This window comes from Vibrio floridensis, from assembly GCF_021852965.1.
GTDB classification, from domain to species: domain Bacteria; phylum Pseudomonadota; class Gammaproteobacteria; order Enterobacterales; family Vibrionaceae; genus Vibrio; species Vibrio floridensis.
Genome location: NZ_JAKGCY010000012.1, coordinates 1 through 57,671, shown reverse-complemented (window position 1 = coordinate 57,671; position 57,671 = coordinate 1). Strand labels below are relative to the sequence as shown.

Annotated in this window: 62 protein-coding genes and 1 pseudogene; 1 reads left to right on the top strand and 62 read right to left on the bottom strand. The window is 43.2% G+C overall.

Annotated features, from left to right (window positions below; genetic code table 11):
• Positions 1–99: 99 nt before the first annotated feature.
• The 32 genes from rplQ to LZU85_RS16055 all read right to left on the bottom strand — a co-directional run bounded on the left by rplQ (position 100) and on the right by LZU85_RS16055 (position 23,482).
• A complete protein-coding gene (gene rplQ, locus LZU85_RS16210) occupies positions 100–483 on the bottom strand; it encodes a 50S ribosomal protein L17 (RefSeq protein ID WP_011078810.1) in 384 nt (127 codons plus the stop codon).
• A gap of 26 nt (positions 484–509) precedes the next feature.
• Positions 510–1,502 (bottom strand): DNA-directed RNA polymerase subunit alpha, encoded by a 993-nt coding sequence (locus tag LZU85_RS16205; RefSeq protein ID WP_010445384.1) that lies wholly within the window; start codon positions 1,500–1,502, stop codon positions 510–512.
• Between the two features lie 23 nt (positions 1,503–1,525).
• Complete coding sequence (gene rpsD, locus LZU85_RS16200; RefSeq protein WP_176298373.1) at positions 1,526–2,146, bottom strand: 30S ribosomal protein S4; 621 nt, start codon at positions 2,144–2,146, stop codon at positions 1,526–1,528.
• Between the two features lie 27 nt (positions 2,147–2,173).
• Complete coding sequence (rpsK, locus tag LZU85_RS16195) at positions 2,174–2,563, bottom strand: 30S ribosomal protein S11 (protein WP_005597095.1); 390 nt, start codon at positions 2,561–2,563, stop codon at positions 2,174–2,176.
• Positions 2,564–2,581: 18 nt separating this feature from the next.
• The gene (rpsM, locus tag LZU85_RS16190; RefSeq protein ID WP_011078812.1) at positions 2,582–2,938 is read right to left on the bottom strand and encodes a 30S ribosomal protein S13; all 357 of its coding nucleotides are present in this window, start codon (positions 2,936–2,938) and stop codon (positions 2,582–2,584) included.
• Between the two features lie 146 nt (positions 2,939–3,084).
• Complete coding sequence (gene rpmJ / locus LZU85_RS16185) at positions 3,085–3,198, bottom strand: 50S ribosomal protein L36 (protein ID WP_000868186.1); 114 nt, start codon at positions 3,196–3,198, stop codon at positions 3,085–3,087.
• A 38-nt stretch (positions 3,199–3,236) separates the two neighbouring features.
• On the bottom strand, positions 3,237–4,571 hold the full coding sequence (gene secY, locus LZU85_RS16180; RefSeq protein ID WP_176298374.1) for a preprotein translocase subunit SecY: 1,335 nt from the start codon (positions 4,569–4,571) through the stop codon (positions 3,237–3,239).
• 20 nt (positions 4,572–4,591) lie between these two features.
• A complete protein-coding gene (rplO, locus tag LZU85_RS16175; protein ID WP_011078814.1) occupies positions 4,592–5,026 on the bottom strand; it encodes a 50S ribosomal protein L15 in 435 nt (144 codons plus the stop codon).
• A 6-nt stretch (positions 5,027–5,032) separates the two neighbouring features.
• Positions 5,033–5,209, bottom strand: a complete 177-nt coding sequence (gene rpmD / locus LZU85_RS16170) for a 50S ribosomal protein L30 (protein WP_011078815.1) — start codon at positions 5,207–5,209, stop codon at positions 5,033–5,035.
• Between the two features lie 7 nt (positions 5,210–5,216).
• Positions 5,217–5,720 (bottom strand): 30S ribosomal protein S5, encoded by a 504-nt coding sequence (rpsE, locus tag LZU85_RS16165; RefSeq protein WP_011078816.1) that lies wholly within the window; start codon positions 5,718–5,720, stop codon positions 5,217–5,219.
• Between the two features lie 14 nt (positions 5,721–5,734).
• Positions 5,735–6,088, bottom strand: coding sequence for a 50S ribosomal protein L18 (gene rplR, locus LZU85_RS16160; RefSeq protein WP_011078817.1), 354 nt, complete (start codon positions 6,086–6,088; stop codon positions 5,735–5,737).
• Positions 6,089–6,097: 9 nt separating this feature from the next.
• On the bottom strand, positions 6,098–6,631 hold the full coding sequence (gene rplF / locus LZU85_RS16155) for a 50S ribosomal protein L6 (RefSeq protein ID WP_176298376.1): 534 nt from the start codon (positions 6,629–6,631) through the stop codon (positions 6,098–6,100).
• Between the two features lie 12 nt (positions 6,632–6,643).
• Positions 6,644–7,036 (bottom strand): 30S ribosomal protein S8, encoded by a 393-nt coding sequence (gene rpsH, locus LZU85_RS16150; RefSeq protein WP_011078819.1) that lies wholly within the window; start codon positions 7,034–7,036, stop codon positions 6,644–6,646.
• Between the two features lie 30 nt (positions 7,037–7,066).
• Positions 7,067–7,372 carry a 30S ribosomal protein S14 gene (gene rpsN / locus LZU85_RS16145; RefSeq protein WP_176298377.1) on the bottom strand — a complete coding sequence of 102 codons (306 nt, stop codon included), beginning with the start codon at positions 7,370–7,372 and terminating at the stop codon, positions 7,067–7,069.
• A 17-nt stretch (positions 7,373–7,389) separates the two neighbouring features.
• Positions 7,390–7,929 carry a 50S ribosomal protein L5 gene (gene rplE / locus LZU85_RS16140; protein ID WP_011078821.1) on the bottom strand — a complete coding sequence of 180 codons (540 nt, stop codon included), beginning with the start codon at positions 7,927–7,929 and terminating at the stop codon, positions 7,390–7,392.
• Between the two features lie 26 nt (positions 7,930–7,955).
• The gene (gene rplX, locus LZU85_RS16135; RefSeq protein WP_017420317.1) at positions 7,956–8,273 is read right to left on the bottom strand and encodes a 50S ribosomal protein L24; all 318 of its coding nucleotides are present in this window, start codon (positions 8,271–8,273) and stop codon (positions 7,956–7,958) included.
• Positions 8,274–8,286: 13 nt separating this feature from the next.
• A complete protein-coding gene (rplN, locus tag LZU85_RS16130; RefSeq protein ID WP_017420316.1) occupies positions 8,287–8,658 on the bottom strand; it encodes a 50S ribosomal protein L14 in 372 nt (123 codons plus the stop codon).
• Positions 8,659–8,820: 162 nt separating this feature from the next.
• On the bottom strand, positions 8,821–9,075 hold the full coding sequence (rpsQ, locus tag LZU85_RS16125) for a 30S ribosomal protein S17 (protein ID WP_038963691.1): 255 nt from the start codon (positions 9,073–9,075) through the stop codon (positions 8,821–8,823).
• Positions 9,075–9,266 (bottom strand): 50S ribosomal protein L29, encoded by a 192-nt coding sequence (rpmC, locus tag LZU85_RS16120; RefSeq protein ID WP_004410456.1) that lies wholly within the window; start codon positions 9,264–9,266, stop codon positions 9,075–9,077. Before rpmC ends, rpsQ begins: the two co-directional genes overlap by 1 nt.
• A complete protein-coding gene (gene rplP / locus LZU85_RS16115) occupies positions 9,266–9,676 on the bottom strand; it encodes a 50S ribosomal protein L16 (protein WP_004728605.1) in 411 nt (136 codons plus the stop codon). The genes rpmC and rplP overlap by 1 nt, the downstream gene beginning before the upstream one ends.
• A gap of 11 nt (positions 9,677–9,687) precedes the next feature.
• On the bottom strand, positions 9,688–10,389 hold the full coding sequence (gene rpsC, locus LZU85_RS16110) for a 30S ribosomal protein S3 (protein ID WP_176298378.1): 702 nt from the start codon (positions 10,387–10,389) through the stop codon (positions 9,688–9,690).
• A gap of 18 nt (positions 10,390–10,407) precedes the next feature.
• Positions 10,408–10,740, bottom strand: a complete 333-nt coding sequence (gene rplV, locus LZU85_RS16105; RefSeq protein WP_005528535.1) for a 50S ribosomal protein L22 — start codon at positions 10,738–10,740, stop codon at positions 10,408–10,410.
• A gap of 10 nt (positions 10,741–10,750) precedes the next feature.
• A complete protein-coding gene (gene rpsS / locus LZU85_RS16100) occupies positions 10,751–11,029 on the bottom strand; it encodes a 30S ribosomal protein S19 (RefSeq protein WP_011078827.1) in 279 nt (92 codons plus the stop codon).
• 21 nt (positions 11,030–11,050) lie between these two features.
• On the bottom strand, positions 11,051–11,875 hold the full coding sequence (gene rplB / locus LZU85_RS16095; protein WP_011078828.1) for a 50S ribosomal protein L2: 825 nt from the start codon (positions 11,873–11,875) through the stop codon (positions 11,051–11,053).
• 16 nt (positions 11,876–11,891) lie between these two features.
• Entirely contained in the window at positions 11,892–12,194 is a 303-nt protein-coding gene (gene rplW / locus LZU85_RS16090) for a 50S ribosomal protein L23 (RefSeq protein WP_011078829.1), read from the bottom strand.
• Positions 12,191–12,793, bottom strand: coding sequence for a 50S ribosomal protein L4 (gene rplD / locus LZU85_RS16085; RefSeq protein WP_011078830.1), 603 nt, complete (start codon positions 12,791–12,793; stop codon positions 12,191–12,193). The genes rplW and rplD overlap by 4 nt, the downstream gene beginning before the upstream one ends.
• Positions 12,794–12,809: 16 nt before the next feature.
• Positions 12,810–13,439, bottom strand: coding sequence for a 50S ribosomal protein L3 (rplC, locus tag LZU85_RS16080; RefSeq protein ID WP_011078831.1), 630 nt, complete (start codon positions 13,437–13,439; stop codon positions 12,810–12,812).
• 14 nt (positions 13,440–13,453) lie between these two features.
• Positions 13,454–13,765 carry a 30S ribosomal protein S10 gene (gene rpsJ / locus LZU85_RS16075; RefSeq protein ID WP_004410492.1) on the bottom strand — a complete coding sequence of 104 codons (312 nt, stop codon included), beginning with the start codon at positions 13,763–13,765 and terminating at the stop codon, positions 13,454–13,456.
• A gap of 717 nt (positions 13,766–14,482) precedes the next feature.
• A complete protein-coding gene (locus tag LZU85_RS16070) occupies positions 14,483–19,036 on the bottom strand; it encodes an SslE/AcfD family lipoprotein zinc metalloprotease (RefSeq protein WP_237287748.1) in 4,554 nt (1,517 codons plus the stop codon).
• A 416-nt stretch (positions 19,037–19,452) separates the two neighbouring features.
• Positions 19,453–20,793, bottom strand: coding sequence for an MBL fold metallo-hydrolase RNA specificity domain-containing protein (locus LZU85_RS16065; RefSeq protein WP_237287746.1), 1,341 nt, complete (start codon positions 20,791–20,793; stop codon positions 19,453–19,455).
• A gap of 471 nt (positions 20,794–21,264) precedes the next feature.
• Positions 21,265–22,269, bottom strand: a complete 1,005-nt coding sequence (locus LZU85_RS16060; RefSeq protein ID WP_237287745.1) for an NAD-dependent epimerase — start codon at positions 22,267–22,269, stop codon at positions 21,265–21,267.
• A 46-nt stretch (positions 22,270–22,315) separates the two neighbouring features.
• Positions 22,316–23,482: a nucleotide sugar dehydrogenase gene (locus tag LZU85_RS16055; protein ID WP_237287744.1), complete on the bottom strand. Its 1,167-nt coding sequence runs from the start codon at positions 23,480–23,482 to the stop codon at positions 22,316–22,318.
• Between the two features lie 242 nt (positions 23,483–23,724).
• Between LZU85_RS16055 and wecA the strand changes: the two genes are divergently transcribed.
• Positions 23,725–24,792, top strand: a complete 1,068-nt coding sequence (gene wecA / locus LZU85_RS16050; RefSeq protein WP_237287742.1) for a UDP-N-acetylglucosamine--undecaprenyl-phosphate N-acetylglucosaminephosphotransferase — start codon at positions 23,725–23,727, stop codon at positions 24,790–24,792.
• A 67-nt stretch (positions 24,793–24,859) separates the two neighbouring features.
• Here the strand turns inward: wecA and LZU85_RS16045 are convergent.
• The 30 genes and pseudogenes from LZU85_RS16045 to tviB form a co-directional block, all read right to left on the bottom strand.
• A pseudogene (locus LZU85_RS16045) lies at positions 24,860–25,676 on the bottom strand (IS630 family transposase).
• Between the two features lie 261 nt (positions 25,677–25,937).
• Positions 25,938–26,735, bottom strand: a complete 798-nt coding sequence (locus tag LZU85_RS16040; protein WP_237287740.1) for a glycosyltransferase — start codon at positions 26,733–26,735, stop codon at positions 25,938–25,940.
• A gap of 26 nt (positions 26,736–26,761) precedes the next feature.
• Positions 26,762–27,883: a glycosyltransferase gene (locus LZU85_RS21000; protein WP_237287738.1), complete on the bottom strand. Its 1,122-nt coding sequence runs from the start codon at positions 27,881–27,883 to the stop codon at positions 26,762–26,764.
• Between the two features lie 142 nt (positions 27,884–28,025).
• Complete coding sequence (locus LZU85_RS16030; RefSeq protein ID WP_237287737.1) at positions 28,026–29,006, bottom strand: ATP-grasp domain-containing protein; 981 nt, start codon at positions 29,004–29,006, stop codon at positions 28,026–28,028.
• A 44-nt stretch (positions 29,007–29,050) separates the two neighbouring features.
• A complete protein-coding gene (locus LZU85_RS16025) occupies positions 29,051–30,274 on the bottom strand; it encodes a lipopolysaccharide biosynthesis protein (RefSeq protein ID WP_237287736.1) in 1,224 nt (407 codons plus the stop codon).
• A 53-nt stretch (positions 30,275–30,327) separates the two neighbouring features.
• Positions 30,328–31,656, bottom strand: a complete 1,329-nt coding sequence (locus tag LZU85_RS16020; protein ID WP_237287723.1) for a surface carbohydrate biosynthesis protein — start codon at positions 31,654–31,656, stop codon at positions 30,328–30,330.
• A gap of 94 nt (positions 31,657–31,750) precedes the next feature.
• Positions 31,751–32,698, bottom strand: coding sequence for an NAD(P)-dependent oxidoreductase (locus LZU85_RS16015; RefSeq protein WP_237287722.1), 948 nt, complete (start codon positions 32,696–32,698; stop codon positions 31,751–31,753).
• Positions 32,691–33,398 carry an acylneuraminate cytidylyltransferase family protein gene (locus tag LZU85_RS16010; RefSeq protein ID WP_237287720.1) on the bottom strand — a complete coding sequence of 236 codons (708 nt, stop codon included), beginning with the start codon at positions 33,396–33,398 and terminating at the stop codon, positions 32,691–32,693. Before LZU85_RS16010 ends, LZU85_RS16015 begins: the two co-directional genes overlap by 8 nt.
• A gap of 33 nt (positions 33,399–33,431) precedes the next feature.
• Positions 33,432–35,228 carry an asparagine synthase-related protein gene (locus tag LZU85_RS16005; protein ID WP_237287718.1) on the bottom strand — a complete coding sequence of 599 codons (1,797 nt, stop codon included), beginning with the start codon at positions 35,226–35,228 and terminating at the stop codon, positions 33,432–33,434.
• Positions 35,228–36,376: a UDP-N-acetylglucosamine 2-epimerase gene (gene neuC / locus LZU85_RS16000; RefSeq protein ID WP_237287716.1), complete on the bottom strand. Its 1,149-nt coding sequence runs from the start codon at positions 36,374–36,376 to the stop codon at positions 35,228–35,230. Before neuC ends, LZU85_RS16005 begins: the two co-directional genes overlap by 1 nt.
• Entirely contained in the window at positions 36,373–37,416 is a 1,044-nt protein-coding gene (locus LZU85_RS15995) for an N-acetylneuraminate synthase family protein (protein WP_237287708.1), read from the bottom strand. Before LZU85_RS15995 ends, neuC begins: the two co-directional genes overlap by 4 nt.
• A gap of 475 nt (positions 37,417–37,891) precedes the next feature.
• Complete coding sequence (locus tag LZU85_RS15990) at positions 37,892–39,847, bottom strand: polysaccharide biosynthesis protein (protein ID WP_237287706.1); 1,956 nt, start codon at positions 39,845–39,847, stop codon at positions 37,892–37,894.
• Between the two features lie 116 nt (positions 39,848–39,963).
• On the bottom strand, positions 39,964–41,139 hold the full coding sequence (locus LZU85_RS15985) for a DegT/DnrJ/EryC1/StrS family aminotransferase (RefSeq protein WP_237287704.1): 1,176 nt from the start codon (positions 41,137–41,139) through the stop codon (positions 39,964–39,966).
• Positions 41,140–41,261: 122 nt separating this feature from the next.
• The gene (locus LZU85_RS15980; RefSeq protein WP_237287702.1) at positions 41,262–41,936 is read right to left on the bottom strand and encodes an acetyltransferase; all 675 of its coding nucleotides are present in this window, start codon (positions 41,934–41,936) and stop codon (positions 41,262–41,264) included.
• Positions 41,926–42,540, bottom strand: a complete 615-nt coding sequence (locus tag LZU85_RS15975; protein WP_237287700.1) for a sugar transferase — start codon at positions 42,538–42,540, stop codon at positions 41,926–41,928. Before LZU85_RS15975 ends, LZU85_RS15980 begins: the two co-directional genes overlap by 11 nt.
• On the bottom strand, positions 42,524–43,651 hold the full coding sequence (locus LZU85_RS15970; RefSeq protein ID WP_237287699.1) for a glycosyltransferase family 4 protein: 1,128 nt from the start codon (positions 43,649–43,651) through the stop codon (positions 42,524–42,526). The genes LZU85_RS15975 and LZU85_RS15970 overlap by 17 nt, the downstream gene beginning before the upstream one ends.
• Positions 43,648–45,573, bottom strand: a complete 1,926-nt coding sequence (gene asnB / locus LZU85_RS15965; protein ID WP_237287697.1) for an asparagine synthase (glutamine-hydrolyzing) — start codon at positions 45,571–45,573, stop codon at positions 43,648–43,650. The genes LZU85_RS15970 and asnB overlap by 4 nt, the downstream gene beginning before the upstream one ends.
• A 2-nt stretch (positions 45,574–45,575) precedes the next feature.
• On the bottom strand, positions 45,576–46,664 hold the full coding sequence (locus LZU85_RS15960; protein WP_237287695.1) for a glycosyltransferase: 1,089 nt from the start codon (positions 46,662–46,664) through the stop codon (positions 45,576–45,578).
• The gene (locus LZU85_RS15955) at positions 46,664–47,572 is read right to left on the bottom strand and encodes a hypothetical protein (RefSeq protein WP_237287694.1); all 909 of its coding nucleotides are present in this window, start codon (positions 47,570–47,572) and stop codon (positions 46,664–46,666) included. Before LZU85_RS15955 ends, LZU85_RS15960 begins: the two co-directional genes overlap by 1 nt.
• Positions 47,573–47,589: 17 nt before the next feature.
• The gene (locus LZU85_RS15950; protein WP_237287693.1) at positions 47,590–48,393 is read right to left on the bottom strand and encodes a glycosyltransferase family 2 protein; all 804 of its coding nucleotides are present in this window, start codon (positions 48,391–48,393) and stop codon (positions 47,590–47,592) included.
• A gap of 1 nt (position 48,394) precedes the next feature.
• A complete protein-coding gene (locus LZU85_RS15945) occupies positions 48,395–49,273 on the bottom strand; it encodes a glycosyltransferase family 2 protein (protein ID WP_237287692.1) in 879 nt (292 codons plus the stop codon).
• 3 nt (positions 49,274–49,276) lie between these two features.
• A complete protein-coding gene (locus tag LZU85_RS15940; RefSeq protein ID WP_237287691.1) occupies positions 49,277–49,849 on the bottom strand; it encodes an acyltransferase in 573 nt (190 codons plus the stop codon).
• Positions 49,846–51,093 (bottom strand): O-antigen translocase, encoded by a 1,248-nt coding sequence (locus LZU85_RS15935; protein ID WP_237287690.1) that lies wholly within the window; start codon positions 51,091–51,093, stop codon positions 49,846–49,848. The genes LZU85_RS15940 and LZU85_RS15935 overlap by 4 nt, the downstream gene beginning before the upstream one ends.
• Positions 51,094–51,095: 2 nt before the next feature.
• A complete protein-coding gene (locus LZU85_RS15930) occupies positions 51,096–52,199 on the bottom strand; it encodes a DegT/DnrJ/EryC1/StrS family aminotransferase (protein WP_237287689.1) in 1,104 nt (367 codons plus the stop codon).
• 6 nt (positions 52,200–52,205) lie between these two features.
• Positions 52,206–52,667 carry an acyltransferase gene (locus tag LZU85_RS15925; RefSeq protein WP_237287688.1) on the bottom strand — a complete coding sequence of 154 codons (462 nt, stop codon included), beginning with the start codon at positions 52,665–52,667 and terminating at the stop codon, positions 52,206–52,208.
• Complete coding sequence (locus LZU85_RS15920) at positions 52,664–53,068, bottom strand: sugar 3,4-ketoisomerase (RefSeq protein WP_237287687.1); 405 nt, start codon at positions 53,066–53,068, stop codon at positions 52,664–52,666. Before LZU85_RS15920 ends, LZU85_RS15925 begins: the two co-directional genes overlap by 4 nt.
• Complete coding sequence (gene rfbA / locus LZU85_RS15915; protein WP_237287685.1) at positions 53,069–53,935, bottom strand: glucose-1-phosphate thymidylyltransferase RfbA; 867 nt, start codon at positions 53,933–53,935, stop codon at positions 53,069–53,071.
• 85 nt (positions 53,936–54,020) lie between these two features.
• Positions 54,021–55,082: a dTDP-glucose 4,6-dehydratase gene (gene rffG, locus LZU85_RS15910; RefSeq protein WP_237287684.1), complete on the bottom strand. Its 1,062-nt coding sequence runs from the start codon at positions 55,080–55,082 to the stop codon at positions 54,021–54,023.
• 2 nt (positions 55,083–55,084) lie between these two features.
• Positions 55,085–56,107: an NAD-dependent epimerase/dehydratase family protein gene (locus LZU85_RS15905; RefSeq protein ID WP_237287682.1), complete on the bottom strand. Its 1,023-nt coding sequence runs from the start codon at positions 56,105–56,107 to the stop codon at positions 55,085–55,087.
• A gap of 181 nt (positions 56,108–56,288) precedes the next feature.
• Positions 56,289–57,569: a Vi polysaccharide biosynthesis UDP-N-acetylglucosamine C-6 dehydrogenase TviB gene (gene tviB / locus LZU85_RS15900; protein WP_237287680.1), complete on the bottom strand. Its 1,281-nt coding sequence runs from the start codon at positions 57,567–57,569 to the stop codon at positions 56,289–56,291.
• Positions 57,570–57,671 lie beyond the last annotated feature (102 nt).

The following is a 57,671-nucleotide window of genomic DNA, read 5'->3' as shown; positions in this document are numbered from 1 at the left end:
GGTGCGAGGTGCGAGGTGCGGAATTTTTGCCAACCTTACATGGTTGTGTCAACAAAAAAGCCGAGCTAATGCTCGGCTTTTCCGTTCTTACGAACCTGATTACTCAGCAGCAGCTTCTTCTGCAGCTGGGCGATCTACAAGCTCAATGTAAGCCATTGGAGCTTTATCACCAGCACGGAAGCCAGCTTTTAGGATACGAGTGTAACCGCCCTGACGAGCAGCAAAACGTGGACCTAGTTCGTTAAATAGCTTTGCAACTACTTCGTTGTCACGAGTACGTGCAAACGCAAGACGACGGTTAGCAACACTGTCAGTCTTAGCTAGTGTAATCAAAGGCTCAACTACGCGACGTAGCTCTTTAGCTTTTGGCAATGTAGTCTTGATAACTTCATGACGTACAAGAGAGCTAGCCATGTTGCTGAACATCGCTTTGCGATGTGAGCTGTTGCGGTTGAGTTGACGACCACTCTTACGATGGCGCATGACCTAATCCTTCTAACTAGTATCGATTAATCTTCAGCGATTGATGCAGGTGGCCAGTTTTCTAGGCGCATGCCCAGAGACAAACCACGTGACGCAAGTACGTCTTTAATCTCTGTAAGAGACTTCTTACCAAGGTTTGGAGTTTTAAGTAGCTCAACCTCAGTACGTTGTACTAGATCACCGATGTAGTGAATCGCTTCTGCTTTCAAACAGTTGGCAGAGCGAACTGTTAGTTCAAGATCGTCTACAGGACGCAGTAGGATCGGATCGAATTCTGGCTTCTCTTCCTTCTCCTCAGGTACACGTACATCACGAAGATCTACGAACGCATCCAATTGTTCAGCAAGAATAGTTGCTGCACGACGGATTGCTTCCTCAGGCTCAAGAGTACCGTTCGTTTCCATATCGATAACAAGCTTGTCTAAATCAGTGCGTTGTTCTACACGAGCTGCTTCTACAGCGTAGGCAATTTTGTCTACAGGGCTGTAAGTAGCATCTACTAGTAGGCGACCGATTGGACGCTCATCTTCTTCAGTATGGATACGAGCAGAAGCTGGAACATAACCACGACCACGTTCTACTTTGATGCGCATTGCGATCTCTGCGTTGTCATCCGTTAGATGACAAATAACGTGTTCAGGGTTAGCGATCTCTACATCACCGTCATGGGTGATGTCACCTGCAACCACAGGGCCCGAGCCTGATTTGTTCAGTGTAATGAACACTTCATCTTTGCCTTCGGCAACACGTACAGCCAAACCCTTAAGGTTTAGTAGGATTTCAAGAATATCTTCTTGAACGCCTTCTTTCGTACTGTACTCATGAAGAACGCCTTCAATTTCTACTTCTGTCACAGCACAACCTGGCATAGAAGATAGAAGAATACGGCGTAGTGCATTACCTAGAGTATGGCCGAAACCACGCTCCAATGGCTCAAGAGTTACTTTTGCGTGAGTCGAGCTGATCTGTTCGATGTCAACTAGACGTGGCTTAAGAAATTCTGTTACAGAACCCTGCATTGTGTCCTCTCTTTAGTTTAACCTTACTTAGAGTAAAGCTCGACGATCAATTGTTCGTTGATGTCAGCTGATAGATCTGAACGTTCAGGCATACGCTTGAATGTACCTTCCATCTTGCCACCATCGACTTCAATCCAAGTTGGTTTTTCACGTTGTTCAGCAACTTCTAGAGCTGCTTTAATACGAGATTGCTGTTTAGCTTTCTCGCGAATAGAAACAACGTCGTTAGCCGCTACTTTGAAAGAAGGAACGTTTACAACTTTACCGTTTACTAGGATAGCTTTGTGGCTAACTAGCTGACGTGCTTCTGCGCGAGTTGCACCAAAGCCCATGCGGTAAACTACGTTATCAAGACGACCTTCAAGAAGCTGAAGTAGGTTTTCACCTGTGTTGCCTTTAAGACGAGCAGCTTCTGCGTAGTAGTTACGGAATTGTTTTTCTAGAACGCCGTACATACGACGTACTTTTTGCTTCTCACGAAGCTGAACGCCATACTCAGATAGACGACCGCGACGAGCGCCGTGTACACCTGGTGCGTTATCAATTTTACACTTGGTATCGATCGCGCGTACACCAGACTTAAGGAATAAGTCAGTGCCTTCACGACGGCTAAGCTTCAGCTTAGGACCCAAATATCTTGCCATGATTCTTCTCCAATCTTCCTAGAAACGTTAAACGCGACGTTTCTTCGGTGGACGACAACCGTTATGAGGGATTGGCGTAGCATCAACGATGTTTGTGATGCGGTAACCAGCTGCATTCAGTGCGCGAACAGTAGACTCGCGACCTGGACCAGGACCCTTAACCATAACTTCCAAGTTCTTTAGACCGTATTCTTTAGCCATTTCAGCACAACGCTCAGCAGCAACCTGTGCAGCGAACGGAGTAGACTTACGAGAACCACGGAAACCTGAACCACCTGCAGTTGCCCATGCAAGAGCGTTACCTTGACGGTCAGTGATGGTTACGATTGTGTTATTGAAAGAAGCATGGATGTGCGCAACGCCATCCGCAACTTGCTTGCGTACGCGCTTGCGCGCGCGAGTTGGTTGTTTAGCCATTGTACTCTACCTTCCCGATTATTTCTTGATCGGCTTACGCGGACCCTTACGGGTGCGAGCGTTGGTTTTAGTACGCTGTCCACGTAGAGGTAGACTGCGACGATGACGAAGACCACGGTAACAGCCAAGGTCCATAAGACGCTTGATGTTCATAGATACTTCACGACGTAGATCACCTTCTACAGTGTACTTAGCTACACCATCACGCAGTTGATCGATCTGCTCTTCAGTTAGTTCACTGATCTTAACATCTTCAGCAATACCCACGTCAGCTAGGATAGCTTTTGAGCGAGTCTTACCGATACCGTAGATCGCAGTTAGTGCGATTACAGCATGTTTTTGATCAGGAATGTTAATGCCTGCAATACGGGCCATTATTCACTCCTAGTTTTCATAAAAGAATTATCCGCAGCAAAGCCCGTGTCGGATACGCTGCGGGATACTACTTCTTTTGCACGCAAAAGGTAGGCCGAGGAATATACTCGACACTACCTTTTATTTCAAGTAAAAATTTCTGCTGATTAGCCTTGGCGCTGCTTGTGCTTTGGCTCACTGCAAATCACGCGAACGACACCGTTACGCTTGATTACTTTACAGTTACGGCAGATTTTTTTAACGGAAGCACGAACTTTCATTGCTAAACTCCGTAATTGAAACTGAAACTACCGCCGGATTAACGGCCGTAGCCTTTCAGATTCGCTTTCTTCAACACAGACTCATATTGATGAGACATCAAATGTGTCTGTACCTGTGCCATAAAGTCCATGATAACAACCACTACGATAAGTAGTGATGTACCGCCGAAGTAGAAACGTACGTTCCACGCGACCATCATGAACTCCGGAATCAGACAGATAAAGGTAATATATAGCGCACCAGCTAAGGTCAAACGCGTCATTACTTTATCAATGTACTTGGCTGTCTGCTCGCCTGGGCGGATACCGGGTACGAATGCACCTGACTTCTTCAGGTTATCTGCTGTTTCACGCGGGTTGAAAACCAACGCCGTGTAGAAGAAACAGAAGAAAATAATCGCTGCTGCATAAAGCATTACATACAGAGGTTGACCAGGACTTAGAGCCAATGACACGTCAGTTAACCAACCAAACGCGCTGCTTTCACCATTCTGACCGAACCACTGGGCCAATGTTCCAGGGAACAGGATAATGCTTGATGCGAAAATCGCAGGAATTACACCAGCCATATTAATTTTCAATGGTAGGTGCGAGCTTTGCGCTGCAAACACTTTACGACCTTGTTGACGCTTCGCGTAGTTAACAACGATACGACGCTGACCACGCTCCATGAAAACAACGAAATAAATAACAGCAAAAGCCAAAACTGCGATTAACAGCAGAAGAAGTACATGCAATTCACCTTGACGCGCTTGCTCGATTGTTTGACCGATTGCCGAAGGCAATCCAGCAACAATACCTGCAAAGATAAGTAACGAGATACCGTTACCAATTCCACGCTCTGTAATTTGTTCACCTAACCACATCAAGAACATGGTGCCGGTTACTAAACTCACGGTAGCAATTAGCGTAAACATGGTTTGGTCGATAACGACCAGATTGTCGACCATGTTTGGTAGGCCAGTTGCAATACCAATAGCTTGGAATGTTGCAAGTACAAGCGTGCCGTAGCGTGTATATTGGCTGATCTTACGACGGCCTGCTTCACCCTCTTTCTTGAGTTCAGCTAACGCTGGATGAACTACAGTTAGCAACTGGACAACAATAGATGCCGAAATATACGGCATGATGCCCAGAGCTAAAATAGATGCACGCTCAAGAGCACCACCGGAGAACATGTTAAACATTTCAACGATGGTACCTTTTTGCTGTTCGAACAAATCGGCAAGTACAGCTGCGTCAATACCAGGAATCGGCACAAATGAGCCAGCTCGGAATACTAAAAGTGCACCAATTACGAATAATAAGCGCGACTTTAATTCACTTAAGCCGCTCTGAGCACTACGAAAATCTTGTCCTGGTTTCTTAGCCATCTGTACCTCGTTCCTCGAGATTATTCCTCGATTTTGCCGCCTGCAGCTTCGATTGCAGCTTTAGCGCCTTTAGTCACACGTAGACCTTTAACAGTCACTGCCTTGTTAATTTCACCAGAAAGAACGATTTTCACGTTCTCAATGTTTTTGGTGATAACGTTAGCAGCTTTAAGGCTGTTTAGATCTACCACGTCACCAGTTACTTTCGCTAGCTCAGCTACGCGAACTTCAGCAGACACTAGACTCTTACGAGAAGTGAAACCGAATTTTGGTAGACGTTGTTTTAGAGGCATCTGACCGCCTTCAAAACCTGGACGAACTTTACCGCCAGAACGTGACTTTTGACCTTTGTGACCACGGCCACCTGTTTTACCAAGGCCAGAACCGATACCGCGACCTACACGCTTAGGAGCATGCTTAGAGCCAGCAGCCGGTGATAGAGTATTCAAACGCATTTCTGATTACTCCTCAACTTTAACCATGTAGTAAACCTTGTTGATCATACCGCGAATACACGGAGTATCTTCAAGTTCTACTGTGTGGTTGATACGACGAAGACCTAGACCACGAAGTGTAGCTTTGTGCTTAGGTAGACGACCAATTGAGCTTTTAGTTTGTGTTACTTTGATAGTTGCCATGGTGTTCTTACTCCGAAATAGCTTCAACAGTTAGACCACGTTTAGCAGCAACCATTTCTGGTGACTTAACGTCTACTAGCGCATCAATCGTTGCACGAACGATGTTGATTGGGTTAGTAGAACCGTACGCTTTAGACAGTACGTTGTGTACACCAGCAACTTCTAGTACTGCACGCATCGCACCACCTGCGATAACACCAGTACCTTCTGCAGCAGGCTGCATGTAAACTTTAGAGCCCGAGTGGCGACCTTTCACTGGGTGGTGAAGTGTGCCTTCGTTAAGTGCGATAGTAACCATGTTACGACGCGCTTTTTCCATTGCTTTTTGGATCGCTGCAGGTACTTCACGTGCTTTGCCGTAACCGAAACCTACACGACCATTACCATCACCAACTACTGTTAGTGCAGTAAAGCTCATGATTCGACCACCTTTAACCGTTTTAGAAACACGGTTAACTGCGATTAGCTTTTCTTGCAAATCATTCGCTTGAACTTGTTGTTCTTTAGCCATCTTCCAACCCTACCTTAGAATTTCAGACCAGCTTCGCGAGCAGAATCTGCTAGCGCCGCTACTCGACCGTGGTATTGGAAACCAGAACGATCGAATGCAACAGTAGATACGCCTTTTTCAAGAGCGCGCTCTGCTACAGCTTTACCAACTGCTTTAGCTGCTTCGATGTTACCAGTGTATTTCACTTGCTCACGGATCGCTTTTTCTACAGTAGAAGCTGCTGCGATAACCTCAGAGCCGTTTGCCGCGATAACTTGAGCGTAAACGTGGCGAGGAGTACGGTGTACTACCAGGCGAGTTGCACCAAGTTCTGCAATCTTACGACGTGCACGTGTAGCACGACGGATGCGAGATGCTTTCTTATCCATAGTGTTACCTTACTTCTTCTTAGCTTCTTTACTACGCACATTTTCATCTGCGTAACGAATACCTTTACCTTTGTAAGGCTCAGGCGCGCGGTAAGCACGAATGTCAGCTGCTACTTGACCGATCAACTGCTTATCACAACCAGTTAAAACGATTTCAGTTTGGCTAGGACACTCAGCTTTGATACCCGCTGGCAATTCATGCTCAACTGGGTGAGAGAAGCCAAGAGTTAGACCAACCGCGTTGCCTTTAATAGCAGCACGGTAACCTACACCCTTAAGGGTTAGCTTACGGGTAAAGCCTTCAGTAACACCTACAACCATGTTGTTAACTAGAGCGCGAGCAGTACCTGCTTGAGCCCATGCGTTAGCAACACCTTCGCGAGGACCGAAAGTTAGCTTGTTTTCTTCCTGAGCGACAACTACTGCGTTGTTGATAACGCGAGATAGTTCACCTTTAGCACCTTTTACAGTGATTTCTTGGCCGTTCAGTTTCACCTCTACGCCAGCTGGAATAGCGACAGGTGCTTTAGCAACACGAGACATATTCTACTCCTATTAAGCTACGTAGCAGATGATTTCACCACCAAGACCTGCTTTGCGAGCAGCGCGGTCTGACATCAGACCCTTGGAAGTGGAAACTACAGCAACACCTAGACCACCCATTACAGATGGCAGATCGTCTTTCTTCTTGTAGACGCGCAGACCTGGGCGTGAAACACGCTTAAGTTGCTCGATTACTGGTTTAGCTTGGAAGTACTTAAGAGTAACTTCTAGCTCAGGTTTTGCTTCGCCTTCAACAGCGAAGTCAACGATGTAACCTTCAGCCTTTAGTAGTGCAGCGATTGCAACTTTCAGCTTTGAAGAAGGCATTTTAACAGCAACTTTGTTTGCTGCCTGACCGTTACGAATACGGGTCAGCATATCCGAAATCGGATCTTGCATGCTCATATGATTTACTCCAAATGATTAAAGTGGCAATTACCAGCTAGCCTTACGAAGTCCAGGAATCTCGCCTTTCATGCAAGCTTCACGAACTTTGATACGGCTCAGACCGAATTTACGTAGGTAACCGTGTGGACGACCAGTTTGGTTACAACGGTTGCGCTGACGTGACGCACTAGAATCACGTGGAAGAGTTTGCAGTTTTAGAACCGCATTCCAACGATCTTCTTCAGATACATTTACATCGCTGATGATAGCTTTTAGAGAAGCACGCTTTTCAGCGAACTTAGCTACTAGCTTTGCACGTTTTACTTCACGTGCTTTCATTGATTGTTTAGCCATAACAGTAACCCTTCACCTTACTTACGGAATGGGAAGTTAAAGGCAGCCAGCAGAGCACGGCCTTCCTCATCAGTACCAGCAGACGTCGTAATAGTGATGTCTAAACCGCGTACACGATCAACTTTATCAAAGTCGATTTCCGGGAAGATGATTTGCTCGCGAACGCCCATGCTGTAGTTACCGCGACCGTCAAAAGACTTAGCGTTAACACCACGGAAGTCACGTACACGTGGAAGAGCGATAGAGATTAGACGCTCCATAAAATCCCACATACGTTCGCCACGCAAGGTTACTTTACAACCGATTGGGTAGCCTTCACGAATTTTGAAGCCTGCAACAGACTTACGCGCTTTAGTGATAAGTGGCTTTTGACCAGAGATCGTTGCCATATCAGCAGCTGCGTTTTCTAGCAGTTTCTTATCGTTGATAGCATCGCCCACACCCATGTTAAGGGTGATCTTTTCGATTCTAGGGACTTGCATGACGCTTGTGTAACCGAACTGTTTGGTCAGTTCAGCGACTACAGACGACTTGTAGTAATCATGCAGTTTCGCCATAGTAGAACTCCAAATTACTTTCTAAATTAGTTAGAAACAGTTTCACCGTTAGACTTGAAGAAACGAACCTTTTGGCCGTCTTCAAAACGGAAACCGATACGGTCAGCTTTGCCAGTAGCTGCATTGAAGATAGCCACGTTAGAAACGTCGATAGCTGCTTCTTGCTCAACGATACCGCCTTGGATACCTAGAGCTGGAACAGGTTTCTGATGTTTCTTAACTAGGTTGATACCTTCAACAACAACTTTACCAGTTGCTAGGACCTTAGTTACTTTACCTTTCTTGCCTTTATCTTTACCAGCAAGAACGATTACTTCGTCGTTACGACGGATTTTAGCTGCCATTATTTGCCGCTCCTTACAGAACTTCTGGAGCCAGTGAAACGATCTTCATGAACTTATCGCCACGAAGTTCGCGAGTCACAGGACCAAAGATACGTGTACCGATAGGTTGCTCACTGTTGTTGTTCAACAGTACGCAAGCATTTCGGTCGAAGCGAATGACAGAACCGTCTGGACGACGTACGCCTTTACGGGTGCGAACTACCACCGCCTTCAGAACGTCACCTTTTTTAACTTTACCGCGAGGAATTGCTTCCTTAACAGTAACTTTGATAACGTCACCGATATGTGCATAACGGCGGTGAGAGCCACCCAGAACCTTAATACACATTACGCTGCGAGCGCCTGAGTTATCAGCTGCGTCCAGCATACTTTGCATTTGGATCATGTTAGTGCTCCGCTAAATATTAAAAAAACTAGACCCTCTCGGGTCGGGCTGCCTCTTTATAAGGGACGCGAATTGTACCACCCTTTTTTGTGATTGGGTAGTCAAAAAATAAACGGCCCCAAAAAATTTTTGGAGCCGTTTATATTCATAGAATAGTGAAGATTAGATCTTCGCTTTTTCTACAACTTTTACCAAAGTCCAAGACTTAGTCTTAGACAGTGGACGACACTCAACGATTTCAACAGTGTCGCCAATGCCACACTCGTTGTTTTCGTCATGTGCGTGAACTTTAGTCGTGCGCTTAACGAATTTACCGTAGATAGGGTGCTTCACCATGCGCTCGATAGCAACAACGATAGACTTGTCCATCTTGTCGCTAACAACACGACCTAGTTGAGTACGAATTTTGTCGCTCATTATGCGCCTGCCTTCTCAGTCAAAACAGTTTTCACACGTGCGATATCACGGCGTACAGCTTTCAGAGTATGAGTCTGCTGAAGTTGACCAGTTGCAGCTTGCATGCGCAAGTTGAACTGTTCACGTAGCAAATTCAATAGCTCAGCGTTAAGCTCTTCAACGCTCTTTTCGCGTAGATCTTGTGCTTTCATCACATCACCTGCTTAGTTACAAATGTAGTCTTGAATGGCAGTTTGCGAGCCGCTAGGCGGAACGCTTCACGCGCCAATTCTTCAGGTACACCATCAACTTCGTACATAACCTTACCAGGTTGGATTTGGGCTACCCAGTACTCAACGTTACCTTTACCCTTACCTTGACGAACTTCAAGTGGTTTTTCTGTGATTGGTTTGTCTGGGAACACACGGATCCAGATTTTACCTTGACGCTTGATATGACGCGTCATAGCACGACGTGCAGCTTCGATTTGACGAGCAGTCAAACGACCACGGCCAACAGCTTTAAGACCAAAAGAACCAAAGCTTACTTCAGTACCTTTAGCTAGACCGCGGTTACGACCAGTATGAACCTTACGGAACTTAGTACGTTTAGGTTGTAGCATCTGTCGACTCCTTACTTACGGCCTTTACGCTGCTTCTTAGGCTTGTCAGCCTTTGGCTCTGCAGCTTCAGTTGCTGCTGGCATACCGCCTAGAATCTCACCTTTGAAGATCCAAACTTTAATGCCGATTACACCGTATGTGGTGTGAGCCGAAGAAGTTGCGTAATCAATGTCTGCACGTAGAGTGTGTAGAGGCACACGGCCTTCACGGTACCACTCAGAACGTGCGATTTCAGCACCGCCTAGACGGCCACTTACTTCCACTTTGATACCCTTAGCACCTAGACGCATTGCGTTTTGTACTGCGCGCTTCATAGCACGACGGAACATAACACGACGCTCTAGCTGAGACGCGATGCTGTCACCAACAAGTTGCGCATCTAGTTCAGGCTTACGTACTTCAGCGATGTTAATTTGCGCTGGTACACCTGCGATTTTTGCTACAGCTGTGCGTAGCTTCTCAACGTCTTCACCTTTCTTACCGATAACGATACCTGGGCGAGCAGTGTGAATAGTCACACGAATGCTCTTAGCAGGACGCTCGATAACGATGCGTGATAGAGACGCTTTTGCTAGTTCCTTAGTTAGGAACTGACGTACCTTGAAGTCGCCGTCTAGGTTGTCAGCGAAATCTTTGGTGTTAGCAAACCATGTAGCATTCCAAGGCTTAACGATGCCTAGACGAATACCATTAGGATGTACTTTTTGACCCATTGCTTACTCTCCTAGTCTCTAGCGATCTGCTACAACAACAGTGATGTGGCTTGAACGCTTCAAGATACGATCCGCACGACCTTTTGCACGAGGCATAATACGCTTCATGGTTGGGCCTTCATCTACAAAGATTTTTGCAACATTCAGATCGTCAATATCTGCACCTTCGTTGTGCTCCGCGTTAGCGATAGCAGACTCAAGAACTTTCTTAACTAGTACAGCAGCTTTTTTGTTGCTGAACGTTAGGATTTCAAGAGCTTGGTCAACAGATTTACCACGGATTAGATCCGCAACTAAGCGAGCTTTCTGAGGCGAAATGCGAGCAAAGTTATGTTTAGCAATAGCTTCCATTATTTACTCCTTAACGCTTCTTAGCTTTCTTATCCGCAGCGTGACCGCGGTAAGTACGAGTTGGTGCGAATTCACCCAGTTTGTGACCGATCATTTCTTCGGTAACGAAAACTGGAACGTGCTGACGACCATTATGGACAGCGATGGTCAAACCGATCATCGTAGGGATGATCATTGAACGACGGGACCAAGTCTTAAGTGGCTTTTTGTCTCCGCTTTCCACCGCTTTCTCTACCTTCTTCAGCAAGTGTAGGTCAATAAATGGACCTTTCTTGAGAGAACGTGGCATGGCGATTCCTCTTTATATAGATTACTTGTTACGACGACGTACGATGTACTTGTCAGTGCGTTTGTTGCTACGAGTCTTGTAGCCTTTAGTTGGTACACCCCAAGGTGAAACTGGATGACGGCCACCAGAAGTACGACCTTCACCACCACCGTGTGGGTGATCTACTGGGTTCATTACCACACCGCGAACGGTTGGACGAACACCACGCCAGCGACTTGCACCAGCTTTACCAAGCTCACGAAGCATGTGCTCAGAGTTACCAACTTCACCGATTGTTGCGCGACCTTCAGATAGAACTTTACGCATTTCGCCAGAACGTAGACGGATAGTTACGTAAGAACCATCACGAGCTACTAGCTGAGCGTAAGCACCCGCTGAACGAGCCAACTGTGCACCTTTACCAGGAGTCAATTCAACACAGTGAATTGTAGAACCTACTGGGATGTTGCGCATTGGTAGAGTGTTACCCGCTTTGATCGGTGCATCAACACCAGATTGGATAACGTCACCAGCTTGCATACCTTTAGGTGCAATGATGTAACGACGCTCACCGTCTGCGTACAGAACTAGAGCGATGTTTGCGCTACGGTTTGGATCGTATTCTAGACGCTCAACTTTCGCTGGGATACCGTCTTTAGTACGTTTGAAGTCAACTACACGGTAGTGTTGCTTATGACCACCACCGATGTGACGTACTGTGATACGACCGTTGTTGTTACGACCACCGTTCTTAGAGTTTTTCTCTAGAAGAGGTGCGTAAGGCTTGCCCTTGTGTAGGTCAGCGTTAACAACTTTAACAACGTGACGACGACCAGCCGAAGTCGGCTTACATTTAACAATAGCCATTATTCAACTACTCCTGTTATTCCGCGCCGCCAACAAAGTCAAGATCTTGACCTTCTTTCAAAGTAACGTACGCTTTCTTCACGTCTGAACGACGGCCTTGGCGTAGACCTTGACGCTTGGTCTTACCCTTAGTGATAAGAGTATTTACAGACTTAACTTCAACTTCAAATAGCTGTTCTACAGCTGCTTTGATCTCTTTCTTAGTTGCATCTTTCGCTACTTTGAAAACGATAGTGTTCGCTTTCTCAGCTGCCATAGTTGCTTTTTCAGAGATGTGCGGTGCACGTAGAACTTTTAGTAGACGCTCTTGAGTGATCATGCCAGCATCTCCTCAACTTGCTTAACTGCGTCAGCAGTCATTAGAACCTTGTTAAACGCGATTAGAGAAACTGGATCAATACCAGCTACGTCACGTGCGTCAACTTTGTATAGGTTACGTGCAGCTAAGAATAGATTCTCGTCTACTTCGCCAGTTACGATAAGCACGTCGTTTAGCTCAAGTTCTTTAAGCTTAGCAACTAGCTCTTTCGTTTTTGGTGCTTCAACAGAGAAGTTATCAACAACGATTAGACGCTCTTGACGAACTAGCTCAGAAAGAATGCTCTTCATCGCACCACGGTACATTTTCTTGTTTACTTTTTGGCTGTGATCTTGTGGTTTCGCAGCAAAAGTAACACCACCTGTACGCCATAGTGGGCTACGGATTGTACCAGCACGTGCACGGCCAGTACCTTTTTGACGCCATGGCTTAGCACCACCGCCAGAAACTTCTGAACGTGTTTTTTGAGCACGAGTACCTTGACGAGCACCTGCTGCGTACGCAACAACTACTTGATGAACAAGAGCTTCGTTGAACTCACGTCCGAAAGTAGCTTCGGAAACAGTTAGTGCAGCAGCACCTTTAACCATCAATTCCATTACTTACTCCTAGACGTTATGCTTTAACAGCTGGTTTAACGATCACGTTACCGCCAGTTGCGCCAGGGACTGCACCTTTAATAAGAAGCAGATTGCGCTCAGCGTCAACACGTACGATCTCTAGGTTTTGAGTCGTTACACGCTCAGCACCCATGTGACCTGCCATTTTCTTGCCTTTAAATACGCGACCTGGAGTCTGACATTGACCGATAGAACCAGGAGCACGGTGAGACAATGAGTTACCGTGAGTCATATCTTGAGTGCGGAAGTTCCAGCGCTTAACAGTGCCTTGGAAACCTTTACCCTTAGATGTACCAGTAACGTCTACTTTTTTAACTTCGTTGAATAGTTCAACAGTTAGTTCTGAACCAACTGCAAACTCTTCGCCGTTTTCTAAACGGAATTCCCAAAGACCACGACCAGCTTCAACGCCAGCTTTAGCAAAGTGACCTGCTTCAGCTTTGTTTACGCGGTTAGCTTTCTTTGTACCAGCTGTAACTTGGATTGCTGCATAGCCGTCAGTCTCAAGAGTTTTCACTTGAGCAACACGGTTCGCTTCAACCTCAACAACAGTTACAGGGATAGAAACGCCTTCTTCAGTAAATACGCGGGTCATGCCCACTTTACGACCGATTAGACCAATCATTCTTCTAATCTCCCTTAACCTAGGCTAATTTGAACGTCAACGCCTGCAGCAAGGTCTAGACGCATCAGAGCGTCAACAGTTTTGTCTGTTGGCTCAACGATGTCGATTAGACGCTTGTGAGTACGAATTTCGTACTGGTCACGAGCTTTCTTGTTAACGTGTGGAGAGATAAGAACGGTGAAACGCTCTTTACGAGTAGGTAGTGGGATTGGACCACGAACCTGTGCGCCAGTGCGCTTAGCTGTTTCAACGATTTCCGCTGTTGAAGCGTCGATTAGTTTGTAATCGAAAGCTTTAAGGCGGATACGGATACGTTGGTTCTGCATGAGACAGAGCTCCAATATTAAAAATTACACAAACAATATCGCCACTCAAACTCGTTAAGACGAGAGAATGCCGATTGATTTATGTGAAACCGTAGCATCCAAGATTAGGACGCATTGTCAGTTAATTTTCGATTAACCATGTATCTATGGAAGGAACGCTATCAGATAGGAACACTAAAATAGATAAGCTAATTGTATTAACTGCGAACATAAGCTGAGTATACATTACCCTACAACCGAAGCTGCTGGCTCCTCGCTGCTCATTGGTTCACAACTGAACAAGTCAGTGCGGCGTATTATACAGATCACAGTTTTGCTTGCAAGGGCTGTTTGAAAAATAATCGGAGAAAGATTCCATGGATTGGAACCCTAGCAACGAGAGTCACATCGGCCGAGCTTAAACCTCAATATAGAGTGATAGACATAGACAATAGACGGAATCAATCGCGCGCCCCGACCACCAGCCCTTTTCCCGTAGACACAGGATAATGAGGTAAACGATGAGAAAGAAATGAATCGACCCAGAGCTCAAATACAAGTCAGAAGTGAAGGAAACTAGAGAGCTAGGAACTAGGAACTAGGAACTAGGAGCTAGAAAACTAGAAAACTAGAAAACTAGAAAACTAGAAAACTAGAAAACTAGAAAACTAGAAAACTAGAAAGGTAACTGCAACTTAGCACGAAAACAAAGGCCCTAGAGAGCTAGGGCCTTGTCTATTATCTTGATAACTGATTTATCGCTAATGGATCACGTTGTGGTTCAGGCAACTTGAGCTCTTTCACCTTGTCTAGCCCACTTTGCGTAATCCCGCCTTCATACCTTGGTGTTGGGTCACCTGGGTAGAGAAACGCTTTAGACCCCGGATTCCACGCTTGGAAGAAAGTACTCAGATCCATTTGAGCCGCATAAGAGGCGCAAAGCATCAACATGTCACTCTTTCCAAACCCTGAGGCTTGGCACATATTCTCACCTTTTAGCTCAGACAAACCCTCTGTCTCATTACGCGTTAATCGATGCATTAACTTAAAGAGGTTCCACCCTGTGAGCCCTTCTTCCGAGCTGTAGTAACTTGGTAACTCATCGCCATACCACTGCTGAATATCAAATTCACTCTCGGCCCACTCTTTCAGCTGTGCAAACATCACTAGGCGTTCACCCGCACCGCCCGCGCCCCATGCATGACCATTCTCCATACGCACAAAATCTGGCGCGATTCGGATGTCTTGCTCAACGCGCGCCATTTTTCCTAAGTGTAGATCCTGCATGTACAACGCCAGTAGGTTATTCACCACTTCCGTTGCGCCATCGACATTAAACGGTGCCTCTGCGGCGTTATGTCCAACCTCATGCCATAACAGCCAGCTGTTCAGTGGCGCTGTATTTAGACTTTGGCTCTTGGCATTAAAGCTCGCATTCATCACTGGGTAACCAGAGTGAGCCGCACCAATACTGATCGCAACATCATTTACAAAGTGATGGCGGTTATTAGGATTACTTGAACTGGTCGCTTGACGATTTAAGCGCCCTTCAACACCTTCATCGCGAGCGTAAAAATCATTGAGATCCGCCGAAAAACGATCGAGATCCCGTGCGAACTGTTCGATACCACCAGAGTAACCAGAAGCATTTAAATTCGCTTTCGGGGCAGTAAAGACAAAGGTATCTGAAATCACCTCCCCCATTGGCGCAGGAGAGGTCTTTGGATTTTGCCATTTGCCCTGTTTAAACAGAGGCGCATCAACCGTGCCACTAAACGTTAAGCTCACTTGCTCGCTATTGCCACCTTGGGCATAAATCAACCCACCATAAGGAATGGTAAACTGCTGACTTGTGGCATGGCCACCACCAATGACGAACGACTTGGTCATTCTTGGCGGGCGCTGCAAACCAAGCTCATGTTTTTCGCGACCAGTTAAATCATCAGCCAAAGCGATAGTGATAGTGACGGGCGCTTCCTCCCCAGCCACCGATACCGTAAACGGCTGCTGCGCGACCGCCCACTGCCCTGTTGGCTGACGGTTGCCCGCAAACCATGCGGTCGTCAAATTACGCATATCCAAAGTAACATTGCGGCCACCCGCCCCCTCACCAGCTTCCCCAGGAAATGCACGGACATCCACCTTGATGTCTAAATCCCAAAAAGAGCGACCAAGCATTAATCGGGTTAACGGTTTTTCCATATAGTTGAGCGGGTAGCTAGGGTTCATTTGACCGGCATACTCACCAGACGCATCACCATAGACCATGTTCAACCGGTTCAACTCAGATTTCACCTCTTCTGGGCAATGAGTGTTACCGCCAGCCACATCATTGGTGTAACAGTTTAAGAATTGAGTAAAACGCTGGAAACCTAACTCATCATCACTGCTTGATTCGTAACGATACTCGAGGTCGTTCCATAGCCAAACCGTCATATTCTGGTAGATACGGCTGAGATCAACACTACTTAAACGCTCACCCACTTTCCCTTTGGTACGAAAATAGCGCTCATGCTGATACAGCGCTTCAATATTGGTCCCTAAGTTCGCCGCTTTCACCATGGCTTGCGATTCCGCTTCACCAAGTTTGAGCTCAGTGTAATAAGGCACATGCATACCCCCACCAGTGGGTATGCCGTTCCCTGGGCGGTATTCCAAACAGTTCACTTCATAATGAAATTGGCTATCGTGACACTCTTGATAAGCGGGTTCTCCGTCTACCAAGAAAGCGTTCAAAATACGTTGCTTTGCCTTGGCAAGGCTGTCTTCATCCAATATAGGCTGTTGATGTTGATCGACAACCACATGGCCCTCTTCATCTTTACGCCAATGCTGTGATTCATCAATAAAGGCAACATTAATGATCGGGTTGCCATCTTTATCCAGCACTGGCTCGCCCTGCTCATCCAATTCAGGCCAACGAGCCATCTCTAGATTGGGTTTATCATCTGGCTTGCCTTCTACTTGATATTGCCACTCAACCGAACCATCGTCTTTAATGGTGTACGGCAATACTGGTTTACCATCCGCGCCTTGTACCGCCGCATAGCGCTCTAACACCCAAATACCGTACTGACGCTGATTGCGCGGGCGATCAGGATAACCGCCACTTGGTCCATTGCCATTTGGCACCACACTTTGCCCCATGCCAAACGCGATGCCTGCACTATCGAGTAGCCGAGCAACTTCACCCGCGTTAGCACGATTGATGATGGTCTCCATCATCAAAACATTGCCACCACGATTCACGTAGTCAATGAGATCCGAGACATCTTGCTGGCTCAATTTAGGCTTATTGATATTGGCACTCATTGGCAGATCGTACGGGCCGATACCCGCATGACCTAAATACTCATACCCATTGATGATCACAACGGGCATCGCTTCAGGGTCAAGATGGCCAAAATCAGAGAGTTGCTCCGTTTTAGCCGCTAAACGAGGATCGATAACAAAATCGGCCCGCTCGCCCATCACTTGACCATGACGCTTAAAGTAGACATAAGGAATATTGGTGCCAACCGTCAGCTCTTGCGCTGATTTGTCGGTTAAATAGAGGAGTGTGTTAGCAAAAAAGTTTGCCATGTCGTCAGTGTCGCTGGATTGCTTACACGAGCCATCTTGATTCACCCCGCCATTCCAACTAAAGCCATTCGGGCAAACCAACACACTGTTGTATCGCGCGTTGCCCATCACCATCACTTTGCCTTTGCCCAACTCACCAATGCTCATGAAAGGCAGATTGAAGGTCGCCGTTTCCGCCGACACTTTTTCTGGCACCGCAGAAGAAGGGGCTTCGGTGATAAACGCCAGACCTTGCGCATCCCAAGCTTTCGGTTGACCAAAGTCGATCCAGTAATTGTTGTCGTTACGAGCCATCATGACCGGAAACGCGCTATTGGCAATATTCACCGCCGCCTGACCGCGTGCATTACCTGTACTCCCGTAGAAGTTGGTGCTGTCATGGAACACATGGAAACGCTCTACTTTTTTCCATCCGGCTTGTTGTGCTTGGTGAGTAGCTCCCCAAAGTTTTTGGATATCCGCTTGAATGCGGCTTGCTTGCGGATCGAGTGCGCCTTTAACCACTGGTAGCTCAAAGTTTGAGCGAGAAGATGGCTTGGCGAGCTGCTGATCGATATCCGCAGCGAGGCCATGAGCAAATTGCTGTTCGAATTCACCCGGAACCAGTTGCGTTTGACCTCCACCCACGTCAAGTAACGTATCATCACTATTGAGCGACAAAGAGATCGCTTCATTGACCACGTTCGGATAGAGGGCAAAAACCTCCGTGACTTGTTGAGGCAGCGTTACTTTACTGTCAGTACGGTCGGCATAACGATGCACCAGTTTTTCAACGTTTTTCCCCTCATTTCCTTGAGCAAGTTCTGTTAGCTGGAAGGCCGTTTTGTTGCCACGTATCTCACCCAGTTCAAACGTATCGATAGCAAAACTGATGTTTTCGCCCCAAGAGAATTCAAAGCGGCCATCACCGATCATATTTCCTTGCTTATCGACTCCAGAGACACCTCGACCATGGGCACTGAAATACGCAATACCATTGACAGGCAAACCTTGCTCATTAAGCAACTGCGCTTGACTTAAGATAACTTCGCTCGGTTTATAAACCAGAGACTCTTCAGCACTTGCTGACACAAAACCACTCGTTAAGTCACTCGATGCGCCAGGCGTCACCGCCGGTGGAACATCGGGCACGTGCGTTGTAGGCTGCTTATCCACTTGGTTATCATTGCTCACTTTCTCAGTGATCAACGCTCGAAACTCATCAACAGGCATATCTAGGTTGTGGTCAAAATAATGTTCGAACGTGAGCGCATCGCGTGACGAAGACAAATCCAGCTCTATTGTATTGCCCTGAGTGCTACCGATGTTTTTAATCAGCGTTTGAATATTGCTCAAACGTACTGGTGAAGCTTTGTATTCATCGGCTTGAGCCAGCGACAAGACTTCCACATTGACGGCACGACTGCGAGTTTGTTCCGCAACGTATGGGGTTGTGAAGGTTGCAAGTGTGCGACCTTGCACCATGCACACGACATCCTCTTTTTGAGGAACATCGAACTGATTTGCTGGCCCACCATTACACTCAATCGAACCACTCAATATCAAATGCCCATCCAAAGATAAGGCGCTGACGATGATCGGATCATCAACCCCAATATCGGGCAGCTCTGGTTCTACCGTTGGAGGGAGAACGGGGGCAAGTACTTGATCTTCACTCCCACAAGCCACCAGCATAGAAGCAATCAAAAGCGACAAAAGGCTTCGTTTCAAGATGTCATCCTTCTTAAGAATACATTGAACAAGCAGACTTTCTTAATTAGCTCAAAATAAAAAAGAAAAGACGAAAGAACTGCAATTTACTTAATTTTAAAGCTCATTTTTTTACAGTTCAACATTCTATATATGGATTCAGGTTTGGGAAATAGAAATGAATTGGTACATTCAAAAAATGTGGCAGAGGCAGAATTAGAGATTTAGTCGCAGCAAACTACAGCGCTAGCTGAACAATGACTCCCCGCGTGCGCGAAGATGATGAGATAAGAGACTAGGGACTAGGGACTAGGGACTAAGGACTAAGGACTAAGGACTAAGGACTAAGGACTAAGGACTAAGGACTAAGGACTAAGGACTAAGGACTAAAGCAAGTAAAAGATAAAAATGAAGAAAAGACAAAAGAAACCAGAAACCTAAAACTGCATGGCTCGGAGCAAGCTTTGTTTTGCTTCCTCTTCACCATGGATCAAATAGATCTCCTTCGGCTTTTGCGCAATACCTTGAATAAAGGCCAGTAGGTCTGCTTGGTCTGCATGGGCCGAGTATCCAGACATCGTATGTATCTGAGCGCGAACCTCCACCATTTTCTGCTCAATTTGTACCGTTTTCTCACCAGACTGAATCTCACGCCCCAAAGTACCGTTCGCCTGATATCCAGCAAACAACACATCCGTACGCTCATCTGGCAACAACGCTTGGAGATAGTCCATAATCCGGCCACCTTGGCACATGCCAGATGCGGCAACCACAATCGCTGGCTCCCCTGTTGATGCGAGACGATTCACTAATGTTTTATGTTGACGATAATCATCTATCGTTATGCATTGTTCAAAGGCCAACGGATGGCGATGCACCTCCAGCCGACGTTTCGCCTCCTTTCCCCATAGTTTTTTAAATCGGCGATACGATTGAGTTACTCTTTTGGCTAATGGCGAATCGAGAATAATAGGGATGTCGGTACCGATATTATGCTCAAATATCAACTGCTCAATATCAAACAACAACTCTTGTGTGCGGCCGACACTAAACGCAGGAATCAAGATGGTGCCACCGTCTTGCAATGAGCGATTGATGATCGACTTGAGGCGCTCTCCTCTTTCTTCAACGCTTTCATGCAATTTGTCACCATAAGTGCTTTCTATATACAGATAATCGGCTCGAGGAGGCGAAATGGGATCTGGCAGTAGCGGGGTATTTCTCGGACCTAAATCACCAGAGAAAACCACGATTTCATCGTTTGGTAGCTTAAACTCCAAATAGGCTGAACCCAGTATATGACCAGCAGGATTAAAACGCAGATAGAGGTAGTTTTCTAAAGCATAAGAAACAGAGCGCGAAGCCCGATTGCCATTTGTTACGCGAGGAGTCAGCCTTAACCATTCTCCATACTTCACTGGTTTTACGCGTTTTTTGACCAAATCGAGCACTTGGTGTAACTGTTTGTGGTTTAAGCCTAACTGTAACCTTAGCCCATCCTCTAGCATCAGCGGAACGAGTTCAGCAGTCGCTTCCGTACAGTAGATAGAACCAGAAAATCCTGCGGCAAGTAGCCAAGGAATACGACCAATATGATCGATGTGCGCATGAGTCAGCACTAAAGCATCAATATGTTTGACAGGGAAATCCACTTCTGGAGGCCGCGCATCTTTCCCTTGGAAAAGCCCACAATCGATTAAGAGTGCGATACCCGCAGCGCGAAACTCATGACAAGAGCCTGTGACGGTATCCTTTCCCCCATGGTGAATGACTTGCATGCTTACTCCTTATTAGCTGGACAACAGGCCAAGATAAAAAACACCGGATACTGTCTATCGTAATCGCGAGTTTATCGTGCAGAGCCTTCGGTACGCATCCGACTCACTTGCATTCGGACAGAGATGGAAAACACTGCCTTGTTCGTCTTGTTCTATATACTACGACAGAATAAAAAAGATGGTTTTCCAACAGAGCAATGCTCGAGTAAGTTGGCAAAAATGCATACTAAGGTGACAATTACTGAACATCACGTGCCAAATATTGCATTTGAAAATGCACTCAATGCAACAGACAACAGCTGGATCACTAACAACAACGAAAATTGTTGTGGCAATGCCTACAAGCGCTCGCTAAACCATGGTGCCTTGCGTTAGTGAGGAAAAGAAACAAGTAGTGTCATAGACACCAAAAAGAGCTAGGTTTTCTTATCAACCTAGCTCGAAACACAACGAGTTCTACTCCAAGATATATTACTTGCTGTAGAACTCTCTATACCAAGAAACGAACTCAGCAACACCCTCTTTTACGGTGACTTTTGGCTTGTAACCAGTAGCAACAAATAGATCTTCCGTGTCTGCGTAAGTCTGATAAACATCACCTGGTTGCATTTCGCGAAAATTTTTCTTTGCTTCAATACCAAGTTCATTTTCAATTGCTTGCACAAAATCCATCAGATTGATAGGAGAACCATGACCAATGTTATAAACCGAGTATGGCGCAGAGCTCGTTGCTGGTGTTCCAACTTCAACAGTCCAAGATTCATTTCGGGTTGGGATAACATCAGCAATCCGAACAACACCTTCCACGATATCATCTACATGGGTAAAGTCTCTCCACATATCACCATTGTTGTTGATGTCTATCGTTTCACCACCAAGAATTTTCTTGGTGAAAATAAACGGCGCCATATCCGGTCGGCCCCAAGAACCATATACGGTGAAAAAGCGCAAACCTGTGGTTGGAATATCATAGAGATGGGAATAGCTGTGCGCCATCAACTCATTAGATTTTTTGGTGGCCGCATAAAGCGATACTGGGTGATCTACAGAATCTGACGTGGCAAAAGGCACTTTCTCATTCAGCCCATACACAGAGCTCGAAGAGGCATAAATTAAGTGCTTAACCTTAGTTTGTCGACACCCTTCAAGAATATTCAAATGGCCCACTAAGTTAGAATCCGCGTAAGCGTGTGGGTTTTCCAACGAGTAACGGACTCCCGCTTGCGCAGCTAAATGAATCACTCGTTCAAACTGTTGCGTTGCAAATAAATTCGCCAATGCCTCTCGATCTGCGATATCTAATTGAATAAAAGAAAATAACGGATGCTCTATACGTGCCAACCGAGCCTGTTTAAGATTTACATCGTAATAGTCGTTGATATTATCGATGCCAACCACATTGTGGCCTTGCTCTGTGAGCTTTTTAATCGTGGCACTACCAATAAATCCTGCCGCGCCAGTAACTAGATATTTCATATTTAAGTCTCAAAATGATTTTGGAGTTAGGGCCTAGAGCCTAGACCTAATCACCACCAAACAAATCACGGGTGTAAACTTTATCCGCAACGTCAGCTATTTCATCCACCATGCGATTTGAGATTATCACATCCGCTGTTTGCTTAAACTCATTCAAATCTTTGATTACACGAGAGTGGAAAAATTCAGCTTCTTTCAAAACAGGCTCATACACCACTACTTCAATGCCTTTAGCTTTGATACGTTTCATGATTCCTTGAATTGAGGAAGCGCGGAAGTTATCCGAACCCGCTTTCATGATCAAACGGTATACCCCAACGACTTTGGGTTGACGTTTGATAACCGAATCAGCAATAAAGTCTTTTCGTGTACGGTTAGCATCAACAATGGCGCCAATAATGTTATTCGGTACATCTTGGTAGTTTGCTAATAGCTGTTTGGTATCTTTTGGCAAGCAGTAACCACCATAACCAAATGATGGGTTGTTATAATGGTTGCCAATGCGAGGATCTAACCCCACGCCTTCGATAATTTGGCGTGCGTCTAGGCCGTGCGCTTCCGCGTATGAATCCAGCTCATTGAAGTACGCAACACGCATAGCAAGATAGGTATTTGAGAAGAGCTTTACCGCTTCAGCTTCTGTCGAATCGGTAAAAAGCACTTGAATATCATCCTTTACTGCCCCCTCAACCAGTAAGTTTGCAAAAACCTCCGCACGCTCACTTCGTTCACCAACAATGATGCGAGATGGGTGAAGATTATCGTAAAGTGCTTTGCCTTCTCGAAGAAACTCTGGAGAAAAAATTACGTTCTCACAACCCAACTCTTTCTTAATTCGAGCGGTATAACCAACAGGAACCGTAGACTTAATCACCATTACAGCATCAGGATTAATAGTCATTACGTCATGGATCACTGCTTCAACTGAAGAGGTGTTGAAGTAATTAGTCTGTGGGTCGTAATCCGTCGGTGTCGCAATGATAACAAACTCAGCATCTCGATACGCGGCTTCTTTGTCTAGCGTAGCGGTAAAGTTTAACGACTTATTTGATAAAAAACATTCAATCTCAGTGTCTATAATCGGAGATTGTTGGTTGTTTAATAGATCGACTTTTTCTTTGATGATATCTACTGCGACAACTTGGTGGTTCTGCGCCAAAAGCATGGCATTGGATAATCCAACGTAGCCGGTACCCGCAACTGCGATTTTCATTGATTGATGTCCATACAAAATTTTTTCAAAGATTACCAAAAAAGGCATATTACCGATAGTACAAACCCAGCAAGACAAACACCGTCGTTTTACACATACAACACATCTAGCCAACATCAAATGTGTCCTTCTACAAGCAATAAAACTGGTCAACATTAACCAGAAGCAAACCTTTGCTGAAGGTGTAAACTAGGCTAGAATTCATCATTATAACGCTCATTGCAAAACCAACTGACTAGCCCATGTTTTTAGAACTCTCCTTCATATTCTTTTCTTCTTTTGCCACCCTATTTTTGATGCGAAAAGTTGCGAGACGGATAGGCCTCGTTGACAAGCCCAATGCACGCAAATTACATGTAGGGTGCGTTCCTCTTGTCGGGGGGATTTCCATATGCTTAGTGCTCGCCCAATACTTGATATTTAGACCTGAAACCATCAATCATAGCGGGCTATATCTTGCATCTATAGCGATCCTTTCTTTTGTGGGAGCGCTTGATGATAAATTTGATATGAGTTTTAAAATACGCATGGTGATTCAAGCCGCGTTATCACTGCTGATGATTAATATTGCCGGAATGGAACTACACAACCTTGGTAATCTTTTAGGATTTGGCAACCTTTACCTTGGCTCGACTGGTAGTATTGTCACTATTCTTGCGGTAATAGGCGCCATCAATGCTTTCAATATGGTTGATGGGATTGATGGGCTTCTTGGTGGTCTCTCCATCGTCACTTTTGGCGCATTAGCATTCTTGCTAAATATCGCTGACCAGCACGGATTAACATATCTGTGTGTTGTCATCATTGTCGCCTTACTACCATACATTTTAATGAACCTTGGGCTACTTGGTCGCGAGCGCAAAGTGTTCATGGGTGATGCGGGCAGTATGATGATTGGCTTTACCGTTATTTGGCTCTTACTTGGTATTAGCCAAACAGAAAATAAACCGCTTATGAGACCCGTGACGGCACTTTGGCTTATTGCGATCCCACTTATGGACATGGCAGCTATCATGATACGTCGCATTCGACGGGGAGATTCACCCTTTAAACCCGATAGAGAGCATCTACACCATATTTTCCAGCGCTTAGGTCTTAGCTCGAGACAAACACTCATCGTGATCTGTGGCTTTTCGACTTTATTGGCGGTCTTTGGCATTTACGGCGAAATAAATAAAATTAGTGAAGCATTTATGTTCTATAGTTTCCTAGCTTGCTTCCTCATTTACGCAACCCTACTAACTTATGTGTGGAAAATAACGAGCTTTGTTCGACAGCTTCTGGGAAAGACATCGGCTGAAACAACATAACTATACCCACTCAACTTGAAGATGTAGGTTTCAAAATCTGAAAATTATCCGTAATTCTGGATACCGGTTAACCTGCAACTTTTGGCAGCGTTACATTGAAAAGTTCATTAATAGCCGTTGTAAATTCAGCCTTCGAGGAGAAGTAAATATTGTTCCTCGCATACTCATTCATCACTTTCCATAACCGCTCTATTGGATTGATGCTCTCGCTGTTTATCGTGTCATACGTTTCTGTCACGGTTGCGCCAATATTTTGAAGTGGTAACGCACCGATAATATTAAGACGACTTCGACTGCCTGTTGTCTCAATCACTTTGTTTTGGCCTTTTCGTATCCAGCCATAACTGAGTTTTGTTGACTGCGTAGGATGAACGGCATCCATGGCCAACACTGGGTCTTCACTTTTTCTTAGCGTCTCGTTGTAATGTTCGATAAAGGCTTGCTGCATCTCTGGGTCAAACTTGTGCGGTACACCTTTCGGCTTTTTATATGAGAAGCCGTGATGATGTAGCCACTTGTTCATTCCTGCAACGGTATAACGGATACCAAACTCAGCTTGTACATAAGCGACAATTTGGTGGGTATGAAAGTACGTTTTCTCAGCCAGATGTTCGATAAGTAGCATGGTTTATGGTTTGCCCAGCAGAAAGTCGGCTTTGGCTACCACCATTTTCAGGCTTAAGTTTTTCAGAGAGAACGTAATCACTGAGATGACGAGCGCCTGTCGATTCGTGAATACGAAGAGCTTGAGAAATCATCGCCTGGCTCCAACCTTCAGACGCGAGTAAAACCGCTTTGATGCGGTCACGCACTCGACCATCACAAGCTGAGTCGTGCATCTCTTCGAGTTGTTGTTTCTGTTGAGGAGTCAGTATTATTTTCATGGTGCGTAGCATGATCCTGATTTTATGAGAAATCAAGCATCTTCAATGATCACGGATATAGGAGTCTAATCCGTCACTGTTAAACGATATGATTCAATCCTATTTAAAAAACGCCTTTCTTTCCTGCGGCTTCAAATAACTTGCCATCAATGAGTTGAGTAGAGATTGAGATAAAGTTCTGCATGAACAGTACAAAATACCCCTCAAAAAAATCGCGGTTGAGCCAAGCGATTCTCGATTAATGATCTGCTAATGCTGTTTTTAACGCAAATACTTGTACGCAAAGCGAATCAGTGGCAATGGCATTACATGGAAAAGCAATCTCGAGGCAACGCCAAGTACATTCCGTGCAGAAACGCGATTCAGCTTTCTCATGTAGTAATAACGCACTTTCACCTCGCTAAATGCTTTACCGATTCCAGTCCTTCGCGAAAGCGTCGCTTCACTTAAACGATAATCCATTAGCACATCTGATATATTCGCGAATCGCGCTCCCGAACAAAGCAACATGTACCACAAAGCAAGGTCTTCCGTAAGTTCGGTGTTTGTCGGATATCGAATTTCTGGGCGTTCAAAGACATCACTTCGAAACATCACCGAAGGGTGAATAAACGGACATCTGACAATACTAAAATCAAGCAGTTGATCATGCTTGGCTGGTAGGACTTTCGCTTCTAAGGCAAAACTACTTCCAAACTCTCTACAGGCGGTGCCGATCACATCCACACTTGGATTGCCTAAAAAAAAGCTGACCTGCTTAGCAATACGTTCTTGGTAAGAGATATCATCACTATCCATACGGGCGATAAACGTGTATTGACGGGAACTTACCACCAGCTCAATCATCGCGTTAAGGGCAGCGGCTAAACCTTGGTTTTCTTGAGCGCGAGTGATAAATACGTTCTTATATCCAGTCAATGTATCTAAATAGATATCGATTGATTCGGGCACAGGGCCATCTCGCCAGATAAATAAGTCTGTCGATGAGTAACTTTGCCTCAAGATACTCTCAACAGCCAACTTAAAATGGTCTAAATTGTCTGATCGATAAACAGACATAATTACGGCAACTTTAGGCGACAACCTTACACCTCATACTTTGTATATAATGATTGATAACTGGTTGAATTCACAAGCGAACTAAACGCGCTTACTGTAATATCACGACACACCTGAGCTGACATAGCGTTACGCCATGTTGAAAACTCAGTATTGAGGAAAGTGCTCAATGATGAACTATCTTCAAGATCGATAAGATGAACACAACTAAGGGCTAATTCAGCGATCTCTCGATGCGGCCCTATGTCACTCAAAATGACAGGGCAATTTAGAGCCAATGCTTCTAACGCAGAGTTAGGAAGCCCTTCCGCTTTGGAGAGCAAAATAAACGCATCGGCGATGGCCAAAAATGGTCGCACATCTTGTACAGATCCCACTAAGATCGCTTGATTGGAAATGACAGCTGGATGCTGAGATAGCTCATCTCTTAAACGCCCTTCACCGACTAAGACAAGCCGAAAGCCGTCACACTTAACCACTTCATCAAGCAACGGCACAAGATTTTTACGTTCTTCAAGTATGCCTGTATAAACAAGCACACGCTCATTGCTTGAGAGCGAAAGAGATTGTTTCAACTTTGCCGATGTATCCTGTGGGATGTGTTTCGCACAGTAAAACTGAGTATCGATGCCATTGGCAATTACGTTAACTGGGTGAGGAAAAAACTTCTGCAATGACGCTTTAACAGACTGGCTGACGACCACAACGCGAGAACATGACCGCAAAGCAACAAGATGAAACACCGCCATCGCATAACCCTTCAACAATCCATATTGTGCCGGGTAGTCTAGGTAAGGGATATTGCGCAATGTGGCCACCCATGTAATATCTCTGTTCTTAACGATACGACTCATCAGGCCATCCGCTCGAATACCTTGTGTATGAACAACGTCGACATTATTTTCAACAAGATAAGCGTCTATTAACCACTGCAGCTTCGCCAAACTCAAACACCCAGAAGGATCAATACAGATCACTTTAAAACCTGCTGCATCAAATCTAGCTTTCAGAGAACTGTTTTTTTCTGGTGAAAGCGTGATGATGCAGGATACAAACTGAGAGCGATCTAAACCCGATAAAATGTTGAAAAGTTGAGACGTAGGCCCAGTTTGCTCAAGGGTAGAACAGATATATGCTATACTAATCACGAAAACCTATCCAAAAAATTAACAGAAGAAACGTAAGAAAAATAATAGGCACACCGACAACATAAAAAACTTCTCGATAAAACAGAAGTATTTAAAAGACAGTCGATATCATAAGTCAGCGGAATATACCGCTTAGATATCATCATAAGAAGTCAATCAAAGCCTTTGTAAACACTCTCTCAAAAGAGTCTTTGTTCTCTTCAATATTTCCACAATAAAAAATATTTGCCGATATCTGTGTGTAGGGACCAAAGTGGCAAGTTTGAAACTCAATCAGTTGATATTCTCCAGTGGGTAGCGTGACAAAATCTAGGCTACAATAGGGCGTATTGAGTTTTTTCCGACAATCAATCGCCAACTCTGCCAATGCCGTATCTATTGTTTGTTGTACTTCAAACTTGCCTGAACCACTTGCACGAAAATCCCCTTCTCTGACCGCGCGCTTGAGCACATACACCTTATCCCAAAACACCAACACTTTATAATCTGAGCTTAATTCAGGAACAAAAGCCTGTTCGCAAAATCGCGCTTGTTGGGTAAGATAATCAGCTTGCTCCTTTCGATTTATCCACTTTCGTAATCGGTTCTTTACGCCTTCGCGCATTTCTCGAACGCTCGCTTCTAAAAATGTGGTCGCTCGCAAGGCTTTCAGCAACTGCCTTCGATCATGAATCAATGAAACCCCTTTGCTGCCTGCACCACCAAGGACTTTGAACACAATGGGAAATTTAGCGAGGCTTGGATTTTCAACACTCGAAATATGGTAGTTCTGTGCAACAAAAGGAAGGGCTTTCTCAGCAGCCAACATCCCCATCAACCCCTTATTTTCATGAGCTAAAACGGTATCTAACGCAGGGACAAGGTTGTTGCGCCCCATAAATCGAGCAGTAAGCACATCATTAATATAGTGCTTGACGCTAATATTTTGATGGCTTCCTGTCCAATAAATCGCAGAGTCATCCACTTTATAGTGATAATCTGCGAGATGCTTATATTCTAAAAACTCGAACTCATACCCTGCATTTTCTAACTCTGAGCACACCAATGACATATCAATATTTTGATATTCCTGAAGATGCTGGGTAAAAAATCCATTGTGTTGAAGGATGATAATTTTTTTCATTTTAATACCAAATTAAGCCAATCACTTGCAAGTGCTAACCTTTATTACACTGCTCTCGCTTTGCGATGTTCAATAAACACATAGAAAATAACCAAAACACACTTGGTAGACATCCCTATCAATGTGCCTATCGCCACTCCTATCAACCCCATCGAATCAACTAAAGACAAAGAAAAAAGGATATTCGTGACCAAAGCAATCATTGTAAAAGCCGACAAATAGTAAGTCTTTCCGTTGTGCTTAATATAAATAGAAACCAGGATATATATTGAGTGAAAGACTTGCGAAAAAATAAGAACGAGCAAAACGTCAAAGCCCTTCCTCAAACTCTCACCGACAAAAAACGTATAAAATATACCTTTCATGAAGTAGAGGCATACGGCGCAAAGCAGAATGAACGAAACCAACATCGTTAAACGTTTCTTTTGCTGTCTAAAACTCGGAAGTTTAAAAAATTGTCGCCCCCAATCCTTGCTCAATCCTTGAGTAAATATCATTAGTATAGATGAATACTGCACGGCCACCGCATAAATAGCTAAGTCAGCCATACTCAAATGGGCTGAAATAATAAACTTATCCGCAGTTGACAATAAAACCGATGCTACCAAATGTGGCATTAGCCCCAAACCGTATGTAATAAATCGATTCGTTTCATTGGGAAAAGGAGTACTTTCTGCCTTTATCAGCTCTTTTTTCAAAGTTTGATAACAGACAAAAAAGTACAACACATCAATTAATATCACACCCACTATACGGCTGAGATCTCGCAGTTCAAATACAAATAGAAATAGTAAAGTTGCGGAAAATACAGCCAGTGTGTAGGAGACTTGAGTCACCAGAAATCTAACCGATTTCCCTTGAGCGGTATAGATTTGAAGTAATGTCACGTAGATGGAATTACAAAACCCAGCTAGAGTTAACAAAGGAATTGCAAAGAAAATGGCCAGATCATCTACTTCATTATACGCCAAGTAAATAACAACAAGAGACGAGACTAAGAGTAATAGAATGACTATCCACTTAGAAACTGTTCGAAAACAGTGTAAAAAGACATTCCACCCCAAGCCTGACTTATCAAAGAATCGCTTATAGAGGTAACTCGACAAGCTAATTGATGTTAAAGGCATTAATAGTGCATAAATCGTAAGCAATAAGTTCATCTGACCATATTCAGCCGGCTCTAAAATCCTACTTAATATTGGCAGAAATAGAAACGGAATCGCTGAGTTCAGGAAGGTGCCCGCAACATAGATAATATTATTTTTCATACTAATCTCGAAGAAAGAACCTTTCCGTATAACCAAGAGCTCACAACAAAACCTCAAACACTCTTGCTTTCAATATAAAAAACATTGTGAAGCAACTCGTGAACTTTATAATCAATCATTTCATTCCGACTACTCAGACTGGTTAGCTTCTTTAACAAGCACTCAACTTCTTCTTTGCTTGTTTTTTCAAACTTATTATTTTCGGTTATACGCAAAATGCTTTTTATTAAGTTTATTATTTTTCTTTTTATGCTTAAACCAAGAAAGATAGACTTAATTGAGCGGTTTCTTTTAGCTGGGTGTAAGTTATTATCAATCAAATTCATAATTTTTTCGCAAGAATACGAAACTTGAGTATCGATATTATCTTCCATTATTTTTGATGCATTTTCAAAATAAGATGATAAATCATAACATCCATCCATTAACTGTTCGATCAATTCCAGACACTGCATCTTGTTTGATATGGCGATACTAATTGAATCTGGCAGATAGACCTCAAATTCACTGCTTTTGATCGGTTTATAAGCAACAGCAGGCTTATCAGAATAAAAGGTTTCGATTGCGGTTGTACACCCCGTATGGATGACCAGTAATGCGCGTTTTATCCAATAACCAACCGAATGCTCCTTGGTGACAACAACGTTCTCATAGTGCTTAAACATTGTCTCCCAAGTCAAAGGATTTTCTGATGGATGCGGGCGTATAACGATTTTTTGCTTAGGGTGTTGCTCAGAGATAGCACGAACTAACTCTGCATACTCATTCATGAGCTGTGACTTATACTCAACGTGCCGAGCGTGTCGCTCATAGTCTTGCGGTGATGTGAGTACTTTTGTGCGCTCAAAAAGCGCAATGAGCTTATCGGCGCCATCGATGTAATTACACAATGAAAAATGTGTATTGACCAAAATGATTTCGTTGGTCTGCTCTCCATAGATGTGTCTAAACGGCTCACGGAGTAAATCTATTCTTGGGTGACCAGTCACGGCCATTTTCGCTGAACCATTTTTAAAGGAATGGCTCAACTGCGCGTATTGCTCTCGCCCCCAACAGAGAAATAAATCGGTATAAGATAATGCCTCTTCACCTATACGCTTACTGATATAGCGTTCCCAGTAATGAACAACGGAACCTTCTTCATCATTGACCGCCACTTTATGCCCGCAAGCTCGAGCATTTTTGAATAATTCCGTTCGTATAGATAGCGCATCCTTGTGAAAAATCATACCTTCTGGCAATTGGTCAATCTTTTGTAAAAAGGTATCTTCTCCAATAATGACATCATAACCGCGGTACAATGCCTCCATTGCGACAAGGAGTTTTGCATCCAGCTCTCTCACCTTGGTCTCTATTGGCAGATATAAATACTTTTTTGTCAACTTAAGCTCTCTTATATATTTTAGACGGCTAACAATGCGAGCTAGAGCATTTACAAAGATGGTTCTGAAAAACTCTTAATATGCTCTTATAGTGTTAGGATAATTGGGCATAGTGCTGGATTATTTTTTCAGCAATGAACTCTTCAGTCATCCTCATCGCATCTGGACATGCCCCACCGATATGAGGTGTTATCAATAAGTTATGATGGTTACAGGCATATTGGACTAATCTATTCTCTGCCGGAACAATGCCACCCCATGCTTTTTCCTCGCTGACAACATCAAGTGCAGCACCTGCTAAACGACCGCTGAGCAAGGCATCTAGCAATGCGTCTTCATTTAGAATTTCGCCTCGGGCAGTATTAATCAATAAAGCGCCGGGTTTCATCATTGATAACTCTTTATAGGAAATAAATTCCACTGTGTCTGACTCCAGAGGCAAATGTATGCTCACCACATCGCTTTGCTGCAGCAAAGTGTCGAGTGACACGCTTTCAAACTCTGAATTCACGGCTTGGTTATCATGATAAACCACTCGCATACCAAACGCTTTAGCATACTGTGCAACCATCCTCCCCAGACGACCTAATCCAATGATTCCAATTGTCTTTCCATATAACTGAATGCCCAGATGTTCATCTCGATTCCAGACAAACTGCTCGACGCTTTTGAACGCTTTTTTATATTGCCTTGCCAGCGCAAGAAGCAACCCCCACGTATGCTCCGCTGTAGGGGTTATCTTGTTTAAAAACGCCCTCTCCCCCTTTAACGACACAATATCGAGCCCGAGAGTTTCATCTATATGATTGATGCCTGTGGTAGCTGTTGCGACAAATTTGAGCTTTTCTACATCACCAAGAAAATCATGATTAATTTGATAAGCTAAGCGGGTAATGATGCCAGAAGCCTCTTTGAGCTGCTCGGGTAATATTTTGCCGTTCTGTACTTCTCGGTAATCAAAGTACTCACCCAATCTTGAAGCCGCCTTTAACGAGTAACCTTCTGGCTCTAGATTGATAATCAAAGGTTTCATTTTATTCATTCACCTGGGGGCTCACGGCGCATGACATAACAAAATCAGCGATTTTGAGATCAAACTCATCATCAATGTTTACCGAGCGTTCTTTAGGCATCACAAATGCCAATGGGCTATCGCATGTTAGGCGCCCCTTCTCCATGAGCAGCTCCCTTGTACATAGGTACAGGGCACCATTGCGATGATAGATTGGCTCTAAGTCTTGTCTCAACGCGCCTTTGGGCTCTTGGTAGATTTTTTCCAGCGTTTCGCTGTTGGTTAGCCTGTACATACGAGAAGGGTGACAATCATCAACCTGGTAGACGCTCACCAAGGATTGACAATCCGCATCATGGAACATGTTGATAGCCAGATCGATGTCCGCACCGGTTCTCATTGGTGCGGTCGGCTGCAAAAGAACGATGGTATCAAAACGACCATGAATCTTTTCCGCTTCACTGCAAACATATTGCAGCACTGGGATCATAGGCGTTTTGTCTTGAGCAAGTTCAGATGGCCTCATTAGCACTTGCGCCCCTTTATCACGACCCACTTGGGCGATTTCTTCATCATCCGTATTGAGATAAGTTTGCGTGAGTAACTTAGATTCCTTTGATGCTTTGATACTCCAATAAATAAGAGGCTCGTTTGCGACGCTACGAATGTTTTTTCGCTTAACACCTTTTGAGCCCCCTCGAGCGGGGATAATGGCAAGTATTTTTTTCATCTTTAAGTTTCTTATTATAAATCCAATCAATAATTAGTTGAAAAATTGGCGAAGCGTTTTTTCCAATGACATCAAAACGATTAAGCGACCATGGTGAGAACGTTCTGCAGAATATTGCTCATCAAGAATTTGGGCTAACACACTGGGCTCAACATATCTATGAATGACTGTATCTTCACTGAGTAATAATCGTTCTGCTTCTTCTTTCCAAGTTTTATTGACTCTCAACCACTCGTCAAAGTTAGAATAATACCTATTGTAAGGAACATAAGATTGACCTTGAGATTCAAAAAATATCTTTCTTGTCAGAGCCTCTTTTTCGGCCTCTATCGCCGCCCCTTCTTGCCAATATGCCACTGGTGCAGATGCAGGAAGATTTGTTCCCTGATATGGAATATCACTCAGCTTGGTGGATAAGGCGAGTAGCACCTCTCGGAAAATCTTGTGATTCGTTCTTTCCTCAAGGCTAAACAAATTAAAATAGTCAACCAGTCGATTATCGAAAGTGGGAATGTAATCTTCGACAAAGGCTCTTTGCCAAAGTTGCCGTTGAAAAATGAATCGTCTCACCCTATTTTGCATAAAAAAGTCAAAAAGAACTTCTTGGCGATCACTCGTTTCAAATTTAGTGAGCAGTTCGCTATTAATCTTTCTCGCAATCGCTTCAATTCGCTCAAGGATTTCATCGTGAGTTATCAGATCTTTCCTTAGATCCTTTCTAAAATACTCGATTTTCTCATATGCATACTGCAAGAGTTTGTCATTAGAGATAGGCAATGCAGGTGTCGGGCTATATGAACCAGCAAGTGTAAAGTCCAGAGCCAATCCAGTAATAAGACCATCTATCCCTTTACTCACCACGACTGGGTAGGCTGCAAGAGTGTATGCTTGAACGAAGAGATCTAAACCTTCTCTGTATTTATCCCCGATGCCTTCTTTGTCCAAAAAGTCTTCTGGTGCAAGTTGCACGAAATGCCAATCTATGTTCGCAGCTGATGCACATTGTTCTGCTAACTTTATCTCATCATTCGACTCACAATAGCCCCAAGTAAAAGCCGGCCCTTCGAATCCTGCCGCTAACAGCATCCTTGAATCCAAACCACCAGATAAGCTCATGCCCGTATTTGGTATTTTGGCGAAGTCCTGCATCACTTCCTTGAATATATTGGCTAAATCTGAGGTATTAGGAGTAGTGCCTTTGTATTGATTTTCATATTCGTAGCGCTCTATCTCAAGACCTGCCGCCCAACTCCATGTAAGCTTAGATGAGGCTGGAACCGTTTTTATCCCTTTATAAAAGGTCTCGTCTCCATACCAAATACGACTAAAACTGAGCGCATTAGCGACCATGTTTAGGTTGATGTTTTTTTCTAAGAGGGCTAAATCTAACAGTAAATCTGACTTGTACGCAGCCGCAAAAGCATTGGTATCACAATAGTAAACAAGCGGTCTAGTGCCATATCTATCCGTGATAAGGCTAATTTTCTCACTATCTTTATCGATGATGAGAATGTTAAATGAGCCGTTCAACTGTGAAAAGCAAGACTCTCCCAACATGTTATAACGTTCGAGAAACCAATCTGCAGAGCTTTGCTCACTACCAAGACTCTCAACAAAGTAGCCATCGACTATGAACACTCGATTTTTTTGATGATCAATGGCAAGGCTCGCTGCACTATTGGGGGTAGAAACCAGGCTTGTACAAATAAAATCATCTTTTGATAACAAACTGTGCTGCTGCCTACCTATAAAATGACTCGACACAATCTCTTCAAAATGTCTATTTGTTCTTTTTATGCTTCCCGAATCACAAACCACTATTCCAGACATTATCGCTCACCCACATAACTAATCGTTTTCTGTATATTTGGCTCAAATGATTTGAGTATCTCGGTGATTTTTTGAGATGCATTGCCATTGCCGTAGATATTGCACCCTTCATAACGGCCATGCTCTATTTGAGCTGAAACAGCCTTGATGATGTGCTCACGCTCAAGCTCAGTTTCTAACGTGTTTGCACCACGCTCTCTTCCAACTTGTCTATCACCAACCAAAACGACTGGCACTCCACTAAATGTCGAGTCACGAATAAAACTTGAAGAGTTACCTACTGCGCAAGCTGCTTTTTTCAATACCTTTTGAAACACTTCTGGCTTAAAGTTTTTGATCAAATACAGCCATTCTGCATCATGGCTTTCTCTAAACGCTCGAATTGCGGATGATATTCTGTCTGAGCCCGCATCCACATTCGGCCACAACCAGATGGTTTGCATACCTATTGTATCTAGCGCATACAATATCTCTTCAACTTCCTGGCGTGGGTTTTTGTGCGTGGTCACCGGATGGAATATAACCAGCAAATAGGGTTTTGAGAGGTCTATTGGATGACCAATACCGCCTTGAATATCTTGAGATGTTAAATCATCAGGTAAGGAGAGGATGTAATCGCCGGCTGGGCAGCCTACATTAAACACACTTTTATCATCTTCACCCATTCTGATGATGTAGTCTGCGGAGCGCTGCGTCGATGGAAAATGCAGATGACTAAACTTTGTGATGGCGTGTCGACAGCTTTCATCGATTGATCCAGAAACCTCGCCACCTTGTATGTGTGCAATAGGGATATTCATATAGGCCGCCGAAATGGATACCGCCAACGCTTCGTATCTATCCCCAATCAATAGAACAAAATCAGGGTTAATACGTTCAAATTCTGTTGAAAATTGAATAATCCCTAAACCGATGCTTTTGGACATTGTCGTAGGATTAGAGCCTTCGATTTCAATGTAGACCTTACTTGTCACATTGAAGCCATCATGTTCTACGATATCTGAGACTTTACCAAAACGCTGTAGGAGCATCGTTCCGGTGCATAGCACCTCAAGGTCAATATCTGGATCGTTTTGTAAAGAGGTCAAAACCGGTTTCATTCTTCCGTAGTTCGCACGATCTACGAGTACTGCGAGTATTTTTCTCATTCAAAATCTTCCAAATATAAAAAATCGTCTGCATTTTTATCTAATTTTAGGGTTTTCCCAACTAAAGCAATAGCTTGCTGATACGTTAAGCCACCTCCGGGTTTCTTCATCGAGAAACTCTCTGGTGTCAGCGTGTCGCCTGCGGCCATTGGCTTTTTAAAGAATGCACTTCGTGAAAACAGAACTTTCGTGTCTTTTCTAGACTCTGCCGACTGCGCTTTATCTACCGGAGAGTTCAATCCCTTTTCAACAAAGCGGATGCCCTTAACCAACTCGGCTAACTCTTCAATAGTGAGTGAGCTTTTTGTATCTGGGCCAAAACATCTCTTTGAAAACACAGCATGAACTTCAATAAGTTTGGCCCCAAGCGCGACAGCCGCGATGGATGGATAGATGGTCCCAGAATGGTCTGATAAACCGATGGGAAAAGGGTACTTTTGCCTTAGCTCTTGAATGACATTGTAACCAATATCCTCAGCAGCGCATGGGTACGAGGTTGTACACTGAAACACCGCACACTCGACGCCATGGCTGGTTATCATACTCACGGACTGCTCCAACTCTTCATACGAAGACATGCCACTAGAGAGCAGTATAGGCTTGCCTGTTTCAATCATTGCTCTCAATAGAGTTTCATTACTCGTGTCACCAGAGCCAACTTTAAATGCGGGCACATTCAGCTTATCAAGCAACTCAACTGCCGCAATCGAAAAGGGAGTTGAGAGGAAATCTAATCCTTTACTGCGCGCATAATCTGCAAGCCCTTGCCATTGTTGTGGCGTGAACTCCATCCTTTTCCAGTAGTCGTAGCGAGTTTCATCTTGGGGAAAAACTTTGACACGAAACTGCTCGTGCCTCGTTGATTCCTCACTCGCGATGTGTGTTTGAAATTTTACTGCGTTGACGCCCGCTTCAGCGACCGCGTCAATGTAGGCATAAGCACTTCCTAAACTACCATCGTGAGCCTGGCCAATTTCAGCGACGATGTAACACTCTGGACCACCAAGCACAAATTCGTTGATTTTAAAATGACAGTTCATCTTGCAGTACCTTCTGTATTCACTACTTTTGCATCACGGAACTCAAGTTTTGAACCCAGTTCCATCACAAAGCTTTTTCTTTGATCTCAATGTCCCGATGAATGCTAAACCAAAACACGCGAACGTAACAACGATAATTAAGTTGAATCGTGTTTCTTTTGGATACTCGGCAGGCGTCTTGAACAAGAATAAGTATAGGTAAACCAAGATGCATGCTCAAAACACACCAAGCCTAGTGACGGAATATGATATCGACTATTGGCCCGCTATTGACGCTCGGACTTCCGTTTTATCTGTGGAGACACTCGATAACGTTGTGCTTGCTATGCTACAAACTTTCTTATTTGACATCGTCATATTTTCCTAGAGAGGAAAATATGCAATATAGAGACTTGAGGAACCCAGTAAAGGATCAAGAGAATGAGGGTAAAACGAAAAGGGGGAACTTTTAACAATCCCCCTTTTGACAATAGTTTTAGGCTGTCGCTTTTACGATTGCTACAACTGGCGCTTTATTGACATTGCGTTTGCGCTTGGCATTCCAAACTAAATCACCAATACCGTCGGTTGGGTTAAAGCCCGTTGGGGTTTCCAACAAGATTTGACGGATGGTTTCGTGATCAAACTCATGACACGCCTTATCTAGGTTATCAAGGATCTGATTAAACTGCTCGAGCGGCAAAAATTGCTCATTCGCAGTCATGATACGTTCGTGTTCCGTTCCCTCTACATTGTCGCCAATCAACAACTCTTCGTAGAGTTTTTCACCAGGGCGAAGACCTGTAAATTTGATTTCGATATCACCGTTAGGATTATCTAAAGACTTCACTTCAAGGCCAGACAACTGGACGAGATTCTTCGCCAAATCGACAATCTTAACGGGCTCGCCCATATCCAACACAAATACATCACCACCTTTGCCCATTGCGCCAGCTTGAATCACAAGCTGTGCAGCCTCAGGAATCGTCATAAAGTAGCGGATGATATCTGGGTGGGTAACGGTAATAGCCTGCCCTTCTTCGATTTGGCGCTTAAACAGTGGAATTACCGAGCCGGACGAGCCAAGCACATTACCAAAGCGCACCATGCAAAAACGCGTACCGTTCACTTTGTCATTTTCTTTCTCTGCCAAGGCTTGAAGTGCAAGTTCTGCCATACGTTTAGAAGTACCCATCACATTAGTTGGGCGTACCGCTTTGTCTGTTGAGATCAACACAAAAGATTCCACACCGGCTTCAATCGCGGCTTTCGCACTGTAGTAGGTGCCAAATACGTTGTTACGAACCCCTTCCACCACGTTATATTCCACCAAAGGAACGTGCTTGTAAGCTGCGGCGTGATAAACCGTTTGCACACCAAACGCTCGCATTGTGGCACTTAGGCGGTTGATTCGCTGCACAGAGCCTAACAATGGTATGATTTCCACTTCCAGTTGCATCGCTTCCACCATGCCAGACAGCTCTTTATCGATTTCGTACAAGCCGTATTCTGACAACTCAAATAGGATCAAGGTTTTTGGCTGTTGACGTACAATCTGACGGCAAAGCTCAGAACCAATTGAACCGCCAGCGCCAGTGACCATCACCACTTTGCCGTGAATATTCGCTTTCATCAGTTCAGGATTCGGCTCTACAGGATCTCGGCCAAGTAAGTCTTCAATAGCAACGTCTTTAAGCTCATCGACCGTGGCATTGCCATTCACAATATCTTTGAAGTCAGGCACCGTTAATACTTCAACAGGCAAATGGAGCAGACTATCAATAATCGCTTTGCGCTCAGAGCGCGATGCTCTTGGCATTGCCAGCAGAATTTTCTCGATATTTTGCCTTTCAACTAAACGAGTGACTTGTTTCGACGAGTGTACGGTCAAGCCCTGAATAATGGTGTTTTCCAGTGAAGGATCATTATCAATAAACCCTTTTACTTGATAGTTCTCGGCATTGCGCAGCGCTATCGCAAGCTGCCGACCCGTTGTGCCGGCACCATAAATGAGTACACATTCCTTCCCCTTACGACTGACTTGCACAATTAATGAACGCACCAGCATTCTCGCTCCACCACAGAGAAAGGCGAGGAATGTCATATAAATGATTGGGACTGTACGTGGAACGGTGGCATTAAAAAAATAGGCAAACGTGGTAATAGAAAGCGCCGAAATCAAGGCCCCCAACACAATCACCGTGAGCGCGTGAAACGTAAGATAGCGCAGCACCGCACGATATAAGCCGAGTTTAGTAAAAGCAATCAGGGTGACGATAACGGTGCCGAACAGAGTGAGCCATGTTCCACTTGAAACCGATAACGACACTTCACCATATCGCACCCATATAGCCATAAAAAAAGACACTGTGATCAACAACGTATCAATGCTCAAACTTATCAAACGTTTGTGCAGACGTGGTAAAGACCATATATAAGCCAACTTATCCATAAGACAACATTTCTCAGAGTTATAGTGGTGTTAATTTTAGACGAGAATGGACAGTAAATGAAAAAGAAAACAGGCAATAACGCTTATTGCCTGTTTTCTAGTGTAACGGTGATTTCTTATAAAGAAGCACTCAGTAACACTTCTCTAACTACTGCCGTTGTTTTTTCCATTTCTTCGGTTGTTAATGTTGGGTGAACCAAGAACATCAAACTGGTTTCGCCCAAAGTCACCGCATTTTTTAAACGCTCTACTGGGCGCCATGGCGTATCATCAAACGCTTTTTCAAGATAGATTTCCGAGCAGCTGCCTTGATAAACGGGCACGCCAGCAGCGTTGATTGCTTCAACGATGCGATCACGAGTCCAGCCTTCCTTCAACTGCTCTGGGTTTACAAACAAATAGTGTTTGTATTCTGCGTGTTCAATGTAATCGGCCACCTCAACACGTCGCACCACTGGTAGATCGGCCACGGCTTGATCAATCAACTTGCCGTTATGTTGACGTTTTGAAGTCCACTCTGCCATACGCTGAAGTTGGATGCGACCAATCACACCTTGCAGCTCTGTCATACGCCAGTTGGTGCCAAAACTTTCATGTAACCAGCGAAAACCAGGAGGATGCGGGCGGTTGTACACCGCATCGTAACTCTTGCCATGATCTTTATATGACCACATGGCCGACCAAAGTGTCTGATCATTGGTAGTGACCATGCCACCTTCACCGCCGGTGGTCATGATTTTATCTTGGCAGAATGACCAAGCGCCAATGTGGCCGATGGTACCGACGCTGCGGCCTTTGTATTTCGCGCCATGCGCTTGCGCGCAATCTTCAATCACATAGAAACCGCGCTCGGCCGCAAGTGCCATAATCGCGTCCATTTCTGCTGGCATGCCCGCCAAATGCACCACAATAACGGCTTTAGTTTTTTCTGTAACGACGGCATCAATGGTTTCTGCGGTGATGTTTTGGCTGTTAAGATCCACATCCGCAAACACCGGATTGGCCCCTGCGGTGACAATGGCAGAAGCCGACGCTAAAAAGGTGCGCGAGGTGGTGATCACTTCATCACCTTCGCCAACGCCTAGGGCTTTAAGCGCTAAATCAAGAGCTAACGTACCGTTGCCTAGCGCAATCGCGTATTCACAGCCTACCCAGGCAGCGAACTCTTTTTCAAACTCTCGGCATTCACTACCAGTCCAGTAGTTTACTTTGTTTGACAGCAGCACACGGCTGACTGCATCGGCCTCTTCTTGAGTGAAGCTTGGCCAAGGAGAAAATGGGGTATTTAACATCGACATTCCTATTAATAAGGCGAGATAAATTCTAGGTACGAGGTTGCTAGGGACTAAGCTCTAGGTTTCTAGGGGCTAGGTTTTGCTTTTCCTAGAGCCTAGTACCTTCTCTTACCTAAGACCTAAGACCTAGCTCCTAGATCTTTAGTTGTTTGTATTTTGGCTGGTGTACCCATCACGATTGTATTGGCGGCGACATTAGCAACAACCGTTGCCCCAGCACCAATAGTAGCCCCAGCACCCACCGAGACTAATTGTCGAGTCACGGCACCGATGCCTAGCCAAGCACATTCTCCGATCTGACTACCACCTGCTATCGCAGAGTTGGGTGAAAGATGTACACCATCGGCTAAGTGACAATCATGTTCGACGACAGCACCTGTATTTATAATGCATGTTTGACCGACAACCGCGAAAGGATTAACCACCGCATTCGCCATCACAACACATCCACCTGCTATTGTGGCATAACCGCTAATAATGGCACTGGGGTGTACCAACGAAGGCATTCTAGCGCCAACCTCAAGTAACTGCCTGTGCTTATTTAACCGGATTACATTATTTCCTATCGCAACCGCCACGCAAGCATATTGCTCCGCGTTAGCGAGCAAAGCGTTGGTATCGCCTACGACATTCCAATGCTCAATTTTTTGTAACTCTGGCCAGCGATCATCATAAAAATGAATCTCAGAATAACCTTTGAGCTCAGCGATCTCTGCCACTACTTTACCGTGACCACTGGCTCCGAGAATGGCACATGTTCGAAGGGAGCCTGCACTTTGGGATTCAGTGCTCATTGGGATTACCTTGTGGCGTTTGCCCAGTAAATGGGGCGATGGTGACATGGCCATCAGCCGAGATGCCTTCTTTAACAAACACCTTTTTTACTGTCAGTAATAGTATTTTAAAATCGAGCCAAAACGAGCGGTTATCGATATACCACACATCAAGCTTAAATTTCTCTTCCCAACTAATGGCATTGCGGCCATTGATTTGTGCCCAGCCAGTGACACCAGGGCGAACCTCATGACGGCGCGCTTGCTCTTGGTTGTAAAGAGGCAGATATTGCATTAGTAAAGGGCGTGGGCCAACTAGGCTCATTTCACCTTTAAGCACATTCCATAGTTCTGGCAATTCATCTAGGCTTGAGTTACGCAACTTATCGCCAAAAGGAGTCATGCGCTCTGAATCTGGCAATGGCTTACCTTGCAAATCAACAGCATCTTTCATGGTGCGAAACTTCACCATTTCAAACGGCTTACCGTTTAAGCCAGGGCGTGTTTGACGAAACAACACTGGCGAACCGAGGTTTTTGCGGATTTTCCACGCGACTAGCGCAATGAGCGGCGAGAGCAAGATAAGCGCTGTAAGTGAAACCAGAAAATCAAACAACCTTTTCATCTGCCAATCCCATAATTTTTAAAATCTCCGCGTTAACCTTATGCACATCAAATTTTTCGTTAGCCATTTGGTGCCCTTTGTCGCCCATAATTTTCCAATATTCAGGACGTTCAATAAACCAGATCATTCGTTCAGCTAACTGTTCAACGTTGGCTTTTTCAACTAACCAGCCGTTTTCACCATTGACCACGGTTTCTTTACAGCCGGGTACGCTGGTGGTAAGTACTGGCCTGCCCATAGCCATTGCCTCTAATACGGTGCGAGGCATTCCTTCATGGTAGGAGGGTAATACGAAGATGTTACACGCTTTGATAAACGGGCGAACATCGTTAGTCGCACCGTGGTAGTGAATAGCACCACTTTCGTGCCACTGCTTAATTTCACTGATCTGAATACCATCAGGAGATGGATCCTCCGGGCCAACTAAATGAAACTCGGCTTCAGGGTACTGCTGCTTAACTACCGCCGCAGCTTTGGCATATTCGCGAATGCCCTTATCACCAAGCAGGCGAGCAATAAGCAAAAAACGCGGCTTGTTAGATAACGGCCCTTTCTCATAGTGACTTAGATCCACCCCTGAACCATTGACCAAAAAACACTTTTCTTCGGGTACAATACCTTGCTCAATAAACACTTGCATATTATCTGGATTTTGGAAAATAACGCCTTTCGCCTCTTTTAATGCGGTTTTATATAACAAACGCACTAAACGGATTAATAAACCTTTCAAAAAACCACCGGGTTGAAAAGCAAAACCAAGGCCAGTCACCAAAGCATAGAAAGCCGGAACTTTTGCTATGCGAGCAGCGATCCCCCCCCAAATAATAGGTTTGATAGTGTAAGCCAAAATGGCATCAGGCTTAATTTTTTTGAAATGGCTTAATAGAGCAAAGACTGTTTTAGAATCTTGTATAGGGCTTAAGCCATTTCTGGCGACAGGATAATCGATGTAAGTATGGCAAAAGTCACTGAGTATTTTTTTTTGCTCGGTGTTGGCACCAGATGCCATAGTAATGGTGTTAACGTTACATCGACGAAATGATTTAAGTAACTCACCACGAAAATTAATTAACGATTGGGGTAAAGCCCCAATAACTACAACGTTTGTCATATCCTTCCTTTTCGCGCAGGATTGGCATCTAACCAAGCTTGTACCATCAAAATATCCCACAAAGCGGTTGCGTTATTTTGGTCTCCATTAATGTGCGCTCGCAGCGCATCTTGTACGAGTTTAGGATTATAAATACCCTGAGTGGCTAGCCGTTCATGGCTGAGTAAATCTTGGGCCCACTCAGCCAATTCCTCTCTCAGCCAAATATGGATAGGTACACCAAAACCTAATTTCGGCCTATCCATCATGCTTTGTGGAAGATAGCGATACAGAACTTGCTTTAGTATCCACTTGCTATCCCCCCCTTTAATTTTCATAGACATTGGCATACGCCAAGCCAGCTCTACGACATTATGGTCAAGAAACGGTATTCGCCCTTCTAAGCTCACTTGCATCGCTGTTCGATCTACTTTTGTTAAGATATCACCTGGTAAATAGTTCAGCGTATCTTCAAACATCAGTGTTTCAATAAAACCATCTAGCTCCGGTAGAAGAACTGACTTAACTGGGTCGCTTTCTGCCCCAAAAACTAAAGACTTACTTTCTGGCCAATGCATCATTGAGTTTTGATAGAATTCTTTTAAATCATTCGCTTTCATCCACTGAGCAAGTTTCTTAACTTTCGGGCCTATCTGGCCTTCTCGGCCATATTTCTTAGCGCTAGATTGTAAAAAGAAGAATGACTTATCTAATAGCGAAACGGGTATTTTTTCGAATATCGAACCAACGGCTTTTCGAGCGGGAACGCGACTTACTTTTTGCCACATTTCTGGGATAGCTTGATACCGTTTATAGCCAGCAAAGAGCTCGTCGCCGCCATCACCACTCAGACAAACAGTCACCTTTTTCTTCGCCATTGCACTCACTAAATACGTTGGTAGTTGTGAAGCATCTGAAAATGGTTCGTCAAACATTGCGCCTAAACTGGGCACAATATCGAGAACTTGCTTAGGGTCTAAATAGTGTTCGTGATGTTGAGTGCCTAAGTAATTTGCGACTTCTTTAGCATATTCCGCTTCGTTGTAACCAGGCACATTAAACCCGATCGAGAAGGTGTTTACAGGAATATCAGACTGTGCCTGCATCAATGCAACAACAGTGCTCGAGTCAATGCCACCTGATAGAAAGGCACCTAACGGTACATCAGAAGCCATCCGCATTTTAATTGATTTTCTCAACTCAGCATCTAGCAACTCAATCGCATCATTCTCATCAACTATAGGGGTTGATTTCGCTTTTGTGATCGTGTCATTCAAAGACCAATAAGTGCTCGTTTTTAAACCTAAGCCCGGCTTAAACTGCATAAGCGTGCCCGGCATAAGTTTTTTAACTTCTTTATATATTGTCGCTGGTGCTGGAATATACGAGCAGCTTGCGTGTTGTAAAAGGCTTGTTCTGTCGATAGTTAATGGCAAATTGGGTAGTGATTCGATACAACTTAACTCAGACGAAAATGCGAAAAAGCCACTTTGTTCTATATAGTAAAGCGGTTTTTCACCAAAACGATCACGAGCTAAAGTTAACTCTTGCTGTTGTCGATCCCACACAGCAAAAGCAAACATACCATTGAACTCTTCAATAGCTTTAGCAATACCCCACTCTTCAAAGGCAGCAAGCATCACCTCTGTATCTGAACTACTTTTCCAAGTTTGGTTGGATAGTTTCGCTCTAAGTTCTTGAAAGTTATAAATTTCACCATTAAAAACAATAACATAACGTGAACCGCCACTTAGCATTGGTTGCTGACCTGCAGGGGATAAATCGTGTATCGATAAACGCTGATGCCCCAAGAAAATACCATTCTCATGCCAAGTTCCTGAAGAGTCAGGACCTCTGTGTTGAATAGTCGAAAGCATGCTCTCCAACCATTGCTGATGATTATTAATAGCTTGGGGAGCCCAAAAACCTGCAAAACCGCACATAATTATCTTCCTAATGCGAAAAATTGTTCAGCAATATGTGAAATTGAGAACTGAGAACGAACGTGCTGGGTAGTAGCAAAAGCAATGGCCTTGCGCTGTTCACTGGGTAAGGAAAGGTAGGTATCAATTGCTTGAGTTAAAGCAATTGAGTCAGCAACAGGGACTATGTGATTTGGGTTATTGACAATAACCGATGCATCGCCCACATCGGTGCTAAACACCGCACAACCATGTGCTGCAGCTTCTGCTAACACGTTAGGAAAACCTTCTGTCTTAGAACTCAAAATAAAAACATCAATCTGGTTATAAAACGCTGTCATATCTTCTTGCTGCCCCATCAATATAACCTGTGTTGGGTTGATACCAGCTTGTTCGATCATCTCAGTTAGTTCAGCATTATCTTCTGTTATATTTCTTCCGCACATTTTTAGTGTTGCTTCAGGATTTTTTGCCAAAATAGTTGCGATAGCCTTAATTAACGTTTTGTAATCTTTAGCATCGTGAAAACGCCCTGCAGTTCCAAAAGTCAGGGAAGTGCGGGAAAAACAACGCTCAATAATAGGTGGGAACTCATAACCATTAGGAATATATATCGATTTTTCAGAAGCGTTATATTCAAATGCTTCGTGTTGCTTTTGTGCTCGCTGAGAACAATATATAACTTTATCAGGCAAAAATCTGAGTAAGCGACCTACTTGGATCGCAACTTTAGTGCTTAAGCTTTCACCTTGATAATCATCCAGCGAATGGCGAACTCCCCAAAAAAGTTTGATACGCCCGAGCATTAAAATTTTAACTAATGCACCTATCACATTAGCATGGTACATCCAACAATAAACTGATGAGTTAGAAGAGATAGATTTGCTAATTAACGCTGCGGATTTCAATAATCCAAACGAACTTTTAGCTTTACAATATGCAATGCTAACATTTGGTGGAAGTTCGCTCTTTATTTCCTCAGAGAATTCCATTAGAGATATTAGCTTTACACCCCTACAATTTGAATTTTTTAAATAACGAATCAACATCGACTCTGCCCCTCCCTTAAAGGCCATATTAGTTATAATATGGACGTGAAAAGAATCAGACATCACTCGTACCTCATCATATATAGTTCATAGTAACTTAATTTACTATTCTTATCACCAAAGTCGAACCAACTACTATAAATAACCTGATTCACATTAAAACCCAACACGCTATTAATCAGGGTGTTTTTTCCTAACATAACAATAAAAACCGATAGACAGAAAAAAGAAATCACAACCCTAAAGTATAATCTACTCACACAGATACGAGAAAAAAAATCCATATTACCAATTAACCTAACCCTTGAAAAAAAAGCTCCTAAAATTATAGAAAAAAACACAACCATCTCATTAAACTTCCTGTCAAAAGTGAAGATAATGAGCTTCTTGACTCCATCTAAAGTTATTTCATATCTATAACCAATATATTCTGAATAATAGAAATTAGAGATTGGATAAAAATAGCAAAAAACAATAAAAGCCACTACAAAACAATAAAAAACCAATCTTCTCCCTAGAAAAAACACACCAATAGAAAAAACCAAAAAACCGACAGGGTGAAATACACCTCCAATAAGAAATATAGTTTTTCTTGTAAAATAAAATGCCAAAAACCAAAGTAAACTCAGTGATAGTCCAGAGTAAAAAAATGATAGCATCAAAGTTAGTAACATTATGGAAAAATAGCTCAAAGGAACCTTTGAGCTATAATTAAACCTTTTTAATAAGCTACCCAGTGAAATGACCGGAAATAAAATAAGAAAAACCGAAAGCCAGCCAATAGGCAAACCAAATTTAGAAGAAAAACTATAAAGATAGCTCAAAAACCAATATCTTGGCAACTCTACATGTTCAAAAAGAAGATCAGTGGCATTTAGATTATAAGTATAAAAATAATAAGAAATACTATGGGAATAAAAATCAAAACCTGTCGAGTTACAAAAAAAAACAAATAATGTCGATAAAGACATGTAGAGCGTATCTTTGTTTACTTTGCAATCCATGGTCTACTAACTCTTAACAGTGAATAGTAACAAATTTTTGCAACTATGGAAGCGAATGTTTTAAAATCCGAGTAATATATATACCTAAGCTTTCGTATATTATAAGAAAGCAATTTATCCGCTCTACTTATTAGTGCTTTTCTTGTACTTAAACGATCACTACCATCTGTTTCGTACCCTCTTGCCACAAAATCGCTTAAAAAAACTTTACAGCCTGAGTAAGCCATATGTAGATATGAAATACTTTCACAACCTCTTAAGTCTTCATGGTAAGGAAACGACTGAATAACATTTGTCTTGATGAGAGGAAGGCATTCACCAGGAATAACTCCTGTCATAATATCTTTAGTTGACAAACACTTTGGGCTCAATTTATCGCCAATCAGGCAACCACTACTTATTTCCGAACATCTAAAAAAAACCAGATCATAGCATTCGTGTAATAGTAGTTCATGTCTCAAATTTTCAGTAACATTATCTAGAAATATATCATCTGAATCCATAAATGCTACCCAGTCTCCTATGGCTTTAGATGCCCCCTTATTTTTAGCTCCAGTAACTCCTATATTCTTGCTCAGTTCGATGATTTTCACTTTTCCATCGGAAATTTCGCTTAGGTAAGTTTTCTTAATTAAATCTACAGTGTTATCTTGCGAACAGTCGTCTACTATAATAACTTCACACGCCAGACCTTCCTTGACTAGTGACAATGAGGAATTAACTGATCGTAAAATTGTATGTGCTCTATTATAAGTAGGTGTCACAATCGAAACTTTAAATCCTGACATATTATAAAAGCACCTTTAATAAAGCATGGACAAACTTAAAGTTAAAAACACTCAAGCGTGAAACCTCTATAGCTTGCATAATTAACCTTACTGATTTTTTTTTATCTATTGCAGCGATTGATATAGCGCAACCTAACTTATTCATCGCAATAGCTAAACTTCTCTTATCATTATCTTTTTCGATAAAATTTAGTAATTCAATATTTTTATCATGTAAGAATTCTATATTAGATGATTGATTACTAGAATGAACTCTATATGAACAAAGTATCCTATCTGTAACATGAATAGATCTTGCATGTAATTTTGTTAAGCTAAGCTGAATAAATCGATCCTCAATTATTATGTTTTTCGGAATAATTCCAATTTCTTTCAAGGCCTCAGTATTAATCATCATAGTCGGAGCTTGTAAACTAGCTTTGTTGTATAATATTGTATTGTAATCTAATATCTTAGGTCGTTGTTTTTTTATACCTAATATTTTTCCTTTATCATCAATGATTTTCGAACTACCAAATGAAGCTTTTAGAAATTCGTCGCATTCCAGAATACTAACTTGGTAACTTACCCTACCAAATTCCATTACATCATCAGATCCGAAAATAATGGTATATTTCCCCAGACACAGGGATATCCCTTCATTTATTGTTTCACATGCACCTTTGTTACTTCTTGTAAAACTAACAAATCTAGTGAATCTATCCTTTAACTTGCTACTTAAAGCTTCAATTCTTAGGTATGATTGGTCTGTAGAACCATCATCAATTACGATCAACTCGATATTTGAATAATTTTGAAAATAAATACTATTCAAACATTCTTCAATAAAATTTTCGTGATTGTAACAAGGTACAACTACCGAAACCAAAGGCATATTCATTTTCTATTTCCGTTTTAAAACTCTAGCGGGAATACCACCTACTATAGTATACTCTTTAACATCGCTAGTGACGATGGAACCAGCCGCAACTGTAGCTCCGTTTCCTATCTTTACTCCTTTTAGTACTTTTACATCAGTACCTATGAAAACGTCATTCCCTATTAAAACAGGTTTGCTATCCACAACCTCCCGCTCTCCCTTCATTCTGGTTAAACTATGAAAATCTGAGTCTGCAACATAAAAATTAGGTCCAATCTTACAATCCCTTCCTATTCTTATACATGAATCATTAGAAATAATCGTAAAGTTATTATTAAGGTGTGTACCCTCACCAATACTCACTAATGCTTTGCTATTTCTTGCTTCAATATATCCATACGAACTTAAAAGATAAGGAGATGGAAAGTATCCAAGAACACAGCTTGACAAACTAATAGTTCCACGTCCACAAAATTGAACAGGGCAAACAACTTTGACCTTGTTCATATTTGGTTTATTTGTTGAATAGAAAAATTTAAATTTTAATACATTAAATAATGAAACTAACTTTATAATTAATCTTGCTAAATTTCTCATATTATTTTCTTTTTATATAGATACGTACTAATAAATAGAAGATGTAAAATATAGTTTACCAAGTGAGCTATAGAAGCCCCTTCAAGCTCAAATATAGGAACAAAAATCACCACCAGCATGTAAAAGCTGAATGAAAATAGTATTTCTGATAGTATGTAGGCCTTTGCATAGGCTTTCGCAGTAAGGACAAATCCCATCAGCCAACTCGCAATTTTCACAAAGTCACCAGCTAACTGATATGTTAGAAGAGATGAAATACTTGAAAATTCATCACTAAAAAGTATTTTAATTACATCTTCCCTAAGTAAGTAGATGCAAAATGAACACAGACCAGCGAGAGGAAGAATAATTTTATATCCATGTATTATTTCTTTCCTGAGTAAGTATCTTTCTTTAATTTCTGATAATCTAGGAAGATAGTATACGCCAAGCGTCATTGTCACCACCATCAAATAAGTAGTACTTAATCGCCAAGTTGCTTCCCAAAAACCTGCCTGTTCTACCCCTAGTTGCCCTAAGATATACTCTCTTATCATCATATGACTCATAGGCACACAAATAGCGCTAGCAAGTGCCATTAAAGTAAATTTTGAAAGCTTCCTTAGTTGTTCTTTATCAACACTAATTTTTACTTCATCGAATTTAAACCAGTGTGACTTCATAAAAACAACAGTAGTTGCAATTAAGCTAATGGCCTGATACGTTGCCAATGATATAAGAGCCCCATTAAGCCCTAAGTCAGTCGTAAGAAAATAAATAAATATTATCGATATAATACTACCTGATACATTTACGACCACATACTTTTTAATCTCCTTCTTTCCATTAATAATAGAAATCATAAATGTATTAAGGACATAAAAAACAACAGAAAACGATAATATCTGAAAAACAAAAGAAAGGTTCTCTTGAAAGAAGATCATTCTTGCGAGTTGCTCGCTGAAGATGTAGATAAACACCGAAACAAACGCCGAGCAAACAAGGGATATCGTTAATCCCGTCCGCCATAGTTTAAATGTTTTTTCATTATCATCATGATACTCAGCGGTGTATTTAGTCATACCAGAGTTTATTGCCCCGCTCGCAATCGTCACAAGTATTTGTATGGTATTTTGAAAATTTCCTACAATTGCGTATCCTGATGGTCCTAGGTAAATTGCGAGAATCTTATTTATACCCAAAAGAGTAATAATTCTGACTAATACAGCAATCGCACTATAGAGACTTGTTTTTATTAACCCCATAGTTAAAGCTCGAAAGAGTTACATGCATCAATTACCATACTAACATCATCTTCTGACATTGTAGGATCTAATGGTAAACTTAACACTGAGTTATGAATCTTCTCCGTCAATGGTAATGACATGTAAGATAGGTCTCTATAAGCAGCTTGTTTGTGGGGAGGAGTTGGATAATGAATCAACGTTTGTATACCATGTATGTTTAAATGCTCCTTTAATGCAACTCTATCTGAGGTAAGAACAACAAAAAGATGCCAAACATGCCCTTCTTTTTTTACCAATTCTGGCAACCTAACGTTAACGTTTTTAATACCCTTAAGATACAATTCTGCAATCCTCTGGCGACGTTTTGTTTCTTCATCCAAATGCTGAAGTTTAACCCGCAGCATAGCAGCTTGAATCTCGTCTAAACGAGAATTCACACCTTGATACTTATTTTCATACTTCTTATGTGAGCCATAGTTTCTAAGGGCAATAAGCACATCGTACAGCTCTTTGTCATTGGTTGTTATTGCACCTGCATCACCTAATGCACCTAAGTTCTTTCCTGGGTAAAAGCTAAAACCAGCAGCATGACCCCATGAACCACACATTTTACCCTTAATCTGTGCACCATGAGATTGAGCACAATCTTCTAATACTAGTAGATTATGTTTATTCGCAAGATCCATAATCTCGTCCATAGGAGAAATCTGACCATACAAATGCACAGGTAGTATCGCTTTGGTTTTCTCTGTTAGTGCACTTTGAATGCTAGAAGTACTGATATTGAAGGTATTCTCATCTGGCTCGACCAAGACTGGCACAAAATCGTTTTCTGTAATTGCAAGAACCGAAGCAATATAGGTATTCGCGGGAACAATGATTTCATCTCCGGCTTGTAGTCTTCCGAGCTCTTTCCACGCCCTTAAAGTCAGGGTCAGAGCATCAAGCCCGTTAGCAACACCTATACAATATTGAGTACCACAATACGCTGAAAATTCTTGTTCAAACGCTGCGAGCTCGTTGCCCATAATATACCAACCAGAATCAATAACACGCGCGCATGCCTCTTTTAACTCTTGTTGATATTGCTGATTGATACTTTTCAAATCTAAAAATGGAATCACGCTATTCTAAGCCTCAATATATCTAATTATTTTTGCTGGATTGCCAACAACCACTGCGTTTTCAGGTACATCTTTGGTCACTACACTACCAGCTCCAACCATGGCGTTTTCTCCGATTGTGATTCCTGGCAAAATAGTAGCATTTGCTCCAATAGATGCCCCTTTTTTAACTCTAATTTTGGGGAATGATTCAGGGTATTGCTTAGAACGCGGACATTTGTCATTTGTAAATGCAACGCAAGGGCCTATAAATACGTCATCTTCAAGTTCAATGCCATCCCAAAGATAAACACCACTTTTTACTGTTACTCGATCACCTAAAATAACATTGTTTTCAACAAAGGTATGAGCACATAAATTACAGTTATTACCAATTCTTGCTCCTGCAAGAACAACCGAAAATTGCCAAATGGTTGTACCCTCACCAATGTTAGAAGCTGTTACATCACTCAGTGGGTGAACTTTCATTTTCTAGCCTCTCGAAGAAACTCGCTGTAATCCCGTATGTAATCATTCTCGTTATATACATCACTAGCCAAAACCAGTAATACACAGTCGTCAGAAAAATTATCCATTTCATGCCATTGCATTGTATCAATGACCAAACCTTTATCAGGATAATTTAAAGTAACAACTTGCTTATCGTTTCCATCATCCATCAAAATATCACAGCTACCCTTTAGGCACACTGCTACCTGTATAAGTTCTTTGTGGGCATGAAAGCCTCGAGGCAAATCAGATTGCATACCAAACAGATAGTAAACACGTCGAATATCAAATGGTATTTCCTTGTTTCTTTCTAAAGCAACAAGATTCCCTCTTTCATCCCCAATAACTGGAAATTGAATAAAACTAACCAATTCTTTCATTTATTCTTCCAACAAAGCTAAAAGATACTGACCATAGTCATTCTTTGACAAAGCATCACCTGCTTTGAACAACTGCTCATTCGAAAGCCAACCACGACGCCAAGCGATCTCTTCCAAGCAAGCAACTTTCAGACCTTGGACATTTTCTATTGTCTCAACAAAAGATGACGCTTCTTGTAGGCTTGCATGAGTTCCGGTATCAAGCCAAGCAAAACCACGACCCAACAGTTCTACATTTAACAAACCTTCTTTGAGATACATCTCATTTAATGTGGTAATTTCTAATTCGCCACGTGCAGAAGGTTTTACTTGCTTTGCCATTTCCACCACTCGGTTATCGTAAAAATACAGTCCTGTCACCGCATAGCTGGATTTAGGTTTACTCGGCTTTTCTTCAATTGAAACTGCCCTCATTTGGCTATCAAACTCGACCACACCAAAACGCTCTGGATCTTTTACTTTGTAGCCGAAAACTGTGGCTCCAATCGTTTGAGTAGCAGCCTGCTGAAGTTTAGGAGAGAAGCCCTGGCCATAGAAAACATTGTCTCCCAAAACCAAGCACACTGAGTCTTTACCAATAAACTCTTCGCCGATGATCAAGGCTTGCGCTAGGCCATCTGGGCTTGGTTGAATTGCATACTGCAGCTCAATACCAAAGTCGGAACCGTCTCCTAATAAACGCTTAAAGCTATCCTGATCTTCTGAAGTGGTAATAATTAGAATTTCACGAATACCAGCCAACATTAATACTGAAAGTGGATAGTAGATCATTGGTTTATCGTAAACAGGGAGTAACTGTTTGGATACACCACGCGTTATTGGGTAAAGCCTTGTGCCCGAGCCACCGGCAAGAATAATTCCTTTCATGAAAAATAAGATCCTAGGTTGATAGGTTCTAGTAAGAACCTAGAGCAAAGAAGCTGAGATAATTTAAAAAGAAAACTGAGAGTGATTAATTCGCGCCGAGACGTTCGCGAGAATAGGAACCATCTAACACTCGAGACCACCATTCTTGATTGTTTAGATACCATTCGACTGTTTTACGAATACCGGACTCGAAAGTTTCTTGTGGTTTCCAGCTTAACTGACGCTCAATCTTACTTGCATCAATGGCATAACGTACATCATGACCAGGACGGTCTTTTACATAAGTAATCATGTCTTGATACTGAACAACGCCTTGCGGCTTATTTGGAACCAACTCTTCAAGCAGTGAACAAATCGTTTTCACTACCTCAATATTGGCTTTCTCGTTATGTCCACCGATATTGTAGGTTTCACCAACTGTGCCTTGTGTAACGACTTTATAAAGAGCGCGAGCGTGGTCTTCAACAAACAACCAATCGCGGATTTGCATACCATCGCCATAAACAGGCAAAGATTTTCCTTCTAGCGCATTTAATATCATCAAAGGGATGAGCTTTTCTGGAAAGTGGTAAGGCCCGTAGTTGTTTGAACAGTTAGTAATGATGGTTGGTAGACCGTAGGTACGCAACCACGCACGGACTAAGTGATCGCTGGATGCTTTAGAAGCAGAATAAGGGCTACTTGGTGCGTAGGAAGTGGTTTCGGTAAACAGATCATCTGTCCCTTCTAGATCACCATACACTTCATCAGTGGAGATATGATGAAAACGAAAAGTTCCTTTACTCTCACAGTCCAAACTGTTCCAATAACTACGGGCAGCTTCTAATAACGTGTATGTACCAACAATATTGGTTTCAATAAAAGCGGCTGGGCCATCAATGGATCGATCAACATGTGATTCTGCCGCTAAATGCATCACTGCATCCGGTTTATGCTCGGCAAATACACGATCTAGCTCTGCGCGTTGGCAAATATCCACTTGCTCGAACTCATAACGCTCATGATTCTCTACTTCAGCAAGGGACTCTAAATTCCCAGCGTAGGTAAGTTTATCAACATTCACCACACTGTCCGTTGTGTTTTCAATGATGTGACGAACAACCGCAGAGCCAATAAAACCCGCACCACCTGTGACCAGTATTTTCATAATTACGCCATGAACTCCTTGTACCAAGGCATCGCTTCAGAAATGCCCTCCATGATTCGATGAGTATGCTGATAGTCTAACTTGCTAATTGCCTTACCAATATCGGCCTGAGAATGTCTAACATCACCCGCTCGAAAATCACGATAAATCGGATCGCCTTTTGCGCTAACACCATTCTGATTTAATGCACTTTTAATGGCATAAAATAGGTCGTTCAGTGTAGTTCTGTCACCAACTGCTACGTTGTAGACTTCGTCTTTTGCTTCTTCCTCTGCTGTAGCGGCCAACAAATTCATCTGCACCACGTTGTCGATGTAGCAAAAATCTCGGCTAGTCTCACCATCACCGTTAATGAAAACATCGTCACCGTTAATCATCGCTGCCGTCCATTTTGGAATCACCGCAGCGTATGCACCGTTCGGGTCTTGCCTGCGGCCAAATACGTTGAAGTAACGTAGGCCAATGGTTTTAAAACCGTAAGTGCGGGCATACACACCAGCATAAAGTTCGTTTACGTACTTAGTGACGGCATAGGGCGAAAGAGGGTTGCCGATATTTTCTTCTACTTTAGGCAGTGCGGGGTGATCGCCATAGGTGGAGCTGGATGCGGCATAGGTAAAACTTGTTACTTGCGCCTCTTTGGCGGCTTGCAGCATATTGAGAAAACCAGTGATATTGGCGGCATTGGTGGTGAGTGGGTCGGCAATCGAGCGTGGCACCGAGCCAAGTGCCGCTTGGTGTAAAATATAATCGACCCCGTTTACCGCTTGTTCGCAGCTGGCGTAGTCGCGGATATCGCCTTCAATAAAGCGAAATCGGCTCCACTGCTCTGCCGTAACCAGTGATTGCACTTCATCTAAGTTGTGCTGATGTCCCGTGGCAAAGTTATCTAACCCTACTACGGTTTGATCAAGCTTAAGTAGTTTCTCTAGTAAGTTGGAGCCGATAAAGCCGGCAACACCGGTAACGAGCCAAGTTTTAGGTGATTCAACGAGCTCTTGTTGGATTTTTTCGTATTTGATCATGGTGGATCCGAAGAATTGGGGGACGAAAGATATATGGTCCTGTGGTCCTGTGGTCCTGTGGTCCTGTGGTCCTGTGGTCCTGTGGGTCTAGGATCTAGGATCTAGGATCTAGGATCTAGGATCTAGGATCTAGGAGGGAAGATTTCTCTCACTCCTCCCAGAACCGCTAGCGTTCTATGATTTATAGACGCATATCGACGTTTTGTTTATCTAGAATGTACTTAAGGTCGTACAAAACGTGTTCATCTTTACCCAATGCGCGAATAGCTTCCGCGCCCATTTCACGAAACTCATTGTGTGCCACCGCCATAATGATTGCATCATAATGGTTTTGTTTCGGTTTTTCACACAAGCTTAAGCCGTACTCGTGCATAGCTTCTTCGTTTGAACACCATGGATCGGTAATGTCGACATTGATGTTGTACTCTTTCAACTCAGCGATAATATCCACTACTTTGGTGTTACGCAGATCTGGGCAGTTCTCTTTAAAGGTAAGGCCCATCACCAGTACATTTGCCCCTTCTACATGAATACGTTTTTTGAGCATTTTCTTCACGAGTTGAGAAACCACGTATTGGCCCATCCCATCGTTGAGGCGGCGACCTGCCAAGATCATTTCAGGGTGATAGCCAACACTTTGTGCTTTATGCGTCAGGTAGTATGGGTCTACGCCAATACAGTGACCACCGACAAGGCCTGGACGGAATGGGAGGAAGTTCCATTTCGTGCCTGCGGCCTCAAGTACTTCTAAGGTGTCAATACCGAGTTTGTTAAAGATAATAGAAAGCTCGTTGATCAAGGCAATGTTGACATCTCGCTGAGTATTCTCAATTACTTTCGCAGCTTCTGCCACTTTGATACAAGAAGCTTTATGGGTGCCCGCTACGATGATCGTTTTATAAAGCTGGTCAACGTATTCAGCGACCTCAGGTGTAGAGCCACTGGTGACTTTTAAAATATTGGTCACGCGGTGCTCTTTGTCACCCGGGTTAATACGTTCTGGTGAGTAACCTGCGAAAAAATCTTGGTTAAATTTGAGGCCTGATACACACTCTACCACTGGAATACAATCATCCTCTGTTGCGCCTGGGTAAACGGTGGATTCATAAATGATCACATCACCTTGTTTGATCACCTTACCAAGGGTCTCAGATGCTTTAATCAGTGGCGTTAAATCTGGCTGCTTGTGCTCATCAATCGGTGTTGGTACGGTCACGATAAACACGTTGCATTCGCGCAGTGCGTCAAGCGAGGTGGTGTACACCAATTGTGTCGCTTCTGCGAGTTCGCTATCAGAGCACTCTAGTGTACTGTCATGACCAGCACTTAACTCGTTAATACGAGCTTGGTTAATATCAAAACCGATGGTTTGACGCTGCTTACCAAATTCAACTGCGAGCGGCAAACCAACGTAGCCTAAACCAATAATGCCAACTTTGGCGTCGTCTAATACAAAGTCCATGGAACTTCCTTTAATACATAAAAAATAGGTTCTAGGTTCTAGGTTCTAGGTTCTAGGTTCTAGGTTCTAGGTTCTAGGTTCTAGGTTCTAGGTTCTAGGTTC

Coding starts and splice junctions, on each gene's coding strand:
- rplQ (WP_011078810.1), bottom strand. CDS start 483: ATGCGCCATCGTAAGAGTGGTCGTCAACTCAACCGCAACAGCTCACAT.
- LZU85_RS16205 (WP_010445384.1), bottom strand. CDS start 1,502: ATGCAGGGTTCTGTAACAGAATTTCTTAAGCCACGTCTAGTTGACATC.
- rpsD (WP_176298373.1), bottom strand. CDS start 2,146: ATGGCAAGATATTTGGGTCCTAAGCTGAAGCTTAGCCGTCGTGAAGGC.
- rpsK (WP_005597095.1), bottom strand. CDS start 2,563: ATGGCTAAACAACCAACTCGCGCGCGCAAGCGCGTACGCAAGCAAGTT.
- rpsM (WP_011078812.1), bottom strand. CDS start 2,938: ATGGCCCGTATTGCAGGCATTAACATTCCTGATCAAAAACATGCTGTA.
- rpmJ (WP_000868186.1), bottom strand. CDS start 3,198: ATGAAAGTTCGTGCTTCCGTTAAAAAAATCTGCCGTAACTGTAAAGTA.
- secY (WP_176298374.1), bottom strand. CDS start 4,571: ATGGCTAAGAAACCAGGACAAGATTTTCGTAGTGCTCAGAGCGGCTTA.
- rplO (WP_011078814.1), bottom strand. CDS start 5,026: ATGCGTTTGAATACTCTATCACCGGCTGCTGGCTCTAAGCATGCTCCT.
- rpmD (WP_011078815.1), bottom strand. CDS start 5,209: ATGGCAACTATCAAAGTAACACAAACTAAAAGCTCAATTGGTCGTCTA.
- rpsE (WP_011078816.1), bottom strand. CDS start 5,720: ATGGCTAAAGAACAACAAGTTCAAGCGAATGATTTGCAAGAAAAGCTA.
- rplR (WP_011078817.1), bottom strand. CDS start 6,088: ATGGATAAGAAAGCATCTCGCATCCGTCGTGCTACACGTGCACGTCGT.
- rplF (WP_176298376.1), bottom strand. CDS start 6,631: ATGTCTCGTGTTGCTAAAGCACCTGTCGCTATTCCAGCTGGCGTAGAG.
- rpsH (WP_011078819.1), bottom strand. CDS start 7,036: ATGAGCATGCAAGATCCGATTTCGGATATGCTGACCCGTATTCGTAAC.
- rpsN (WP_176298377.1), bottom strand. CDS start 7,372: ATGGCTAAACAATCAATGAAAGCACGTGAAGTAAAACGTGCAAAGCTA.
- rplE (WP_011078821.1), bottom strand. CDS start 7,929: ATGGCGAAACTGCATGATTACTACAAGTCGTCTGTAGTCGCTGAACTG.
- rplX (WP_017420317.1), bottom strand. CDS start 8,273: ATGGCAGCTAAAATCCGTCGTAACGACGAAGTAATCGTTCTTGCTGGT.
- rplN (WP_017420316.1), bottom strand. CDS start 8,658: ATGATCCAAATGCAAAGTATGCTGGACGCAGCTGATAACTCAGGCGCT.
- rpsQ (WP_038963691.1), bottom strand. CDS start 9,075: ATGAGCGACAAAATTCGTACTCAACTAGGTCGTGTTGTTAGCGACAAG.
- rpmC (WP_004410456.1), bottom strand. CDS start 9,266: ATGAAAGCACAAGATCTACGCGAAAAGAGCGTTGAAGAGCTTAACGCT.
- rplP (WP_004728605.1), bottom strand. CDS start 9,676: ATGCTACAACCTAAACGTACTAAGTTCCGTAAGGTTCATACTGGTCGT.
- rpsC (WP_176298378.1), bottom strand. CDS start 10,389: ATGGGTCAAAAAGTACATCCTAATGGTATTCGTCTAGGCATCGTTAAG.
- rplV (WP_005528535.1), bottom strand. CDS start 10,740: ATGGAAGCTATTGCTAAACATAACTTTGCTCGCATTTCGCCTCAGAAA.
- rpsS (WP_011078827.1), bottom strand. CDS start 11,029: ATGCCACGTTCTCTCAAGAAAGGTCCATTTATTGACCTACACTTGCTG.
- rplB (WP_011078828.1), bottom strand. CDS start 11,875: ATGGCTATTGTTAAATGTAAGCCGACTTCGGCTGGTCGTCGTCACGTT.
- rplW (WP_011078829.1), bottom strand. CDS start 12,194: ATGATCACTCAAGAGCGTCTACTAAAAGTTCTACGTGCACCGCACATC.
- rplD (WP_011078830.1), bottom strand. CDS start 12,793: ATGGAATTGATGGTTAAAGGTGCTGCTGCACTAACTGTTTCCGAAGCT.
- rplC (WP_011078831.1), bottom strand. CDS start 13,439: ATGATTGGTCTAATCGGTCGTAAAGTGGGCATGACCCGCGTATTTACT.
- rpsJ (WP_004410492.1), bottom strand. CDS start 13,765: ATGCAGAACCAACGTATCCGTATCCGCCTTAAAGCTTTCGATTACAAA.
- LZU85_RS16065 (WP_237287746.1), bottom strand. CDS start 20,793: ATGCAAGTCATTCACCATGGGGGAAAGGATACCGTCACAGGCTCTTGT.
- LZU85_RS16060 (WP_237287745.1), bottom strand. CDS start 22,269: ATGAAATATCTAGTTACTGGCGCGGCAGGATTTATTGGTAGTGCCACG.
- LZU85_RS16055 (WP_237287744.1), bottom strand. CDS start 23,482: ATGAAAATCGCAGTTGCGGGTACCGGCTACGTTGGATTATCCAATGCC.
- wecA (WP_237287742.1), top strand. CDS start 23,725: ATGTTTTTAGAACTCTCCTTCATATTCTTTTCTTCTTTTGCCACCCTA.
- LZU85_RS16040 (WP_237287740.1), bottom strand. CDS start 26,735: ATGTCTGTTTATCGATCAGACAATTTAGACCATTTTAAGTTGGCTGTT.
- LZU85_RS16030 (WP_237287737.1), bottom strand. CDS start 29,006: ATGAAAAAAATTATCATCCTTCAACACAATGGATTTTTTACCCAGCAT.
- LZU85_RS16025 (WP_237287736.1), bottom strand. CDS start 30,274: ATGAAAAATAATATTATCTATGTTGCGGGCACCTTCCTGAACTCAGCG.
- LZU85_RS16015 (WP_237287722.1), bottom strand. CDS start 32,698: ATGAATAAAATGAAACCTTTGATTATCAATCTAGAGCCAGAAGGTTAC.
- LZU85_RS16010 (WP_237287720.1), bottom strand. CDS start 33,398: ATGAAAAAAATACTTGCCATTATCCCCGCTCGAGGGGGCTCAAAAGGT.
- LZU85_RS16005 (WP_237287718.1), bottom strand. CDS start 35,228: ATGTCTGGAATAGTGGTTTGTGATTCGGGAAGCATAAAAAGAACAAAT.
- neuC (WP_237287716.1), bottom strand. CDS start 36,376: ATGAGAAAAATACTCGCAGTACTCGTAGATCGTGCGAACTACGGAAGA.
- LZU85_RS15995 (WP_237287708.1), bottom strand. CDS start 37,416: ATGAACTGTCATTTTAAAATCAACGAATTTGTGCTTGGTGGTCCAGAG.
- LZU85_RS15990 (WP_237287706.1), bottom strand. CDS start 39,847: ATGGATAAGTTGGCTTATATATGGTCTTTACCACGTCTGCACAAACGT.
- LZU85_RS15985 (WP_237287704.1), bottom strand. CDS start 41,139: ATGTTAAATACCCCATTTTCTCCTTGGCCAAGCTTCACTCAAGAAGAG.
- LZU85_RS15980 (WP_237287702.1), bottom strand. CDS start 41,936: ATGAGCACTGAATCCCAAAGTGCAGGCTCCCTTCGAACATGTGCCATT.
- LZU85_RS15975 (WP_237287700.1), bottom strand. CDS start 42,540: ATGAAAAGGTTGTTTGATTTTCTGGTTTCACTTACAGCGCTTATCTTG.
- LZU85_RS15970 (WP_237287699.1), bottom strand. CDS start 43,651: ATGACAAACGTTGTAGTTATTGGGGCTTTACCCCAATCGTTAATTAAT.
- asnB (WP_237287697.1), bottom strand. CDS start 45,573: ATGTGCGGTTTTGCAGGTTTTTGGGCTCCCCAAGCTATTAATAATCAT.
- LZU85_RS15960 (WP_237287695.1), bottom strand. CDS start 46,664: ATGTCTGATTCTTTTCACGTCCATATTATAACTAATATGGCCTTTAAG.
- LZU85_RS15955 (WP_237287694.1), bottom strand. CDS start 47,572: ATGTCTTTATCGACATTATTTGTTTTTTTTTGTAACTCGACAGGTTTT.
- LZU85_RS15950 (WP_237287693.1), bottom strand. CDS start 48,393: ATGTCAGGATTTAAAGTTTCGATTGTGACACCTACTTATAATAGAGCA.
- LZU85_RS15945 (WP_237287692.1), bottom strand. CDS start 49,273: ATGAATATGCCTTTGGTTTCGGTAGTTGTACCTTGTTACAATCACGAA.
- LZU85_RS15940 (WP_237287691.1), bottom strand. CDS start 49,849: ATGAGAAATTTAGCAAGATTAATTATAAAGTTAGTTTCATTATTTAAT.
- LZU85_RS15935 (WP_237287690.1), bottom strand. CDS start 51,093: ATGGGGTTAATAAAAACAAGTCTCTATAGTGCGATTGCTGTATTAGTC.
- LZU85_RS15925 (WP_237287688.1), bottom strand. CDS start 52,667: ATGAAAGTTCACCCACTGAGTGATGTAACAGCTTCTAACATTGGTGAG.
- LZU85_RS15920 (WP_237287687.1), bottom strand. CDS start 53,068: ATGAAAGAATTGGTTAGTTTTATTCAATTTCCAGTTATTGGGGATGAA.
- rfbA (WP_237287685.1), bottom strand. CDS start 53,935: ATGAAAGGAATTATTCTTGCCGGTGGCTCGGGCACAAGGCTTTACCCA.
- rffG (WP_237287684.1), bottom strand. CDS start 55,082: ATGAAAATACTGGTCACAGGTGGTGCGGGTTTTATTGGCTCTGCGGTT.
- LZU85_RS15905 (WP_237287682.1), bottom strand. CDS start 56,107: ATGATCAAATACGAAAAAATCCAACAAGAGCTCGTTGAATCACCTAAA.
- tviB (WP_237287680.1), bottom strand. CDS start 57,569: ATGGACTTTGTATTAGACGACGCCAAAGTTGGCATTATTGGTTTAGGC.